The organism is Oceanicaulis sp. MMSF_3324 (genome assembly GCF_030733545.1).
Lineage (GTDB): Bacteria > Pseudomonadota > Alphaproteobacteria > Caulobacterales > Maricaulaceae > Oceanicaulis.
Map to the genome: position 1 here is coordinate 110,358 of NZ_JASHIU010000004.1, position 54,590 is coordinate 164,947.

General features: G+C 64.2%; 58 protein-coding genes (1 of these 58 only partly in view). 28 read left to right on the forward strand and 30 right to left on the reverse strand.

The window, feature by feature from the left end; translation table 11 throughout:
- Together RBA95_RS06225 and RBA95_RS06230 are read right to left on the reverse strand one after the other, a co-directional pair.
- Positions 1 to 1,029, reverse strand: partial view of a M14-type cytosolic carboxypeptidase gene (locus RBA95_RS06225; protein WP_306015977.1) — the 5' portion only. The gene continues 96 nt to the left of window position 1, outside the view; only the first 1,029 of its 1,125 coding nucleotides appear in the window; the start codon lies at positions 1,027 to 1,029; the stop codon falls past the left edge of the window.
- Positions 1,030 to 1,085: 56 nt separating this feature from the next.
- Positions 1,086 to 2,021, reverse strand: coding sequence for a polyprenyl synthetase family protein (locus RBA95_RS06230; protein ID WP_371933596.1), 936 nt, complete (start codon positions 2,019 to 2,021; stop codon positions 1,086 to 1,088).
- Positions 2,022 to 2,235: 214 nt separating this feature from the next.
- On the opposite strand from RBA95_RS06230, the gene RBA95_RS06235 reads away from it, so the two are divergent.
- The 10 genes from RBA95_RS06235 (at position 2,236) to RBA95_RS06280 (ending at position 12,454) form a co-directional block, all read left to right on the forward strand.
- A complete protein-coding gene (locus RBA95_RS06235; RefSeq protein WP_306015979.1) occupies positions 2,236 to 2,457 on the forward strand; it encodes a DUF2007 domain-containing protein in 222 nt (73 codons plus the stop codon).
- The gene (locus RBA95_RS06240; RefSeq protein ID WP_306015980.1) at positions 2,454 to 3,185 is read left to right on the forward strand and encodes a tRNA1(Val) (adenine(37)-N6)-methyltransferase; all 732 of its coding nucleotides are present in this window, start codon (positions 2,454 to 2,456) and stop codon (positions 3,183 to 3,185) included. The genes RBA95_RS06235 and RBA95_RS06240 overlap by 4 nt, the downstream gene beginning before the upstream one ends.
- A gap of 39 nt (positions 3,186 to 3,224) precedes the next feature.
- Positions 3,225 to 4,070 carry a S49 family peptidase gene (locus tag RBA95_RS06245; RefSeq protein ID WP_306015981.1) on the forward strand — a complete coding sequence of 282 codons (846 nt, stop codon included), beginning with the start codon at positions 3,225 to 3,227 and terminating at the stop codon, positions 4,068 to 4,070.
- 1 nt (position 4,071) lies between these two features.
- Positions 4,072 to 4,218: a hypothetical protein gene (locus RBA95_RS06250; RefSeq protein ID WP_306015982.1), complete on the forward strand. Its 147-nt coding sequence runs from the start codon at positions 4,072 to 4,074 to the stop codon at positions 4,216 to 4,218.
- A gap of 290 nt (positions 4,219 to 4,508) precedes the next feature.
- Positions 4,509 to 5,399 (forward strand): glycine--tRNA ligase subunit alpha, encoded by an 891-nt coding sequence (locus tag RBA95_RS06255; protein ID WP_306015983.1) that lies wholly within the window; start codon positions 4,509 to 4,511, stop codon positions 5,397 to 5,399.
- Entirely contained in the window at positions 5,396 to 5,998 is a 603-nt protein-coding gene (locus tag RBA95_RS06260) for a glutathione S-transferase family protein (protein WP_306015985.1), read from the forward strand. The genes RBA95_RS06255 and RBA95_RS06260 overlap by 4 nt, the downstream gene beginning before the upstream one ends.
- A 29-nt stretch (positions 5,999 to 6,027) precedes the next feature.
- Positions 6,028 to 8,100: a glycine--tRNA ligase subunit beta gene (gene glyS / locus RBA95_RS06265; protein WP_306015986.1), complete on the forward strand. Its 2,073-nt coding sequence runs from the start codon at positions 6,028 to 6,030 to the stop codon at positions 8,098 to 8,100.
- Between the two features lie 53 nt (positions 8,101 to 8,153).
- Positions 8,154 to 10,820, forward strand: coding sequence for a pyruvate, phosphate dikinase (ppdK, locus tag RBA95_RS06270; RefSeq protein ID WP_306015987.1), 2,667 nt, complete (start codon positions 8,154 to 8,156; stop codon positions 10,818 to 10,820).
- Between the two features lie 213 nt (positions 10,821 to 11,033).
- Positions 11,034 to 11,792: a cell wall hydrolase gene (locus RBA95_RS06275; protein WP_306015988.1), complete on the forward strand. Its 759-nt coding sequence runs from the start codon at positions 11,034 to 11,036 to the stop codon at positions 11,790 to 11,792.
- A gap of 98 nt (positions 11,793 to 11,890) precedes the next feature.
- A complete protein-coding gene (locus RBA95_RS06280; RefSeq protein WP_306015989.1) occupies positions 11,891 to 12,454 on the forward strand; it encodes a hypothetical protein in 564 nt (187 codons plus the stop codon).
- On the opposite strand, the gene nadC is transcribed toward RBA95_RS06280, so the two are convergent.
- The 5 genes from nadC to RBA95_RS06305 form a co-directional block, all read right to left on the reverse strand.
- Positions 12,451 to 13,296, reverse strand: coding sequence for a carboxylating nicotinate-nucleotide diphosphorylase (gene nadC / locus RBA95_RS06285; protein ID WP_306015990.1), 846 nt, complete (start codon positions 13,294 to 13,296; stop codon positions 12,451 to 12,453). The genes RBA95_RS06280 and nadC overlap by 4 nt on opposite strands.
- 1 nt (position 13,297) lies before the next feature.
- Positions 13,298 to 14,821, reverse strand: a complete 1,524-nt coding sequence (locus tag RBA95_RS06290; protein WP_306015991.1) for an L-aspartate oxidase — start codon at positions 14,819 to 14,821, stop codon at positions 13,298 to 13,300.
- A gap of 48 nt (positions 14,822 to 14,869) precedes the next feature.
- Entirely contained in the window at positions 14,870 to 16,003 is a 1,134-nt protein-coding gene (nadA, locus tag RBA95_RS06295; protein ID WP_306015992.1) for a quinolinate synthase NadA, read from the reverse strand.
- Between the two features lie 211 nt (positions 16,004 to 16,214).
- Positions 16,215 to 17,198 carry an NAD regulator gene (locus RBA95_RS06300; RefSeq protein ID WP_306015993.1) on the reverse strand — a complete coding sequence of 328 codons (984 nt, stop codon included), beginning with the start codon at positions 17,196 to 17,198 and terminating at the stop codon, positions 16,215 to 16,217.
- Complete coding sequence (locus tag RBA95_RS06305) at positions 17,195 to 17,851, reverse strand: YfbR-like 5'-deoxynucleotidase (protein ID WP_371933593.1); 657 nt, start codon at positions 17,849 to 17,851, stop codon at positions 17,195 to 17,197. The genes RBA95_RS06300 and RBA95_RS06305 overlap by 4 nt, the downstream gene beginning before the upstream one ends.
- A 96-nt stretch (positions 17,852 to 17,947) precedes the next feature.
- Here RBA95_RS06305 and RBA95_RS06310 point away from each other — a divergent pair, with 96 nt between their 5' ends.
- From RBA95_RS06310 to RBA95_RS06320, 3 genes are all read left to right on the forward strand, one after another.
- The gene (locus RBA95_RS06310; protein ID WP_306015996.1) at positions 17,948 to 18,784 is read left to right on the forward strand and encodes a universal stress protein; all 837 of its coding nucleotides are present in this window, start codon (positions 17,948 to 17,950) and stop codon (positions 18,782 to 18,784) included.
- A 36-nt stretch (positions 18,785 to 18,820) separates the two neighbouring features.
- Positions 18,821 to 19,201, forward strand: a complete 381-nt coding sequence (locus RBA95_RS06315; RefSeq protein ID WP_306015997.1) for a hypothetical protein — start codon at positions 18,821 to 18,823, stop codon at positions 19,199 to 19,201.
- Between the two features lie 217 nt (positions 19,202 to 19,418).
- Positions 19,419 to 20,630, forward strand: a complete 1,212-nt coding sequence (locus RBA95_RS06320) for an ammonium transporter (RefSeq protein ID WP_306015998.1) — start codon at positions 19,419 to 19,421, stop codon at positions 20,628 to 20,630.
- Positions 20,631 to 20,729: 99 nt separating this feature from the next.
- On the opposite strand, the gene RBA95_RS06325 is transcribed toward RBA95_RS06320, so the two are convergent.
- From RBA95_RS06325 to RBA95_RS06340, 4 genes are all read right to left on the reverse strand, one after another.
- A complete protein-coding gene (locus tag RBA95_RS06325; RefSeq protein WP_306015999.1) occupies positions 20,730 to 21,791 on the reverse strand; it encodes a hypothetical protein in 1,062 nt (353 codons plus the stop codon).
- A gap of 1 nt (position 21,792) precedes the next feature.
- Entirely contained in the window at positions 21,793 to 22,938 is a 1,146-nt protein-coding gene (locus RBA95_RS06330) for a beta-ketoacyl-ACP synthase III (RefSeq protein WP_306016000.1), read from the reverse strand.
- Positions 22,939 to 23,029: 91 nt separating this feature from the next.
- Positions 23,030 to 23,596 (reverse strand): DNA-3-methyladenine glycosylase I, encoded by a 567-nt coding sequence (locus RBA95_RS06335; protein ID WP_306016001.1) that lies wholly within the window; start codon positions 23,594 to 23,596, stop codon positions 23,030 to 23,032.
- 19 nt (positions 23,597 to 23,615) lie between these two features.
- Positions 23,616 to 24,446 carry a folate-binding protein YgfZ gene (locus RBA95_RS06340; RefSeq protein WP_306016002.1) on the reverse strand — a complete coding sequence of 277 codons (831 nt, stop codon included), beginning with the start codon at positions 24,444 to 24,446 and terminating at the stop codon, positions 23,616 to 23,618.
- A gap of 91 nt (positions 24,447 to 24,537) precedes the next feature.
- Here RBA95_RS06340 and RBA95_RS06345 point away from each other — a divergent pair, with 91 nt between their 5' ends.
- Complete coding sequence (locus RBA95_RS06345; protein WP_306016003.1) at positions 24,538 to 25,500, forward strand: glycosyltransferase family 9 protein; 963 nt, start codon at positions 24,538 to 24,540, stop codon at positions 25,498 to 25,500.
- 1 nt (position 25,501) lies between these two features.
- On the opposite strand, the gene RBA95_RS06350 is transcribed toward RBA95_RS06345, so the two are convergent.
- Positions 25,502 to 25,888 (reverse strand): TIGR02301 family protein, encoded by a 387-nt coding sequence (locus RBA95_RS06350; RefSeq protein WP_306016004.1) that lies wholly within the window; start codon positions 25,886 to 25,888, stop codon positions 25,502 to 25,504.
- A gap of 57 nt (positions 25,889 to 25,945) precedes the next feature.
- Entirely contained in the window at positions 25,946 to 26,350 is a 405-nt protein-coding gene (locus tag RBA95_RS06355) for an NUDIX hydrolase (protein WP_306016005.1), read from the reverse strand.
- 37 nt (positions 26,351 to 26,387) lie between these two features.
- Between RBA95_RS06355 and RBA95_RS06360 the strand changes: the two genes are divergently transcribed.
- Positions 26,388 to 27,056 (forward strand): SOS response-associated peptidase, encoded by a 669-nt coding sequence (locus RBA95_RS06360; protein ID WP_306016006.1) that lies wholly within the window; start codon positions 26,388 to 26,390, stop codon positions 27,054 to 27,056.
- 18 nt (positions 27,057 to 27,074) lie between these two features.
- Here RBA95_RS06360 and RBA95_RS06365 read toward each other — a convergent pair whose 3' ends face one another.
- From RBA95_RS06365 to RBA95_RS06400, 8 genes are all read right to left on the reverse strand, one after another.
- Positions 27,075 to 27,875, reverse strand: coding sequence for a 3-hydroxybutyrate dehydrogenase (locus tag RBA95_RS06365; protein WP_306016007.1), 801 nt, complete (start codon positions 27,873 to 27,875; stop codon positions 27,075 to 27,077).
- A gap of 106 nt (positions 27,876 to 27,981) precedes the next feature.
- The gene (gene yaaA / locus RBA95_RS06370; RefSeq protein WP_306016008.1) at positions 27,982 to 28,761 is read right to left on the reverse strand and encodes a peroxide stress protein YaaA; all 780 of its coding nucleotides are present in this window, start codon (positions 28,759 to 28,761) and stop codon (positions 27,982 to 27,984) included.
- An 82-nt stretch (positions 28,762 to 28,843) separates the two neighbouring features.
- Positions 28,844 to 30,244 (reverse strand): FAD-binding oxidoreductase, encoded by a 1,401-nt coding sequence (locus tag RBA95_RS06375; RefSeq protein WP_306016009.1) that lies wholly within the window; start codon positions 30,242 to 30,244, stop codon positions 28,844 to 28,846.
- A gap of 59 nt (positions 30,245 to 30,303) precedes the next feature.
- Positions 30,304 to 30,627, reverse strand: a complete 324-nt coding sequence (locus RBA95_RS06380; RefSeq protein WP_306016010.1) for a GrlR family regulatory protein — start codon at positions 30,625 to 30,627, stop codon at positions 30,304 to 30,306.
- Positions 30,628 to 30,676: 49 nt separating this feature from the next.
- Entirely contained in the window at positions 30,677 to 31,660 is a 984-nt protein-coding gene (locus RBA95_RS06385; RefSeq protein ID WP_306016011.1) for an L-threonylcarbamoyladenylate synthase, read from the reverse strand.
- Between the two features lie 37 nt (positions 31,661 to 31,697).
- Positions 31,698 to 32,252 carry a YceI family protein gene (locus tag RBA95_RS06390; protein WP_306016012.1) on the reverse strand — a complete coding sequence of 185 codons (555 nt, stop codon included), beginning with the start codon at positions 32,250 to 32,252 and terminating at the stop codon, positions 31,698 to 31,700.
- Positions 32,253 to 32,368: 116 nt separating this feature from the next.
- Positions 32,369 to 32,974: a cytochrome b gene (locus tag RBA95_RS06395; RefSeq protein WP_306016013.1), complete on the reverse strand. Its 606-nt coding sequence runs from the start codon at positions 32,972 to 32,974 to the stop codon at positions 32,369 to 32,371.
- Positions 32,975 to 32,977: 3 nt separating this feature from the next.
- On the reverse strand, positions 32,978 to 33,586 hold the full coding sequence (locus tag RBA95_RS06400; RefSeq protein ID WP_306016014.1) for a YceI family protein: 609 nt from the start codon (positions 33,584 to 33,586) through the stop codon (positions 32,978 to 32,980).
- A 149-nt stretch (positions 33,587 to 33,735) separates the two neighbouring features.
- On the opposite strand from RBA95_RS06400, the gene RBA95_RS06405 reads away from it, so the two are divergent.
- The gene (locus tag RBA95_RS06405; protein WP_306016015.1) at positions 33,736 to 35,520 is read left to right on the forward strand and encodes an acyl-CoA dehydrogenase; all 1,785 of its coding nucleotides are present in this window, start codon (positions 33,736 to 33,738) and stop codon (positions 35,518 to 35,520) included.
- A 3-nt stretch (positions 35,521 to 35,523) separates the two neighbouring features.
- Here RBA95_RS06405 and RBA95_RS06410 read toward each other — a convergent pair whose 3' ends face one another.
- A complete protein-coding gene (locus tag RBA95_RS06410; RefSeq protein ID WP_306016016.1) occupies positions 35,524 to 35,910 on the reverse strand; it encodes a hypothetical protein in 387 nt (128 codons plus the stop codon).
- Between the two features lie 217 nt (positions 35,911 to 36,127).
- On the opposite strand from RBA95_RS06410, the gene RBA95_RS06415 reads away from it, so the two are divergent.
- The 8 genes from RBA95_RS06415 (at position 36,128) to dxs (ending at position 42,612) form a co-directional block, all read left to right on the forward strand.
- Positions 36,128 to 36,481: a YbjQ family protein gene (locus RBA95_RS06415; RefSeq protein WP_306016017.1), complete on the forward strand. Its 354-nt coding sequence runs from the start codon at positions 36,128 to 36,130 to the stop codon at positions 36,479 to 36,481.
- A complete protein-coding gene (lepB, locus tag RBA95_RS06420) occupies positions 36,478 to 37,233 on the forward strand; it encodes a signal peptidase I (RefSeq protein WP_306016018.1) in 756 nt (251 codons plus the stop codon). Before RBA95_RS06415 ends, lepB begins: the two co-directional genes overlap by 4 nt.
- Before the next feature lie 89 nt (positions 37,234 to 37,322).
- Positions 37,323 to 38,195, forward strand: coding sequence for an NAD(P)-dependent oxidoreductase (locus tag RBA95_RS06425; RefSeq protein WP_306016019.1), 873 nt, complete (start codon positions 37,323 to 37,325; stop codon positions 38,193 to 38,195).
- A 312-nt stretch (positions 38,196 to 38,507) separates the two neighbouring features.
- Positions 38,508 to 39,095 (forward strand): histidine phosphatase family protein, encoded by a 588-nt coding sequence (locus tag RBA95_RS06430; protein ID WP_306016020.1) that lies wholly within the window; start codon positions 38,508 to 38,510, stop codon positions 39,093 to 39,095.
- 75 nt (positions 39,096 to 39,170) lie between these two features.
- Positions 39,171 to 39,419 (forward strand): exodeoxyribonuclease VII small subunit, encoded by a 249-nt coding sequence (locus RBA95_RS06435; RefSeq protein ID WP_306016021.1) that lies wholly within the window; start codon positions 39,171 to 39,173, stop codon positions 39,417 to 39,419.
- A gap of 5 nt (positions 39,420 to 39,424) precedes the next feature.
- Positions 39,425 to 39,781, forward strand: a complete 357-nt coding sequence (locus RBA95_RS06440; protein ID WP_306016022.1) for a tRNA-binding protein — start codon at positions 39,425 to 39,427, stop codon at positions 39,779 to 39,781.
- On the forward strand, positions 39,778 to 40,668 hold the full coding sequence (locus tag RBA95_RS06445; protein WP_306016023.1) for a polyprenyl synthetase family protein: 891 nt from the start codon (positions 39,778 to 39,780) through the stop codon (positions 40,666 to 40,668). The genes RBA95_RS06440 and RBA95_RS06445 overlap by 4 nt, the downstream gene beginning before the upstream one ends.
- Positions 40,669 to 40,704: 36 nt before the next feature.
- Positions 40,705 to 42,612: a 1-deoxy-D-xylulose-5-phosphate synthase gene (dxs, locus tag RBA95_RS06450; RefSeq protein WP_306016024.1), complete on the forward strand. Its 1,908-nt coding sequence runs from the start codon at positions 40,705 to 40,707 to the stop codon at positions 42,610 to 42,612.
- Here dxs and RBA95_RS06455 read toward each other — a convergent pair.
- Both RBA95_RS06455 and RBA95_RS06460 read right to left on the reverse strand, forming a co-directional pair.
- Positions 42,609 to 43,997 (reverse strand): S41 family peptidase, encoded by a 1,389-nt coding sequence (locus tag RBA95_RS06455; RefSeq protein ID WP_306016025.1) that lies wholly within the window; start codon positions 43,995 to 43,997, stop codon positions 42,609 to 42,611. The genes dxs and RBA95_RS06455 overlap by 4 nt on opposite strands.
- A gap of 61 nt (positions 43,998 to 44,058) precedes the next feature.
- Positions 44,059 to 44,646, reverse strand: coding sequence for a TetR/AcrR family transcriptional regulator (locus tag RBA95_RS06460; protein ID WP_306016026.1), 588 nt, complete (start codon positions 44,644 to 44,646; stop codon positions 44,059 to 44,061).
- Between the two features lie 101 nt (positions 44,647 to 44,747).
- On the opposite strand from RBA95_RS06460, the gene RBA95_RS06465 reads away from it, so the two are divergent.
- Positions 44,748 to 45,485 carry a TlyA family RNA methyltransferase gene (locus tag RBA95_RS06465; RefSeq protein ID WP_306016027.1) on the forward strand — a complete coding sequence of 246 codons (738 nt, stop codon included), beginning with the start codon at positions 44,748 to 44,750 and terminating at the stop codon, positions 45,483 to 45,485.
- Here the strand turns inward: RBA95_RS06465 and RBA95_RS06470 are convergent.
- On the reverse strand, positions 45,479 to 46,279 hold the full coding sequence (locus RBA95_RS06470; RefSeq protein WP_306016028.1) for a hypothetical protein: 801 nt from the start codon (positions 46,277 to 46,279) through the stop codon (positions 45,479 to 45,481). The two genes, RBA95_RS06465 and RBA95_RS06470, sit on opposite strands and share 7 nt — an antisense overlap.
- A 280-nt stretch (positions 46,280 to 46,559) precedes the next feature.
- Positions 46,560 to 47,675, reverse strand: coding sequence for a hypothetical protein (locus RBA95_RS06475; RefSeq protein WP_306016029.1), 1,116 nt, complete (start codon positions 47,673 to 47,675; stop codon positions 46,560 to 46,562).
- A gap of 165 nt (positions 47,676 to 47,840) precedes the next feature.
- Here RBA95_RS06475 and RBA95_RS06480 point away from each other — a divergent pair, with 165 nt between their 5' ends.
- Positions 47,841 to 49,112 (forward strand): class I SAM-dependent RNA methyltransferase, encoded by a 1,272-nt coding sequence (locus tag RBA95_RS06480; protein WP_306016030.1) that lies wholly within the window; start codon positions 47,841 to 47,843, stop codon positions 49,110 to 49,112.
- Positions 49,113 to 49,334: 222 nt separating this feature from the next.
- On the opposite strand, the gene aroC is transcribed toward RBA95_RS06480, so the two are convergent.
- A complete protein-coding gene (gene aroC / locus RBA95_RS06485) occupies positions 49,335 to 50,423 on the reverse strand; it encodes a chorismate synthase (RefSeq protein WP_306016031.1) in 1,089 nt (362 codons plus the stop codon).
- Between the two features lie 60 nt (positions 50,424 to 50,483).
- Positions 50,484 to 51,074 carry a J domain-containing protein gene (locus RBA95_RS06490; protein ID WP_306016032.1) on the reverse strand — a complete coding sequence of 197 codons (591 nt, stop codon included), beginning with the start codon at positions 51,072 to 51,074 and terminating at the stop codon, positions 50,484 to 50,486.
- A gap of 99 nt (positions 51,075 to 51,173) precedes the next feature.
- Here RBA95_RS06490 and pdxH point away from each other — a divergent pair, with 99 nt between their 5' ends.
- Positions 51,174 to 51,842 carry a pyridoxamine 5'-phosphate oxidase gene (gene pdxH, locus RBA95_RS06495; RefSeq protein ID WP_306016033.1) on the forward strand — a complete coding sequence of 223 codons (669 nt, stop codon included), beginning with the start codon at positions 51,174 to 51,176 and terminating at the stop codon, positions 51,840 to 51,842.
- 61 nt (positions 51,843 to 51,903) lie between these two features.
- Positions 51,904 to 52,725, forward strand: coding sequence for a DUF1499 domain-containing protein (locus tag RBA95_RS06500; RefSeq protein WP_306016034.1), 822 nt, complete (start codon positions 51,904 to 51,906; stop codon positions 52,723 to 52,725).
- 11 nt (positions 52,726 to 52,736) lie between these two features.
- Here the strand turns inward: RBA95_RS06500 and RBA95_RS06505 are convergent, their stop codons facing one another.
- Both RBA95_RS06505 and RBA95_RS06510 read right to left on the reverse strand, forming a co-directional pair.
- Entirely contained in the window at positions 52,737 to 53,636 is a 900-nt protein-coding gene (locus RBA95_RS06505; protein WP_306016035.1) for an MBL fold metallo-hydrolase, read from the reverse strand.
- A gap of 1 nt (position 53,637) precedes the next feature.
- Positions 53,638 to 54,567: a hypothetical protein gene (locus tag RBA95_RS06510; protein WP_306016036.1), complete on the reverse strand. Its 930-nt coding sequence runs from the start codon at positions 54,565 to 54,567 to the stop codon at positions 53,638 to 53,640.
- Positions 54,568 to 54,590: the final 23 nt, after the last annotated feature.

The following is a 54,590-nucleotide window of genomic DNA, read 5'->3' on the forward strand; positions in this document are numbered from 1 at the left end:
GATGGCGCTGTCCTTGAAGGGCATTTCCAGCGTCATGGCGAGACAATGGAAATGATGACGCATCCAGTGCGTGGCGACTGACAGGTTCGCGGCGCCCGGCGCATCGACCTCATAGCCGAACTCGGTCTGGAAATCGGGATTGAAGCGCTTGAGCTCCGCCTTGTAGCCGTCGAGCTTTTTCTGATCGGCCTCCGTCCAGCCCGGCACGCCTTCCGCGCCCGCGATGAAGTTATAGGGCAGGCCCTCATCACCATGCATGTCGAGGAAGAGATCGACGCCAGTCTTTTCCATTTCGTCGAGCACGCATTTGACTTCGGGAGAGTTCTCCGCGCTCGCCTTGTCCCATTCACGGTTCAGATTGACGCCCTTGGCGTTCGTGCGCAGATGGCCGCGGAAGGATCCGTCAGGGTTCATGTTCGGCACGATGTGGAAGACGGCCTTGGACAGAAGATCGCGCGCTACCGGATCGGTGTCATCGAGCAGGCGTTCGAGAAGGCCCTCCGCCGCCCATTCCGCCATGGTTTCACCCGGGTGCTGGCGCGCGGTGATCCAGAGCGTCTTCTTGCCCTCGCCCGGCTCGCCCACGATCAGGCGGTCCATGTCGCGACCGTCAAGGGTTTCCCCGATCACATCGAGCGTGACGCGCGGATCGGCCTGGCAGGCGGCGATCAGGGCGTCATGGCGCGCCATGGAATAGGGCGCGAAATAGGCGATCCACACGGCATCCGCTTCGGGAGTGAGGGTGAGCACCAGCTCTCCGTCGGCATAGGACGTCTCGATCCGCTCCCAGCTTTCACGGTCTTCGGAAGCGACGGCCTGATAACCGTCCCAGCCATCCAGATACGCCGCGCCGCCCGCGTTTTCGATCACCATGCGGCAGGTCTGACCCTTCGCGCCGGACAGGCGGAAATGGAACCATTGATAAAAGTCCGAGCCATTGTCCTTTCGGATCTCAAGGCGGATATCCTTGGGATCGGTGGCGGACTTCACAACGATATTGCCGGAATCAAACTGGCTGGAGATGCGCATGGCGGACCTTTAGCGGTTTGCAGATGTGAAAAGGGCGGCCAAGGCCGCCCGGTGGATCAGTATGCGCGCTCGACAACGAACTCTGGAAGGGCGGCCAGCGCCTCTGTCCATTCGTTCTGCGGCGCGATGTTCAGCGCGTTCACGGCGTTCGAGGCGTGGGTGCGGGCCGCTTCCAGGGTGGCGTCCAGAGCGCCGTGCTTTTTCAGGATGGCGAGCGCCTCGTCAAAGTCGGCGTCGGTCTGCTCACCCTCGCTGATGACGCGGGTCCAGAAGGCGCGCTCCTTGTCGTCGGCGTTTTCCATGGCGAGCGCGACGGGCAGGGTGATCTTGCCTTCGCGGAAATCGTCGCCGGTATTCTTGCCGAGCTCTGCGGCCATGCCGCCATAATCGAGCGCGTCATCAACGAGCTGGAAGGCGAGGCCCAGTTCGCGCCCATAAGTCTCCAGCCCGTCCTCGACGGCCTTGTCGGCGCCGTGAAGGATCGGGGCGACCTGGGCGGCGGCGGAGAACAGCGCCGCGGTCTTTGCATCAATGATGCTCATATATTCGTCGCGGCTGATGTCGATATTGCGCACGGCGGCCAGCTGGCGCACCTCGCCCTCGGCGATCACCGAGGCGGCGCGGCTGAGCACGTGCAGGGCGTCCATGGAGCCGGCGTCGACCATCATCATGAAGGAGCGCGCGAACAGGAAATCGCCGACCAGAACCGAATGGGCGTTGCCCCAGACGGTGTTGGCGGGCGCTTTTCCGCGACGCAGCTCGCTTTCATCCACCACGTCATCATGCAGCAAGGTGGCCGAATGGATATACTCCACGGCCGCCGCGAGGGAGACGTGACCTTCACCCTCATAGCCCAGCATGCGAGCGGCGGTGACAGTGATCAGGGGGCGGATGCGCTTGCCGCCGGCGGCGACCAGATAATCGGCGGTTTGCGGTATGGAGCGCGTGGCGCTGGCCATACGTTCCTCGATCACGGCCTCAACGGCGGCCATGTCATCGCTGGCGAGCGTGGCCAGCCGGATCACCGGATTGACCGGTTCTGCCTTCAAATCTGCCTGAGGGAGTCCGTTCACCCCGAGCCCCTTGATGTTCTCGTTCAGCGCGCCGCACAATAGGGAGCGCCCCCTGAAGCGGCAAGCACGCGACGCTGTGCGAACGCATTGGACGGTTCATGTATCATGAACAGCATATAGGCCGGAGACCGGAATGATCGAAGTGCTTGCGACAAACGATCCCGTGAAACTGAGTTTCGCGCAGGCCGTCCTCAAGGAGGCGGGGATCGAGGCGGTGACCCTGGATGAGCAGACAGCCTCCAATTTCGGCGGGGCCTTGCCCTGGATCAAACGGCGTATGCTGGTGCGTGATGAGGACGGCGCGCGGGCCAAATCCCTGTTGGCGGATGCGCTCAAGGGTGACGAAGACAATTGACCCGGACACCGGACGCCTTTCTGGGCGGCAAGATCAGACTGTATCAGCTTGAAGACGGCTATCGCGCCGGCATGGATGCGGCCGTATTGATCGCTGCGCTCAATCTCCAGCCGGGCCAGACGGCCATGGAGTTTGGCTGCGGCGCGGGCGCGGCGCTTCTGGGCGCGGCGGCGCTTTATGATCAGGTGCAGTTCATCGGGATTGAGCTTGATACCAAGGCGGCGGCGCTGGCGCAGGAGAATGTCGCGCTCAACGACATGACGGGGCGCGTGCGCGTCATCGAAGGCGACGCGCTGGGCTATCACGATGCGCGCGAGCTCGACGCCGTGTTCTTCAACCCGCCCTTCTTTGATGATCCGACCGCCCTGCGTGCGCCCAAGGCCGGCAAGACGCCCGCCTGGATGTCCGATGCCGGTCTGGTCGCCTGGATCGACACCGGGTTGCGACGCTTGAAGTCAGGCGGTGTGATTACCCTGATCCAGCGGGCTGATCGGCTCGATGACATTCTGGCCGCTCTGAAGGGGCGGGCGGGGGCGGTCACTGTCCTGCCGATCCATGTCCGGTCCGATGAAACCGCCAAGCGCGTGCTGGTGCAGGCGACCAAGACCGGCAAGGCGCCGCTGCAGATCCGGCCGCCTTTGGTCCTGCATCAGGCGGGTGAAACGGGCTTCACGGCCGAAGCAGACGCCCTGTTCCGGGGCGAGCTGCGGCTTGAGTTTCGCCGCTGACACCCCACCTCATCTCTATCTGGTTGGAGACGCAAAATAATGTCAGCAAAAGACTCTCTGAAATCGGCCTGGGACAAGACCTGCGAGGCCGTCATCAAACTCCTGGGCATGGACAAGCCCGTCGTGCCGGTGATCCGTCTTGAAGGCGTGATCATGTCAGGCGGGCGCAATGCCAATGCGCTGAACCTGCAACGGGTGGAGAAACAGATCGAGAAAGCCTTCTCGATGTCGGACGCCGCCGCCGTGGCGCTCCTGATCAACTCCCCCGGCGGCAGCCCGGTGCAGTCGCGCCTCATTCATGAGCGCATCCGCGCGCTGGCGGCGGAGAAAGAGAAAACGGTGCTGGCCTTTTGCGAGGATGTGGCCGCATCCGGCGGCTATTTCCTGGCGGTGTCGGGTGATGAGATCTTTGTCGATCCCGCCACCATCATCGGCTCCATCGGCGTTATCAATGCCGGCTTCGGCTTCACCGAGGCGATGGAAAAGCTGGGCGTCGAGCGTCGTGTGAAGACCGCTGGCAAGAGCAAGCTGGTCGCTGATCCGTTCTCGCCTGAAACCGATCAGCAGAAAGAGCGCATGGAGCGCTTGCTCAACACCGTGCACGGCCAGTTCATCGACCTCGTCAAATCGCGCCGGGGCGACAAGCTCAACCCGCAAGAGGGCGAGGAGCTCTTTGACGGCTCGGTCTTCACCGGAACCGAAGCGATAAAGAACGGCATCGCCGATGAACTGGGTGATCTGCGCAGCGTGGTCCGCGCCCGGTTTGGCGAGGATGTGCGGGTGAAAATGTTCAGCCCGGCCAAGCAGGGCCCGCTCTCGCGCCTCTTTGGCGCGGCGCTTGATGGCGTGGAACTGCGCGCGGTCTGGGCGCGCTTCGGGCTCTGACATGCTGGAGCTGACGCTCTTGCTGGCGGCGGGCGCGGTGATCGCTTTCGTGATCTTCACCCGCCCCGCCAGGGCGCGCCGTGACAAGACCGCGGACGCCGCCGCGGAAGCGGTGCGTCGCAAGCTCGAACGCGAAGGCCGGGATTAGGGGGCAAACCTGATCCCTCTCCCTTCTCTGAGGGGAGAGGTTAGGTGAGGGGTGAGCGGAGTTATATCCGGCTCACATTTGACTGATTGAAGCGCACCCCCTCACCCTGCCTCTCCCCCTTGGTCAAGGGGGAGAGGGGACAGGTCGCGCCACACGACATTCCAATCACCGCATCCACCGCCCCTCTTGCTTGATCGGGGGCGCTGGCGGGCCTAGTGTCGCGCGCGCTTTTGCGTCCGTGAATTATCCCCGGGCGCTTTCCTTGAAAACTGCCGACCGGACGCCCGCCGATGACCGCTTCAAAAGCCCCGAGCTTTCAGGATCTGATCCTTATTCTTCAGCGCTACTGGGCGGACCAGGGCTGCGCCATCCTGCAGCCTTATGACACCGAAGTGGGCGCGGGCACCTTGCACCCGGCGACGACGCTGCGTTCCCTGGGCGCCAAGCCCTGGCGGGCGGCCTATGTGCAGCCCTCGCGCCGTCCCGCGGATGGCCGCTATGGCGAGAACCCGAACCGCTTGCAGCACTATTACCAGTTCCAGGTGCTTCTGAAGCCGAGCCCGGCGAATCTGCAGGAGCTGTATCTGGGCTCGCTCGACGCCATCGGCATTGATCGCAAGCTCCATGATGTGCGCTTTGTGGAAGACGACTGGGAGAACCCCACCGTGGGCGCCTGGGGGCTCGGGTGGGAAGTCTGGTGCGACGGCATGGAAGTCAGTCAGTTCACCTATTTCCAGCAAGTTGGCGGCCTTGATGTGGAGCTGGTGTCCGGCGAGCTGACCTATGGTCTGGAACGCCTCGCCATGTATGTGCAGGGCGTGGAAAATGTCTACGACCTCGATTTCAACGGCGCCGGCATGAGCTATGGCGACGTGTTTCTCGAAAACGAACGCCAGCAATCGACCTTCAATTTCGAGCATGCCGATGTGGACATGCTGATCAAATGGTTCGCGGACGCGGAGAAACAGTGTCAGGCGCTGCTGGCGCTGGATACCCCGCTGCCGCTGCCCGCCTATGACTGGTGCCTCAAAGCATCCCACCTGTTTAATCTGGTGGATGCGCGCGGCGCGATTTCGGTGGCAGAGCGCGCCAGCTGGATCGCGCGGGTGCGCGAACTGGCCAAGGGCTGCGCCAATGCCTGGGTTCAGCTTGAACAACAACGCGAGGAGCCTGCGGCATGACCGTGCATCTGTACTACAACCCGCAATCGCGGGCGGTGATGACGCTGTGGCTGCTTGAAGAGCTGGGCGTGTCCTACGACCTCAAGCCCGTCGATTATGAGGACGGCTCCATGCGGTCTGAAACCTTCATGGCGCTCAACCCGATGGGCAAGATCCCGGTGATCGTCGACGGTGAAACCGTTGTGACCGAGACCGTCGCTATCGCGCTCTATCTGGCCGACAAGTTCAAGGACAATGTTGATCTCGCGCCGGGCATCGATGATCCGCGCCGCGGCGAATATCTGCGCTGGATCGTCTTCCAGGCCGCCTCCATCGAGCCGGCCATGTACCAGGCGGGCATGAAGTTCGAGACCAATCAGCGCTCGGCTGGCTGGGGCAATGTCCAGCTGGTGGCGAAAGTGCTGGAACAGCGCCTGTCTTTGGCGAACCCGTATCTGTTCGGTGACTGGTTCACCGCTGCGGATCTGATCGTGGGCGGCGCCGTGAACTGGGCGTTGCAGTTCGGCATGTTCCCCAAAACGCCCGCCATGAGCGCCTACGCCCAGCGGATGACCGAGCGGCCCGCCTTCCAGCGCGCCTTCGCCACCCAGAATTCCTGACACAGACGTTTCGAGTATCGCATCCCGCCATGGCCCAGTTTCTGTTTGAAATCTTTTGCGAGGAAATCCCCGCGCGCATGCAAGAGCGCGCTGAAGGTGACCTTGCCCGTCTGATGTCGGACCGCCTGAAAGAGGCGGGTCTGAAATGGGACAGCCTTGAAGCCTTCTCCGGGCCGCGTCGTCTGGGCCTTGTGATCGAGGGCCTGCCGCTGAAGACCGAGGATGTGCGCGAGGAACGTAAAGGTCCGCGCACCGACGCGCCGGAGAAAGCCCTTCAAGGCTTCATGCGCGGCGCCGGGATCGACAGCCTGGACCAGTGCAAGATCGAAGAGGGCAAGAAGGGCAGCTTCTATATCGCCGTCATCGAGAAGCCGGGCCGCGAGACGGCCGAGGTGATTTCCGAAGCGATCCCGGAGATCCTCAAGAGCTTCCCCTGGCCCAAATCGATGAAGTTTGGTCAGGACGAAACGGCGCAACGCTGGGTGCGTCCGCTGCGCTCGCTGATCTGCCTGCTCGACGGCGACGTGATCAAGACCGAAGTCTTCGGCATTACCTCTGGCGATGTCACCGATGGCCACCGCATTCATGGCTCCGGCCCATTCTCGGTGACGGATTTTGCCGATTACGAAGCCAAGCTGCGCAAAAATGGCGTGATCCTGCGCCGGGATGAGCGCAAAAAGCTGGTGCTCGAGGGCGCCCGCCGCGTCTGTGAAGAGGCGGGGCTGGAGCTGATCGAGGATCAGGGGCTTCTGGAAGAGGTGACGGGGCTGGTCGAACATCCTGCGCCGATCCTTGGCGATATGGACCCGGACTTCCTCGACCTGCCGCCCGAAGTCATCGCGCTGACCATGAAGACGCACCAGAAATATTTCGCGGTGCGTGACCCCAAGTCCGGCAAGCTGACCAGCAAGTTCGTCGTTCTGGCCAACCAGGACGCGCCGGATGGCGGCACCGCGATCGCGGCGGGCAATGCCCGCGTGCTGTCCGCCCGCCTGTCAGATGCGCGCCATTTCTGGGATCTTGATCGCAAGACCGGGCTTGAGGCGATGGCGTCCGAGCTCGGCAAGGTCACCTTCCACGAAAAGCTGGGGACGGTGGCCGACAAGGTCGAGCGTGTGGCCAAGCTGGCGCGCGAACTCGCGCCGGTCGTGGGCGCGGATGCGGATATGGCTGAGAAGGCCGCGCGTCTGGCGAAAGCCGATCTCGTCAGCCAGATGGTCTATGAATTCCCCGAGCTGCAGGGTGCAATGGGCCGCTATTACGCGCTTGAGGCCGGGCTTGATCCCCAGATCGCCGACGCCATCAAGGATCATTACAAGCCGCAAGGCCCGTCCGACGCCGTGCCGACCGCGCCGGTCAGTGCCGCGGTCGCTTTGGCGGACAAGCTTGATACGCTGGTAGGCTTCTGGGCGATTGATGAAAAACCGACCGGCTCCAAAGACCCGTTCGCCCTGCGCCGCGCTGCGCTGGGGGTGATCCGGATCTTGTTGGAAGCTGACAAGGCTCTCAGCCTGTCTAAGCTGGCGAGTGACGACCTCCTGTCCTTTTTCGCGGACCGCCTGAAAGTCCACCTCAAGGATGAGGGCGTGAAGCATGACGTCATCGATGCGGTGTTCGCGCTGGGCGATGACGACCTCGTACGCGTCACGAAAAAAGCCCGCGCGCTGCAGGCCTTCATGAACACCGAAGATGGTCAGGCGCTGCTGCAGGGCTATCGCCGGGCGGCGAACATTCTGGCGGCGGAAGAGAAGAAGGGCTTCGATCTGGCTTCGGCCCGCGCCGAAGCCGTTTCCGGCTCGGATGAGGACACGGACGCCGCCTTGATGATTGCTATCGCCAAAACCGCAGAGGCTGCGCAAGAGCGCGCGCTGATCGCGGCCATTGAGGGCGCGGACGAGGTGGCCTCGGTTGCTCTCAATACGGAAGACTTTGAAGGCGCCATGTCGGCGCTGTCGCAACTGCGTGAACCGGTCGACGCCTTCTTCGAGGCGGTTGTCGTGAACGCAGAAGATTCTATGGTGCGTCGCAATAGATTGTTGCTGTTGTCGCGGATTCGCGCAGCGGCCGATCTGGTGGCGGATTTCTCACGGTTGGAAGGGTAGGCGCGGGGGCGTCTGCTCTTTGACCCGTTTTGACGATCAGGAAGGTGAGCCCCATGACGAAGTGGGTCTATGCATTCGGCGGCGGTTCGGCGGACGGCGACCGTGAGGATCGCAATCTTCTGGGCGGCAAGGGCGCGAACCTGGCTGAAATGGCCAAGCTCGGCCTGCCGGTTCCGCCCGGATTCACGCTCACCACGGCGGTGTGCACCGCGTTCTATGAAAACGACCGCGCCTATCCGTCTGATCTGAACGATCAGGTCGAGGCGGCGCTCGCGGACCTGGAAAACAAGGTCGACAAAAAGTTCGGCGATCCGTCCAACCCGCTTCTGGTGTCAGTGCGCTCGGGCGCTCGGGCCTCCATGCCCGGCATGATGGATACGGTGCTGAACCTCGGGCTCAATGACGAGACCACCGAAGGCCTCGCCAAGCTTTCGGGTGATCGCCGCTTCGCCCTCGACAGCTATCGCCGTTTCATCACCATGTATTCCGATGTGGTGCTGGGCGTGCCGCACTCCACGTTCGAAGAGATCCTCGAGACCTTCAAGGAAGAGCGCGACTACAATCTCGACACCGAGATCACCGCTGAAGAGTGGGAAGAGGTGATCGCGCAGTACAAGAAGGCCGTCGAGCGCGCGCTCGATTTCCCGTTCCCCACCGATCCCCGCGACCAGCTCTGGGGCGCGATCGGGGCGGTGTTCGGCTCCTGGATGAACGACCGGGCCATCACCTATCGCCGCATGTACGACATCCCGGCCAGCTGGGGCACCGCGGTGAACGTTCAGGCGATGGTGTTCGGCAATATGGGCGACACCTCGGCCACGGGCGTGGCGTTCACCCGCGACCCGTCCACCGGCGAGACCGGCTATTATGGCGAATTCCTGATCAATGCGCAGGGCGAGGACGTGGTGGCGGGCATCCGCACGCCGCAATGCCTGACCGAATCCATGCGCAAGAAGATGGACGACCATCTGCCGTCCATGGAAACGGCGATGCCGGACGTGTTCGCCCAGCTGTGCGATGTGTTCGACAAGCTCGAAAACCATTATCGCGACATGCAGGACATCGAGTTCACGGTCGAACAGGGCCGTCTGTGGATGCTGCAGACCCGTAACGGCAAGCGCACCACCAAGGCGGCGCTGAAGATCGCCGTGGAGATGGTCTCCGAAGGCCTGATCAGCGAGGACGAAGCCGTCCTGCGCGTGGATCCGACCCAGCTTGACCAGCTGCTGCACCCGACCATCGATGAAAGCTATACCCGCGACGTGCTCGCCAAGGGCCTGCCCGCCAGCCCGGGCGCCGCGTCGGGCGCCGTGGTGTTTGACGCCGATGAGGCCGAGACCCGCGCTTCTCAGGGCGAGAAGGTCATTTTGGTGCGCGTGGAGACGAGCCCGGAAGACATTCACGGCATGCACGCCGCCCAGGCGATCGTGACGGCCCGCGGCGGCATGACCAGCCACGCCGCCGTCGTGGCGCGCGGCATGGGCCGTCCGTGCGTGTCCGGCGCCGGCGAGATCCGCATCGACAATGAGGCGCGCAGCTTCACCGCCCGTGGCCGCGTGGTGAAGGATGGCGACATCATCACCGTGGACGGCGCCACCGGCGAAGTGCTGATGGGCGAAGCGCCGATGATCAAGCCGGAAATGACCGGCGATTTCGCAGCGCTCATGACCTGGGCCGACAAGGCGCGCCGCATGAAGGTGCGCACCAATGCCGAAACCCCGGCCGATGTTCAGACCGCCAAGGAGTTTGGCGCGGAAGGCATCGGCCTGTGCCGCACCGAGCACATGTTCTTTGACGCGGACCGCATTGCGGCCGTGCGCGAGATGATCCTGGCCGAAGACCAGAACGGCCGCATCAACGCCCTCGCCAAGATTCTGCCCATGCAGCGCGACGACTTCGCCGACATCTTCCGCATCATGGAAGACCGTCCGTGCACCATTCGCCTGCTGGATCCGCCGCTGCATGAATTCCTGCCGCACACCGAAGAGGATGTGCAGGCGGTGGCCGATGCCACGGGCCTGCCTGCGCAGGGCCTGTGGGAGCGCGCCAAGGATCTGTCGGAATCCAACCCGATGCTGGGCCATCGCGGCTGTCGTCTGGGGATCACCTTCCCGGAAATCTACGAAATGCAGGCGCGCGCGATTTTCGAAGCGCAGGCGCTTGTGGAAAAGGAAACCGGCGTCAAACCGGTCGCCGAGGTGATGATCCCGCTCGTGGCCACCGCCAAGGAGCTCGAAATCCTCAAGGTGCGCGTGGAAGCGGTCGCCGATGAGGTTGATCGTGAAACCGGCAAGCGTCCGCAATACCTGATCGGCACCATGATCGAGCTGCCGCGCGCCGCATTGCGCGCCGGTGATATCGCACACCATGGCGAGTTCTTCTCGTTCGGCACCAATGACCTGACCCAGACCACGTTCGGCCTGTCGCGCGATGACGCCGGCAAGTTCCTGAGCGATTATCTGGAAGCGGGTATTTTCGAGAAGGACCCGTTCGTCTCGCTGGATCAGGATGGCGTGGGCGATCTGGTCAAGATCGCCGCCGAACGCGGTCGCGCCACGCGTCCCGGTTTGAAACTGGGCATTTGCGGTGAGCATGGCGGCGATCCCGCCTCGATCCGATTCTGCGAATCCGCCGGGCTCGATTATGTGTCCTGCTCGCCATACCGGGTGCCGATTGCGCGCCTGGCGGCGGCTCAGGCCGCGCTGAAAAGCGACGCATAAAGGAACGGCTAAGTCCTTACCAGGTCTATTGGAAACCGCTTCGGGGCTTGCCGGGGCGGTTTCTTGCCTTATTTAGGGCATGATCGGTTCTTATTGACCGCGGCTTCATCCAAGCCCACCACTATGTCGGTGAGCGCGTTCAAGACGTATCCTGATGGTCTTGATCTTGCTGATGGCGCTACGCCCAATTGAGGGCGAGCCCCTTGGAGTTTTGTGATTTTGACGGTTACGACTCTTCTCCTTCGCGCCAAGAGCGCCCTGGCCGGTGTCGGCGTTATCGCGGCGTTCGCCGTGATTGCGCTTGGCGTGAGTCTGGCGCCGGAACGGGCGCAGGAACAGGACGAGGCCGGCGATCTGCGCGAGCTGGCGCTTGAATTCCTGGAATTCGAGCAGAGCCGGCCCGCCCTGATCTCCGAGACGGCCTTCAGTTTCGCGTCTTTCGAGATCGATTCCGACCCCGAACAGGGCGCCGTGCTGGTCCAGCGCGCCATCGATAGCGTGGGCGCGCTCAATCTCAATGAACTCGATGCCGCCCGGAACGCCGCCCGCGAGCGTCGCTGCCTGGCGGAAGCCATCTATTATGAAGCGCGCAGCGAGACGCTGGCGGGTCAGATGGCGGTGGCGGAAGTGGTGATCAATCGCTCGCGCCATCGCGCCTATCCCGACACGATCTGCGGCGTGGTTTATCAGGGCGCCGAACGGCGGACGGGGTGCCAGTTCACCTTCACCTGTGACGGCTCGATGATCAACGCGCCCTATGGCCGGGGCTGGGAGCGCGCGCAGAACGTGGCCGACCACGCGCTGATGGGCTTTGCGCGTCCGGTGACCAATCGCGCGACGCACTATCACACCACGGCGGTCGACCCGGTGTGGAATGACACGCTGGTGCGAACCCGCCGGATCGGCTCGCACATCTTCTATCGCTTCCCCAATCGCTCCGAACGTCGCTTGCTAGCCGAACGCGAAGCCTGAACCCACAGGGCCGCCCGCTGGGCGGCCTTGCTGTTTCAGCGATGGCGTGCGCCCGGCCTGCGCGCTAGGGTCTTCCCCTCACAGGGGAGCGGGGGGTCATGATTCACGCAGAGGCGTTGGCGCCGATTACGCAATTTCTGGACGGGATCGGCTTGCCGGTGACCCGGAGCCAGATTGCCGAGGCGAGCTTTCTGCCTGGCGTGGTCATTCGTGAAGGGGCTCTGTTCGTGGACGCCGAGCGCCTGGGCTCTCCTGGCGACATCCTGCATGAAGCGGGGCATCTGGCCGTGACGCCCGCGCGCCTGCGCGGCCATCTCGATGGCGATATCGACGCCTGCGCCGCCGCCCTCATTGCTGACCCGGAGCTTCAGGTGACCGAAGCGGAAGCGTCTCAGATCGCCCGCACCGAGCCGCAGGCCATCGCCTGGTCCTATGCGGCGGCTCTGGCGGCGGGCGTGTCGCCGGCGTGCGTGTTCTGGGCTGAAGGGTATGGCGGCCAACATGGCGGCGCGCCGGAACTGGTGATGATGCAGGTGGCGCAGGGCTTCTTTCCCGGCGTTCAGGGATTGGCGCATACAGGCCTGTGCTCGGCGCCGCCGCCCTTTGGCGATCCAGGCGATCCCGCGCCCTTTCCGCAGATGAAGGCCTGGCTCGCCGTCTAGCGCTCGTCGAGCCCCAGGTCGAAATTGGGGGCGGAGTGGGTGAGGGCGCCGACGCTGATCACGTCCACGCCGGTCTCGGCGATGGCCCGCACCGTGTCGAGATTGACGCCGCCCGAGGCTTCCAGATTGGCGCGACCGTCGGTCAGCAGCACGGCGGCGCGTAAATCCTCGAGGCTGAAATTGTCCAGCAGCACGCTTTCCGCGCCTGCCGCGAGGGCGTCTTCGAGCTGATCGAGCCGGTCCACCTCGACCGCGACGCGGGTCATGTGTCCGGCATAGGCGCGGGCGCGTTTGATCGCTTCGCTGACGCCGCCGCACACGGCCACATGATTGTCCTTGATCAGGATGGCGTCATCGAGGCCATAGCGGTGATAGGCGCCGCCGCCCGCGCGCACCGCTTGCAGTTCCACCGCGCGCAGGCCCGGCGTGGTCTTGCGGGTGTGGGCGACCACCGCGCCGGTGTCGGCGATGGCGGTGACATACTGGCGGGTCAGGGTGGCGATGCCGCTCATCCGACCCAGAAAGTTCAAGGCCGGGCGTTCCGCCGTCAGAATGCCCAGGGCCGGGCCGTCCACAATGGCGACCACATCGCCGTTTTCCAGAATGTCGCCATCGCGCTTGCGCCAGGTGACGGCGATATCGCGATCGACCTGATCAAAACAGGCGTCGGCGGGCTGCTGGCCCGCCAGGACGCCATTGGCGCGGCTCTTGATGACGAAGTTGGCGTTCTTGTCCGCCGGAATGGTGGCGAGCGAGGTGACATCCCCACGTCCGCCCAGATCTTCCTCGAGCGCACGGGTGACGAGCGCATGGATCAGATGGCGCGGCAGGGCAGGGATCATCTCAGGCAGCTCCGGCTTGGCGCAGCTTGGCGTGCGCCGGGTAAAGGTCAGACAGCGTCAGGCGGGTATGGCGCCCGGGCTCGGCGCGCTGGGGGAAGTCGGTGCGGCTGTGGCCGCCACGGCTTTCCTCACGCGCCAGTGCGCCCTGGGTCAGAAAGCGCGCGGCGATCAGGGCGGGCGCTGAGCCGTGCTCGGCCTTCAACGCGTCAAGCAGGCTCAGAAGCGTCGTCAGGCCCTCGGCGCTCCGGGTCACGCCTGCCTGCGCGCTGACGGCGCTGCGCAGGGTCTGGAGCACGCTTTGCGGCAGCTCGCATGGCGCATCGGCGGGTTGCGCCTGTACCCGGCGCGTCGTTGCGCGTTGGATTGCCTGGGCCGCGCGATGACCGAACACCAGCCCTTCCAGCAGGGAGTTGGACGCTAGTCGGTTGGCGCCATGCACGCCGGTGGAGGCGCATTCACCCACCGCCCACAGGCCCGGAACGCCGGTAAAGCCATCAAGATCGGTCTCGACCCCACCCATATGATAGTGGGCCGCCGGGGCGACCGGGACGGGATCGGTACGGGGGTCTATGCCGCCGCTCATGCAGGCCTTGAACACGGCGGGAAAATGATCGGGAAACTGGGCGCCGACCGCCTCGCGGGCATCGAGATACGCCCCGGCGCCGGACAGGTTCTGCGCATGCACGGCGCGGGCGACCACATCGCGCGGCGCCAGCTCGGCGAGCTCATGAACATCCAGCATGAAGCGATGACCGTTTCGGTCAATCAGGACCGCACCCTCTCCGCGCAGGGCTTCGGTGGCGAGCGGGGCGGGGTCGCGGCCAATATCAATGGCGGTGGGGTGAAACTGGACAAATTCGGGATCGCGGATCACTGCGCCCAGTGCGGCCGCCATCACCATGGCCTGGCCCTGGCTGGTCCAGGGCGTGGTGGTCACCGCATAGAGCCCGCCCAGCGAGCCGGTGGCGAGCACGGTATGGCTCGCCTCGATCGTGTGCAGCTGGCCCTCGGGATCGCGCGTCAGAACGCCGGCGCAGCCCTTGGCCTGATCGGGCAACAGCGCCTCGGCGCGCCAGCCATCCCGGATCTCGATATGATCCGCCTCGCGTACGGCGGCAATGAGGGCGGCCAGAATGCCCGCGCCCGCCTGATCACCCTTCATCCGGGCGACGCGGGCGACCGAGTGCGCGGCCTCGCGCGACAGCGACCAGCCGCCATGTTCTGTGCGTTCCAGCGCAGCGCCCATGTCACAAAGCGCGCGGACCTCGCTGGCCCCTGCGCTCGCCAGCACCATGGCGGCGGTCTCATCCACCAGACCGGCGCCCGCCATCACCGTATCGCGGGCATGCAGCGCTGCGCTGTCATCCGGGCCCAGCGCCGCCGCCACCCCGCCTTGCGCCCAGCCGGTCGAGGAGCCGTGCCCGAGGGGTGAACCGGTCAGCAGCACCACAGGGTTGGGCGCGGCCTTCAGGGCCGTCCACAACCCGGCGATCCCGGCGCCGACAATGAGGAGGGGGTGGGTCAAAGCATCACCACAGAGGACAACGCCCGCCGAAGCGGGCGCTTGTTGTGATCAGACCGCCACGTAAGGCACGTCGGCCAGCGGCTTGCCGGTGTCAAAGCTCGGCGGATTGTCGGCCTTGGGCAGGTCCAGCATGGCTTGCAGGCTGGCCTTGGCTTTCTCCGCAATCACCGGGTCAACCTCGACCTCATGCTTCATGTCGCGCAGCGCTTCATAGATATTGGTCAGGCTGATGCGCTTCATGTGCGGGCACAGATTGCACGGCTTGATGAACTGCACGCCGGGGTTCTCGACAGAGACATTGTCGCTCATCGAGCACTCGGTGATCAGGATCGCCTTTTTCGGCGCCTTGTCTTTGACATAGGCGGCCATCGCCCCGGTGGAGCCGGCGAAGTCAGCCGCGGCCATCACTTCGGGCGGGCATTCAGGGTGGGTGATGATCACCGCTTCAGGGTGCGCGTCGCGCAGATCCTGAATGTCCTGCGGCGTAAACTGCTCGTGCACTTCGCACTCGCCCTGCCAGGTCAGGATCTTGATGCCGGTCTGGGCGGCGACGTTTTTTGCCAGATACTGGTCCGGGATCATGATGACCGTATCGGTGTTCCACTGTTTGGCCACGGCCTCGACCACCTGAACGGCATTAGAGCTGGTGCAGCAGATGTCCGAATACGCCTTCACCTCGGCGGACGTGTTCACATAGGTGACGATGGGATAGTCGGGATAGGCCGCCTTGATCGCCTGCACATCCGCGCCGGTGATGGAGCTGGCGAGCGAGCAGCCCGCTTCCATGTCGGGGATCAGGACGGTCTTGTTCGGCGACAGGATCTTGGCGGTTTCGGCCATGAAGTGGACGCCCGCCTGCAGGATGATGTCTTCTTCCGCTTCGGCGGCGACCTGGGCGAGTTTGAGGGAATCCCCTGTGATATCGCCCACGCAGTTGAAGATTTCCGGCGTCATGTAGTTGTGCGCCAGGATGGTCGCGCCGCGCAGGGCCTTGAGCTGGTTGATCGCGTCGATGAGCGGCGCGAAGGCCGGCCATTCCATCGGGGTGACCACGTCTTTCACGCGGGCATAAAGATGGTCGGTGCGCGCCTTGACGGCGTCGTCGTATGCCAGCGCGCTCGCCTCGGGCCAGATACGCTCGGCGGCGTCCTTACCGGTGTCGGTCCAGCTCATGCCGTCCATGGTCATCCTCCTTCGGCCCCTTATGTGCAGACTTATGCTCGATATGAGCATTTCAGGGGCCTTAAACGACGGCGATCACTCAGGAGTGTCGCCGACCTTTTGCTCTACATGAGCCTAAGTGGGGGCGAATATACGCCGATGGAAGGGGGAGGCAAGTTGAAACTTTCATGACGGCGCCGGCGCTCACCTGATGGTGAACGGGGCTTGCAGCTCAGCCTTCCTTGGCGCGCGGTATGGACAGGCCCAGGGCGGCGCCGGCGGTCAGGTTCTCCCGGGCGAAGCGGTAGAGCTCGGCGGGGCGGCCGCCGGTCTGGCTTTCCACCCGGCCCGTGCCCGCCACAAAGCCTGCGCGATCGAGCGCGCGGCGGAAATTCTGCTTGTGCAGCGGGAAGCCGGAGACGGACTCCACGACCCGCTGCAGGTCGGACAGGGTGAAGCTGTCGCTCATCAGCTCGAAGACCACCGGGCGATACTTGATCTTGCCGCGCAGGCGCGACAGGGCGGTGGCGAGGATGCGGCGATGGTCCGACGCCATGGCGACACCCATGCCTTCGGGGGCGGCGTTGGGCTCGCCCCGATCCCGCGCCGCCTCTGCGACCAGCCCGGCTTCATACAGCAGCTCGTAGCGATCCAGCGCGCGTTCTTCATTCCAGAGCGCGCCATCCAGACCGAAGGTGGCGCGGACACGGTCAAAGCGCGCGGCGCGGCGGCCCGGCGCGGCGGCTTCATCACACCAGGAGCGCAGGGCGGGTTCGATCACCTTGGTCAGGATGGAGGGGCGGCCCGTCCGATGGTCTTCCCAGGGAAAGAAACGCGTCCAGCTGTCCCAGTGCGCCTCGGTATTGTTCAAGGGGCGCGCGTCCGGCGTCAGGCCCAGATAGCCCACTGACAATACGCGCGCATCCTGCGCGCCGGCCAGCGCGGCCAGCGGCGCTTCGCGGCCCCGATCGCCAAAGGTGTAAAGCTGTTCCACATAGCCGAGCTCAAACCCGGTCTGGTCGCGCACCCATTCGCGCAGGCCGATCTCGAAGGTGCGGTGGGCGCTGGGGTTGAACGGGCCGAACGGCATGGCCGGTTCGCCGCCTTCCACGCTTTCGGTGACCAGCACTTTGAGCTCGCCTTCGGAGGCGGCGAAGATCACGGCGTTCAGTCCGACCACGAGCGGCTGGATGGCGGCGTTCAGATCCGGCTTCATCGCCCAAGCTCTCCTTCGGTCGCCGCGTGCAGTTCGGAAAAGCGCTCCAGGAACAGGGCCTGGGCGGCTTTGACGGGCAGGGGATTGATTTCCACCTTCGCCTCGACCGGAGGACGGCCGAACAGCTTGCGCCCTTCCTCCACCGAGAAACCGGCGATCTGGACCGCCTCGTGATAGGCGCAGATCCGGTCGGCGCGCTTGATCGTGGTCTTGACCGTCTTGGGCAGTTCGGGCGGCAGGCCGTAACGCATGTGGATCGCCCCTTCCAGCCGGGCTTCAAAGGCCTTGTAGTCATACCCCAAAGCCGCCTTGAAGGGCGAGATCATATCGCCGATCACATATTCCGCCGCATCGTGCAGCAGGGCGGCGAGCCGCCATTTGGCGGGCCAGTCCGGCTCTAGCAGGCCGCACAGCTGTTCTACGACGACCGAGTGTTCGGCCACGGAAAAGGCGTGATCGCCCATGGTCTGCCCGTTCCAGCGCGCCACCCGCGCCAGCCCCTGGGCGATGTCGTCGATCTCCACATCGAACGGGGACGGGTCCAGCAGGTCGAGCCGGCGCCCGGACAGCATGCGCTGCCAGGCGCGAGCCGGTTTTTCAGCCGCCGGTTTGCCCTCGTTTCGTGCTGACCGCGCCACTTTGTCCCGCTCCATTCGGCTTACATTCAATTCCGTCGTATCCTGAAACAGCGTAAGTTCAAGGATAGCTGCTGAAGATTTGGCGGCGCCACAACCCCTTGGGAGGATTTGATGAAGCCCGAACGCATTCTGGTCGCCCTGCAAGGCTCTGACAGCGACGTCACACCGCTCAAGGCGGCGTGCGCGCTGGCGCCGCTGTATGATGCGGACCTCCGGGGGCTGTTCGTCGAGCCCGATCCCGCCGCCTACATGCTGTGGACGGGGCCCGGCGCCGCCGGCGCGTCCGTCGTGTCCTCCGCCATAGACACGGTGCGTGAAGAAGCCGCCAAGGCCTGTGAGGATGCCAAGCAACGGTTTGAGGCGTCCATCAGCGAACATGACCTGACAGAGGCTGCGAGCTTCAAGCGGGTGACCGACAGCCCGTCCGAAGCCGCCGAGCAGGCGCGTCTGGTCCGCCTTCTGGTGACCTGTCCGCGCGCCGCCGCTGGGCGCGGGCCGCTGGCGGACTTCACAGCCGCCTGCATGGTCGAGGAAGGTTGCCCGATCTACGTGCCGCGCCAGGGCGCGATTCCGCCCAAGACGATCGCCGTGGCCTGGGATGGCTCCAAGGAAGCCTCCCGCGCCGCCTTCGCAGCGGCGCCCCTGTTCCGCGAGGGGGTTGAGGTGACGGTTCTGCACAGCGCCCGCAATCTTGATTATCACGACCGCGCCGCCTCCGCGCCCAATCGCCTGACGAACTGGTTGTCGGCCCGTGGCGTGAAAACCCAGACCCGGGAAATCGAAGGCAAGGGCGGTCTCGGCGACGCGCTGATTGATGCCGCGGACAAGTCCGACCTGCTGGTGGCCGGGGCGTATGGCCATTCGCGCATCGCCCAGTTTATGTTTGGCGGCGTGACGCGTGAATTGCTGACCGCCGAGCACGGCCCGTCCCTGCTGATGGCGCACTAATTTCCTTATCTGAAAAGACAAAGTGAGGAGGCTGGAATGGCTTTGACCCGTCTGACCCTGCGGCTGAGCCGCAATCCCGAAGCCGGTTTTCCCGGCGGCGACGATTCGCGGGGCTATGTGATCACCGCGCCGCTCGACAAGGACGGCAAGCTCGATGCGGCTCTGTGGCGCGCCAACAAGAAGGCTTGCACCGTGCTCCGGTTTTCTCCGGACGAGGATGAGAAAGCCGATGGCTGGCTGACCCATCGCGGCAGCAACTGGTTCTTCCACTATGACGAGGAACAGGAAGGCCCGGACGAGCCCGTTTACAAGCTGGGCGAACACACGCTCCGACATGGTGATTACGTCACCATTCACGAGGCGGACGGTGATGATCTTGTCCACAAGATCACCGAAGCGACCGAGGTGAAGGCCTAGGCAAGGCCTCCTTTGACCGGACGACAAAGCCCCGGCGCCCCAGGCGTCGGGGCTTTTTGATGGCCGGCCTGAATGGCCCTGCTCGAAAGCCGAGCAAAGGCGCCTTATTTTTTGGCGAGTGCGGTGGGCTGCATCTCAAATCAGGATCGAACGCTGACAGCCAGACCGGCTCGGGCGCAGGTTTGTCCGTGCAATCGGGCGAAGAGGAGCGCGAGAGATGGATCAGGTTCAGTTTTCAGGCGGCGATGTGGCGTGGATTCTCACGGCCTGTGCGCTGGTCTTGATGATGACCTTGCCAGGGCTCGCACTGTTTTACGGCGGCATGGTGCGCCGTCAGAACGTCCTCTCCACGCTGATGCAGTCACTGGGCGCGGCCATGGTGGTCTCGCTGGTCTGGGTGATTGCAGGCTATTCCTTCGCATTCTCCGGGGACGGTCCGCTGTTTGGCGGGTTCGGGAAAGTCTTCCTGAACGGATTGTCGCTGGACAGTGAGGCGGCGGGTTTGCCCGAAGCGGTTTTCATCCTGTTCCAGATGACGTTTGCGATCATCACCGTGGCGATCATCGCCGGGGGCGCGGCTGAACGGTTGAGCTTCAAGGCCTGGATGGTGTTCGCGCCGATCTGGCTGCTGGTCGTTTATGCGCCGATCGCGCACTGGGTCTGGGGTGAAGGATTTTTATACGACGCAGGCGTTCTGGACTTCGCCGGGGGGGCCGTAGTCCATATCAACGCCGGTGTAGCGGGTCTGGTGCTGGCGCTTAAGCTGGGCCCGCGGCGCGGCTGGCCCAAAGAGGGTCAGCCGCCCCACAATCTCGTGCTGACCGTGATCGGCGCCGGCCTTCTGTGGGTGGGCTGGTTCGGTTTCAACGGCGGTTCGGCGCTGGGCGCGAATGCGCTGGCGGCCCATGCGGCACTGGTCACCCAGATCGCCGCGGCTGCGGCGGCCCTGACCTGGGCGGTGCTCGAATGGGTGCTGCGCGGCAAGCCGTCCGTGCTCGGCGCTGCGTCGGGCGCGATTGCAGGCCTTGTGGGCATTACGCCCGCGGCGGGCTTTGTGGAGCCGTACGCCGCTTTCCTGATCGGCGTGCTGACCAGCATAGTCGCCTATTGGGGCGTCACCGGTCTGAAGAAGCTGGGCAAGTATGATGACAGCCTGGACGCCTTTGGCCTGCACGGCGTGGGCGGGTTGGCCGGCGCGATCCTGACAGGGGTGTTCGCCTCTTCCGCCATTGGCGGCACGCCCGGCGCGGTGGAAGGCAATGTCCTGCTGGTCTTCACCCAGACCTGGGGCGCGCTGGCGGCCGCCGCCTGGTGCGGCATCGCCACCTTCGTCATCCTGTGGCTCATGGAACGGGTGATGAAACTGCGCGTTGAAGAGGAAGACGAGGTGACCGGCCTCGATGTGGCGCTGCACGGGGAGAGCGCCTGACACAGAGTTTCGCCGGGCGGCGGTGCAAAACGCAGCCCGGCGCTACAGTTTCCTCCCTGACTGGTCCCGCTTCGGCTTTGCGCCGGAGCGGGTTTTTTTTTAGATCGCCAGCAGGGTCCGGACGAAGGCGGTCAACGCCTTCACCGAAGTCGTTTCTTCATTGGTGTGATAGTTATAGGTCGGCAGCTGCAGCGTGGCGCCGGCATACTGGCCCTGGCTGTCCGCGGTGATCCGCCCCAGCTCGGTCAGGCCCATGGATTTGAGCGGCAGCTCGCGCCGTGTCCGGGCGTCGTTTTCCCGGGCGATGAAGCTGTCCTTGAAGATCATGGGGGCGCCGGCCCGACTGGCGGCGGTCTCAAGGCGGCTCACCATGGCGTCATGAAAACTCGCCGTGGCGTCGCGTCGACGCAAGATGACGGCGCCCGCCATGCAGGCCGCCGCGTCATCAAAGGGCGAGGTGTCACACACCACCAGCTCCGTGGTGGGGGCCAGACCGCCGGCCTGGGCCCAGCTCAGGAAATGACCGGCGGAGCGTCCGATCTCTTCTTCGGCGGTAACGACGATCGTGCCCTTGAGACCGAATTCAGCGGTGACGCGCAGGGCCGCCAGGGACACCGGATTGTCCAGCTGGCCGGACACATGTCCCGATTTGTTGCGCGTCACATCGCGTGCGAAGGCGATCGGTGTTCCGCCGGGCAGAGGCGGCAAGTCGTCAATGTCGACAACCAGCCGGCGCTCATCATCAAGATAGGCGCGCTTGATCGTGCCATAGGCCAGGCGGCCGCCTGTCTTGCGATCATAGGCAAAGACATCCTCGCCCTCATACCGACGAGAAACGGTGGCGGTGAAGGCTTCGGTATGCGTCGCGTTGTCGTCGTATTTGAGGTTCTTGATCGCCTGCGCGGCATAGATGGGCTTGCCATCTTCCGCGATCACCGCGCCATGCCGGTCGGCATGGGCGAGATAGACAGGGCCGGGCTCATGCAAGGAGATGACGCACAGATTGGGAGCGCGTTCGACCTGGCAGCCCAGAGCGCCGAAATCACGGGCCAGATGATCGAGAAACGGGGTCTCGTGCCCGACCACCGAAGGGAAGTCGAGATATTCATTGGTCTTCGCCAACACGCGGGCGAAAAGCGTGTTATCGGCGGGCTGGTTCACCTCACAGACGCTCCACGAACACGGTGCCGGCGGAATATCCGGCGCCAAATGAACAGATCACGCCTTTCTGGCCTCCGGTGAAGTCATCGGAATGCTTGTGGAAGGCGATGATGGAGCCCGCCGAGGAGGTGTTGGCGTATTCGTCGAGAATGGTGGGCGCGTCTTCGCCGCCCGCTTCGCGTCCGAACACCTTCTTGGCGATCATCAGGTTCATGTTGATATTGGCCTGGTGCAGCCAGACGCGGCGCATATCGTCCGCTTCAAGGCCCAGCTCGCCCATATGGGTACGGATCATCTCCGACACCATGGGAACGACTTCCTTGAACACCTTGCGGCCCTCCTGAACGAACAGCTTGTCGTCCTTGGGCGCGAGCAGGTCTTCCTGGCCGGCTTCGCCCGTGGGGCGCTCAGCGCGGTTCAGGAAGCCGAAATTATTGCGGATATTGTTGGAGAACTTGGTCTTGAGCTTGGTGCCCAGAATGCGCCAGCCGCCTTCACCAAGGTCTTCGCGCTCCAGCAGGATGGCGGTGGCCACATCGCCGAAGATGAAGTGGCTGTCGCGATCACACCAGTTCAGGTGCGCCGAGCAGATTTCCGGGTTCACCACCAGAATGGCGCGGGCATGACCGGCGGCGATCTGGTCGGCGGCGGTCTGGATGCCGAAGGTGGCCGAAGAACAGGCGACATTCATATCAAAGCCGAAGCCGTCCTCGATGCCCAGCGCGTCCTGGATCTCGACGGCGACCGCCGGATAACCGCGCTGCAGGTTGGAGGCGGCGACGATCACGCCGTCCACGTCCGCCGCGCTTTTGCCGGCGCGCTCGAGCGCGTTCTGGCACGCTTTGACGCCGATTTCGGCCAGGATTGAGACTTCAGTGTTCTCGCGCGCCGGAATGAAGGGTTTCATGCGCTTGGTGTCCAGCACGCCCGCTTTGTCGATGACAAAGCGCGACTTGATGCCGGACGCCTTCTCGACAAATTCGGCCGAAGACGGCGACAGGGGTTCAAGCTCGCCGGCCTCGATGGCGGCGGCATGCTCCTCATTGTACTGGGCGACGTAGGCGTTGAAACTCTCCACCAGCTCTTCATTGGAAATGGAGTTGGCGGGCGTCCACAAGCCTGTGGAACGAATAACGGCCGCGGTCATGAAAGGCTCCGACGCAAGATTCTAGCACTTTAGGGGGCGCAACTTAGCCGCACCTGCGTCGCAGCGCCAACCGCTTCCACGCAGCAAAGCGCTATTTTGTAACTTGGCTATGGCGATGGCAGCCGATCAGATGGTCATTGACCATGCCGACAGCTTCCATGAAGGCATAGACGATGACCGGTCCGCAAAACTTAAAGCCCCGCTTTTTCAGATCTTTCGCGATTGTCTGGCTGAGCTCGGTCTGGGTCGGAACCTCGGCCTGGCTGGCATAGCGGTTCACCAGGGGCGCGCCGTCCATGTAGCCCCACAGATAATCGGAAAAATCCTCGCCGCGCTCGGCCATGTCGAGATAGGCCTGCGCATTGCCAATGGCGGCGCTGATCTTGGCGCGGGAGCGGATAATGCCGCGATTGGCGAGAAGGCGCTCCATGTCGGCGTCGTCGTAACGGGCGATCCGTTCGGGATCGAACCCGTCAAAAGCGTCACGCAGCGTGTCGCGTTTGCGCAGGATGGTGATCCAGGCGAGCCCGGCCTGAAACCCGTCCAGGATCAGCTTTTCCCATAACGCCCGCGAATCCCATTCGGGCACGCCCCATTCGGTGTCGTGATAGGCGACATAGAGCGGATCGGTTCCGCACCAGGGGCAGCGCTCGGTCATGGGAGTCCTTCCGTTGCGCTTACAGGCTGTGGAGGGTGTCGGACAGACTGACCGGCGCGTCGTTCGCCGTCAGGGCGTCGCCCGCGTCCAGCCCGTCCTTGAGCCGGTCGATGCGCAATCGCGCCAGGGCGTCCAGGCCGGCTGTGCTGGTGATCGCGCCCAGGGCGGTGCCGCCGACGGACACCGGGTCGCCCGTGCTCAAAGGCGTCTCGGCCTTCAGCCGCACCGTGCGCTTTCTGACGCCGCCCTTGCGATGCATCCGGCTGGCGACTTCCTGGCCGACAAAGCAGCCCTTCTTGTAATTGATGCCCGATAGCAGGTCATGGTTCACATCGGTGGAGAAGACCTCGGACGGTCCGTAATCCGGGCCCATTTCGGGTGCGCCCGCCTGGATGCGGGCGGCGTGATAGGCGTCGACATCGCTGTCGGGACCGCCCGCGGGGGCAATCGCGCGCCAGCCAATCTCGGCATTGCGTGGATCGGGCGCGGCGCTCAACGCCACCGTGCGCAGCTCCTCAACCGGTTCACCCGCGGCCGCGATCACGCTGAGATCGTCGCGCAGGGTGATCGTGGCCTCCGCGCGCATGCGGTACAGCGTGAACCGTTTGAGCAGGGCGTCCGCCTCGCTCGCCGGCACGTCAAAGAGCAGGCCCGCTTCGTCATCATCATAGATGAAGAGGTCGGCGAGCACCTTGCCCTGGGGCGTGAGCAGGGCGGAGAACATCGCCGCGCCCGGTTTCACGCCTTCGGGCCCCTGGGTCAGGACGCGCTGGAGAAAGCCATGCGCCTCAGAGCCTGTAATGGCGATGACGGCGCGGTCGGGCAGGGTGGTGAGATAAGGCTGGGTCATTCCCGATAGATGGGGGTGAAGCGGGCGCGCGATCAAGTGGGCGCGCTTCAGACTGGCGCCCGGCGTCATGTCAGGCTAAGTGCGTGCTTCCATGACGCGCATCCTTTTCATCACCGCCACCCGCATCGGCGACGCCATCATGAATATGGGCGTGCTGGATCATCTGATCTCGCACAATCCCGACGCGCGCATCACGGTGGGTTGCGGCCCGCTGGCGGCGCCGCTGTTCCGCGCGATCCCGCAGGTGGAGCGCGTGATCGTCATGAAAAAGCAAAAGGGCGGCGGGCACTGGCTCAAGCTCTGGCGTGAAAGCGTCGGCCATCGCTGGGATATGGTGGTGGATTTGCGCGGCTCGCTGACCAGCTGGTTCCTCTGGGCGAGACAGCGCTTCGTCAAGCGCCCGAACCCCAAGGCCGGCGTGAGGCACAGAGTCGAGGAAGCGGCCGCGGCGCTGCGTCTGGAGACCACGCCGGGCACGCGGCTCTGGCTCGATGCTCCGGGCCAGGCGCGCGCGGATCGGGAATTGCCTCAAGATCAGACCGTGCTGGCCCTGTCGCCGGCGGCGTCGGCCGTGTTCAAGGAATGGGCGCCCGAGCGGTTTTCAGAGCTGGCCTTGCGCCTGACGGCGGAGGACGGGCTGCTTCCCGGCGCCGCCATCGCGATTTTCGGCGGTCCGGGCGATGAAGCGCGGGCGGATGCGGTGAAATCCGGGATCGAGGGGCGCACCGTCATCGATCTGACCGGCCAGCTGGATCTGGTGGAAGCGGCGGCCTGCCTCAAGCGTGCGGCGCTGTTTGTCGGCAATGATAGCGGGCTGATGCATATGGCCGCTGCCGTCGGCACGCCGACGCTGGGTCTCTTTGGTCCGACCGATGAACGTCTGTATGCGCCCTGGGGCGAGCTGGCCCGGATTGTCCGCGCCGGTGATCGGTATGACGAACGCGAGCGCCGGGCGCTGGCCGACACCTCGCGCGAATCCCTGATGGGCGCCTTGCAGGTGGATGCGGTGGAACGCGCCGCCCGGGACTTGATGACGGACGCGCAAACGCTCTGAGCTATTGCAGATAGGTGCGCCGCAGCTGCTCGCTCAGGGCTTCGCCTTCGGCGGCGAGACTTTGACGCACCATCTCCTCTTCCGCTCCGCACCGCGGATTGCGGCGCTCCTGGATGCGGAACCCCTCATTGAAGCGGTCCACCAGACGCTGGCGATAACCGCCGCGCGTAGGCGCTTCATGGTCGAGCAGTTCGACCATGGCGTCGCGCCAGTCCTGGGACTGGCGGCCTTTGCAGGCGAAGTCGAGATAATGCATTTCGCCCATGACCCGGGCGAGGGATTCCACCGGATAGGGATCCTGATAGCCCGGCGGACGCACGACTTTCTGCGCCGCCGCCATCGGGGCGAGCGTGAGCATCAGCCCCAGCACCAGACAAAGCGTTCTCATCACCATAAGCTGTTCCTGTACGCGGAACGGGGCGAATTCAAGGCCGAAGCGCTCAGATCAATCATGCTTGCGGCGCCGGGCGCTCTGCTGAAGGGCCGTGCGGGTGTCGTCCCAGGAGACCAGCTCGCAGGCCTTCTCCAGCGGGAAGAAGGCGGCGTCCAGCGCGTCATCCCCCGCTTGCGGTTCGCCCTCGATCCAGTCCGCAGAAAAGTCCGCCATCACGTAATGGCCGTGCTCGGTGATGGATTCATAGACATCGATCAGGGCGTCGACCCGTGCGGTGATGCCGGTCTCCTCCATGACTTCCCGCAAACCCGCCTGATGCAGGGTTTCGCCAAACTCCACCTTCCCGCCGGGTATGGACCAGCAGCCCTGAAAGGGCGGATTGGCGCGGCGGATCAGCAAGACCTCGGTTTCGCGCCAGACCACGAGGCCGACACTGATGCGGGGCAGATCCTTCATGCTTGACCTCTCGGGCGGACGGGGTGAGGAGACAGGGATGTGCGGTCGTTATGTCATGACTTTGAGCCTGGTCCAGCTTGAAGCCCTGTTCGGGAAGCTGGATCGATTGAACTATCCGCCCAGCTGGAATGCGGCGCCGACCCAGTCCTTGCCGATCATCCGTCTGGGGCGGCAGTCAGATTTCCGTCTGACGAATGTGCGCTGGGGGCTGGTGCCGCATTGGTCCAAGACCGGCCCGGACGGATCAAAACCGTTGATCAACGCCCGTTCGGAAACCGCCGCCGACAAGCCCAGCTTCCGCCAGGCGCTGGCGCGTCGTCGCGCGCTGATCCCGGCGGACGGGTTCTATGAATGGTCCAAGGATGAGTCCGGCGCCAAACAGCCCTGGTACATTACCCGGACGGACGGTCAGCCCATGGTGATGGCGGGGGTGTGGGAGCGCTGGGGCGAAGGGGCGGACCGGGTCGACAGTTTCGCCATCCTGACGACCGCCGCCAGTAACGACATCGCCCATATCCACCATCGCAGCCCGGTCTTCATTCCCGAAGGCCGGTTTGCCGACTGGCTGAACCCTGAAAGCGACCCGCAGCCCTTTCTGACCGCGCCGCCAGACGGGTCGCTGACGCTGCGCAAGGCGTCCAAACGGGTGAATTCGGTCAGGGAAGACGATGCCGGGCTGATCGACGGCGAGGACAGTTCGCTCTGAGCGCCTGGTCGTTCGCCGCTATTTCGCGGTCCAGCCGCCATCAATGGTGATGGCGTTGCCGTTCACATTCGCCCCGTCATCGCTGACGAGATAGAGCAGGGCGCCGGTCAGCTCATTATAGGTGACGAACTTCTTGGTGGGCTGAGCGGACAGCATGACATCGCGGACCACCTCATCCTCGGAAATGCCGCGCGCTCTGGCGGTGTCCGCGATCTGGTTCTCCACGAGCGGCGTTTTCACATAGCCCGGATTGATGCAGTTCACGGTGATGCCGTCTTCGGCGGTTTCCAGCGCCACGGTCTTGGTCAGGCCCATCATGCCATGCTTGGCGGACACATAGGCCGCTTTGTAAGGACTCGCACGCAGGGCGTGGGCGGAGGCGATGTTGACGATCCGGCCCCGGCCTTGTTCGCGCATGATCGGCACGGCGTGCTTGATGGTGTGAAAGGCGCTGGTGAGGTTGATGCCGATAATGGCGTCCCACTTCTCGGTGGGGAACTCATCAACTGGCGCCACATGCTGGATGCCGGCGCAATTCACCAGCACATCCACTCGCCCAAGCTCTGTCCTGGTGAAGGCGATCAGATCCGCGATCTCGTCGGGATTGAGCATGTTGGCGCCGTGATAGAGCACCTTCACGCCATAGGCGTCGGCAAGGCGCTGACGCTCTTTCTCGATCTCATTTGCATCGCCAAGGCCGTTGATGACGATGTCGGCGCCGTTCGCCGCCAGCCCTTCGGCCATGTGCAGGCCAATGCCGGACGTCGAGCCGGTAATGACGGCGGCATAGCCGGACAGGTCCACACGGATCGAGCTCATGAACGGGTCTCCAGAAGTCGGGAATCCAGAGCTTCAACAGGTGATGAATTTCGCAGCCGCGTCAAGTCCGGATCGCTCCTGATGGCAGGTGCGGACGCGTCCGGGCTCAGCTTTTCTTGGGCGGTTGAGGCCGGGTGAACAGCAGTTTGTCCGCGGTCGAGCCGTCAGCGTCGAAGCGATAACCGTCCTCGTTGAACTGGGACAGCTGGTCGGGATCCTCGATCCGGTTCTCGATGATCCAGCGCGCCATCATGCCGCGCGCTTTCTTGGCGAACACCATCAGGGCGCGCAGCTGGCCGTCTTTCTCTTCCTTGAAGTCGACGCTGATCACCGGAACGCCCAGCGATTTCAGCTTCGCCGCCTTGGAATACTCATTGGACGCCAGATTGATGACAGCCTTGGAGGGATGGCCTTCCAGGTCGGCGCTGAGCTGGTTGGCGATATCCTCGCCCCAGAAATCATACAGATTGCCGCCCTTGGGCGTTGTCAGCTTCGTGCCCATCTCAAGGCGATAAGGCTGAACCGTGTCGAGCGGGCGGAGTACGCCATAAAGCCCCGACAGGATGCGCAGGCGCTGTTGCGCCCATTGCAGGTCTTCCGAAGACAGAGACGGGGCGTCGAGACCGGAATAGACCTCGCCGTTGAATGCCATTGCGGCCGGGCGCCCCTCGGTGCTGTCCGGGTCAAACGCCTTGAACCGCTCGCGATTGAGGTCGGCCAGATCATCGCTGAGATGCATCAGGGATTTGATATCACTGGCTGAGAGCTTCGCCGTGGTTTTCGACAACTCCTTCGTCCGGTCCATCAGGGCCGGGCGGGTGGCGGTCGGGGCGTGACCGCGTTCGGAAAAGTCGAGCTTCTTGGCGGGCGAAAGCAGAATCAGCATGGGCGTCTCCGTCAGCTATGCGGCAGAGATAGGGGCGCGCCCCCTGCGGCGCCAATCAATTTAACCGGTCAATGCCATTGATTTAGTCTATACCCAGCATGACCCGCGGATTCATGATCGCGTTGGGATCAAGGGTCTGCTTGATGGCGCGCATGACCGCCACCTCGACCGGTTTGCGTTTGGCCAGCTCGCTGCGCTTGAGGATGCCCACCCCATGTTCGGCGCTGATCGAGCCGCCATGCTTGTCCACCAGGTCATAGATCGCGTCTGTAACCGGGGCGCAGGACGCCACGAAATCATCGCCGGAGCCCGGCGTTTTGCGCGCCACGTTGAAGTGCACATTGCCGTCGCCCACATGGCCGAAGGCGATGATCATCGCGTCCTCGAGCATGGCTTCGGCCCTTGCGGTCGCCTCTTGCATGAAGGCGGGCATGCGCGAGACCGGCACGGAGACATCGTGCTTGGCGGCCTTGCCATGGGCTTTTTCAGCTTCGGGAATGCCCTCGCGCAGCGCCCAGAATTCGGCCATTTGCGCTTCGGTCTGAGCCAGCGCCGCGTCTGAGACCAGACCCGCTTCAAAGGCGCTTTCGAGCGCGCTTTCCATCATCGACTGGGCGCGATCGGTTTCCGGACTCACCAGCTCGATCAGCACGGTCCAGTCAGGATCGGAGTCCAGCGGATGACGCGCGCCGGGCAGGTGATGCACAGCGAGATCGAGCCCGATCTTGGGCATCAGCTCGAACGCCGCGACCGAACCCGTGGCGTCTTTCATATGCCCCAGCAGCTCCACGGCCTGGGCCGGGCTCTCGACAGCCGCGATGGCGACCGCGGTCGAGGCGGGCCGGGCGAACAGCTTTAGCGTCGCCGCGGTGACAACGCCCAGCGTGCCTTCCGCACCGATGAAGAGCTGCTTGAGATCATAGCCTGTATTGTCCTTGCGCAGGCCCGACAGGTCTGACAGGACGCGGCCATCGGGCAGCACCGCTTCAAGACCCAGAACCAGCTCGCGCATCATGCCATAGCGCAGCACATGCACGCCGCCAGCGTTTGTGGAGATCAGCCCGCCGATCATCGCCGAGCCCTGCGCGCCCAGAGACAGGGGGAAGAGCTTGCCGCGCGCCCTGGCGGCGTCCTGCACGCTTTCCAGGATCGCGCCGGCCTCACAGGTCAGGGAGTCATTGTCCGCATCAATGGTGCGGATCTGGTTCATCCGTTTCAGTGACAGCACCACCTCGCCCTGGGGCGTTGATCCGCCGACCAGGCCCGTATTGCCGCTTTGCGGGATGACGGTCACGCCGCCTGCATTGCACAGCGACAGGATCCGGCTGACCTCGTCAGTGGTGGAGGGCTTGAGCAGCAGCGGGGCGTCGCCCTGATAGCGTCCGCGCCAGTCGCGCACATGCGGCGCCAGCTCGTCAGGATCCTCGCTCCAGGCTTTGGGATCGAGAGCGGATTTGAGGGCGTTGAGCGTGTTCGTGGTCATGGCCGCAGTGTGCAATCGCCGCATTGCACAGAACAAGACCCGATCCGCGTCAGAACCGCCTAATCGGCGACTTTTTCCAGTACCGCCTCAAAGCGCATGGACGGGGCGGCGTCCGCACGGCCCTGGAAGACATAGGAATCGCCTTCGCGCTTGCCGGTCAGGGTCAGGGCGAACTTGTCGAACTCCCCGAAGACGGAGAGCCGGGAGGGGTCGTGATTGGTCACGACCATCTTCACCTGAAGCTCATTATCGGGACCGGAGACCGAGCCGACATAATACATGCCCGAATCCCCGCCCATGACCTTCTGGTCGTGAATGGTGATCACGCCCTTGGCGTCATCCAGCGGGGTGCGGAAAGAGGCGATATAGAGACCGTTGTTCATGGCGAGCGTTCTATCATCCAGAGTCTGAATGCAACCTTGAGCAGTTGTTCTAACGCTCTGCAGCCGCACGTCTGAGGCGGTCGTTTATCGCTTCGCCCAATCCTGTTTCTGGAATGGGGGCGACAGCGATGCGGTCACTGACTGAATCAAGCCAGCGCAGAGCAGTAAACAGATTCGAGGCGGCCTCGACTAGGTCGCCCTTCTCGGAAAGATTAAAAAATACAATATCATCGCGTCTTGGTTGCGCGCCAAACCCCAAATAGGATTCTCCGGCTTTCGGCTGAGTTGCATCCAGCCTGACCTGCGCGTTTGGCGCGTAATGACTGGTCAATTGGCCCGGCGCGGTGGGCGCGCTCTGATTCGTCGACTGCGATTGAGCAATGGGTCCGCACACCGGTTCCAGCGCCTCGCGCGCCGCGCCGCCGGGACGCAGAATGACCGGTCCGGACGGGTCGAGCAGCGAGAGGATGGTGCTTTCCACCCCGACCGGACAGGGCCCGCTATCCAGGATCAGATGGATGCGGCCGTTCAGGCTGTCCTTCACATGCTGTGCGGTGGTGGGGCTGATCGTACCTGAGGCGTTGGCGCTGGGCGCGGCCAGCGGCGCGCTGAGCCGGGCCACCAATGTTTGAAGCGCCTTCGACCGGGGCAAGCGCACGGCCAGGCTGTCGAGACCGGCGGCGGCGAGATCGCTGACCGGGGAGGGCGCGCGCTTGTGTGACACGAGCGTCAGCGGCCCCGGCCAGAACGCCTTGGCGAGAGTTTCCCCCGTTTCGCCCAGATCGATCAGCGTTCGGGCGCGCTCAAGGTCATCCACGTGGCAGATCAGCGGATTGAAGCTGGGCCGCCCCTTGGCCTCATAGACGCCCGCGACGGCCTCGGAATTGGTGGCGTCACAGGCCAGCCCGTAGACCGTTTCCGTTGGCAGGGCGACGCACCCGCCGGCCTTGAGAATCCGCACGGCCTCGTCCAGCGCGGACGGATCATCCGCAGCAAGGATCGGCGTGTCGGAAGGCAAAGGCGGGCGGGTCATGGCGGTTAGGTAATGGGGGGCTCAGCGCGACGCAATCTTACTCCTGCGCCGCATCCGCCTCGATATGCAGGTCCAGGCTCACCTCTTCGCCGGCGCCGTCCCAGTCGCTGCCGCCAACGTCATAGCTGCGGCTCATCACGGTCATCTGGCCCTCGGCCACTGCACGCTCGCCATTGATATCGAGGGTGAAGGTCAGAACGGCCGGGTTCTCCTCGCCCTTGAGGGTCAGGGCGCCCTCAGCGCGATAGGTCTCGCCCTCGCGCGTAATGGTGTCGGAAACAAAGACCGCTTCGGGAAAGCCCGAGACATTCAGGCCGGCGCGCCCGCGCAGGGTTTCGAGATAATCAGAATTGCCGATCACCGCCGATCCGGTCCGGACCACAGCGCGAATGCTGGCCGCGTCCAGATTGTCGGGATCGAGGGTGATCTCAGCGGAAAAGTCCTCGAAACCGCCTTCGACCGTGCTGCCAAACGCCTGGGTTTCAAAGCGGATCTCGCTGGCGTCCTGATCCAGGATCCAGTCCTGGCCGAGCGCCGGAGCGCCCAGGGTCAAAGCCGCAGCGAGCGGGGCGATCAGGGAAAGCGTGCGCATAAGGACCTCCTTTGCGAAGCGGGCTGAATGCCGCGCCGTTGCTCCATCAGATACGATGGCGGCGCGGGCATACAAGCCAGGCCTTGCGAAAGGGGGTGCTTCCAGATCGGAAACGATCAGTCCTGTGCGTTTTGGGGCGGCACGTTCAGTCCCGGAACCATGCGGTTCAGAACCCCGTCGCGATCGAGGAAATGGTGCTTGAGCGCGGCGCCGGCATGCAGCGCCAGCAGCACCAGGATCACCCAGCCGCCCGCACTGTGCGCGCTGCCTAGGACCTCATGCACGGCCTCGACATCGGGGACCGGCAGGCCGGGCAGGTTGAACCCTTCGATGTTGAACAGGCGTGTGGGCAGCGAGCTGTTGGACACCATCGCCCAGCCGATCAGCGGCATGCCGATCATCACCCCATAAAATCCGATATGCGCCGCCCGCGCGCCCAACGCTTCCCAGGGTTTCATGGTCGCGGGCAGGGCGGGAACCGGATGGGTGAACCGCCAGCCCAGCCGCGCCAATGACAGGAGCAGGACCAGAATGCCGGCGGTCTTGTGCCAATTATAGACGGCCTGGACCTGGCCGAAGCTGATCTCGCCAGCGCGGGCGGCCTCGCCCAGGTCTTCCATCCACCAGCCGACAAACACCAGGCTGACCAGCATGACAGCGATCAGCCAGTGCAGGATGATCGCGACCGTTGTGTAACGCTTGGCTTCAGGGGTGGCGGTCATGGCTTACTCCTGTTGGTCGCGGAGGAATTCCGCTTCGATCCGGACCACCACTGTATCGCCGATCAGATTTCCGGGAAGCCGCCCAACCCCAAAATCAGTGCGGTTTATTGTCATATCCGCGCCAAATCCCAAGGCCTGACGCCGTTCCAGGGGATTGAAGAGGCCGCCGTAAAACTGAGTTTCCAGAACAACAGCTTGCGTAACGCCCTTGAGCTGGAGCTGGCCGTGGATGCGGCCCGTATCCGCCCCTGTCACCTCGATCCGGTCGGATGTGAAGATGATTTGCGGATGGGCCTCACAAGCAAACCAGCCGCCGCCGCACAGCGTGGCGTCAAAGGCGCGATCGCCGGTGGAGATCGAGGCTGCGTTGATGATGGCGGTCAGCTGCGCGTCCTGTGGTCGCGCGGGATCAAAATCGAGCCTCGCGTCAATCTCGTCAAAGCGACCCGTATACCAGGACAACCCCATGTGCCGGATCCTCCACACCGTGCTGGCATGGGCGGGATCGAGCGCCCAGGCCCCTGCAGGCAGTTGCGCCGGGTCCTGGACCGGGGCGGAGACGCAGCCAGCCAGGCTGGCGGAAATGAGAGCGCATATGAGCAGTCGCAGCATGATCAGATCACCTCTGTGAATGCCCGTAACATAGGTCATGAGGAACGGTGCGACACGCGGTCCTGCCCAAAACCCTGTCAGCCGACTCCCGCTTTGCAGCAAACGCGCTATGTTCGGACCAAACGTTACGCTGGAAGGGAAACCTCACCATGAGCTACCGCGCCCCGGTTCGCGATATCCGTTTCGCCCTGGAAGAAGTCGCTGCGCTGGACAGCGTGAACGCGACGGGCGCCTTCCCGGAGTTTTCTTCGGATCTGACGCCGGCCATCCTGGATGAGGCCGCCAAGCTCGCCAATGATGTGCTGGCGCCGCTGAACTGGTCCGGCGACCAGCAGGGCTGCACGCTGAAAGACGGCGTCGTGACCACGCCGGACGGGTTCAAGGACGCCTATGCCCAGTTCGTCGAAGGCGGATGGCAAGGGCTGCAATTTCCGTCCGACATGGGCGGTATGGGCCTGCCCAAGGCGCTGGGCTGTGCGCTGATGGAGATGCTGCAATCATCCAATATGGCGTTCGGCCTGGGGCCGATGCTGTCGTTTGGCGCGATTGAATCGCTGATCGCTGTCGGCTCGGATGAACAGCGCGAGCTGTATCTGGGCAAGATCCTGTCGGGCGAATGGTCGGCGACCATGAACTTGACCGAGCCGGGCGCCGGCTCTGATGTGGGCGCGCTGCGCACCAAGGCCGAACCCAATGAGGACGGCTCGTGGGCGATTTCGGGCCAGAAGATCTACATCACCTGGGGCGAGCACGACTGCGCCGAGAACATCATCCACCTGGTGCTGGCGCGCACGCCGGACGGCGCGCCGGGCACCAAGGGCATCTCGCTCTTCATCGTGCCGAAATTCATTCCCGACGCGGACGGCAATCCGGGCGAGCGCAATGCGCTGCAGGCGATCGGGCTTGAGCACAAGATGGGCATTCACGGCTCGCCCACCTGCACCATGGAATATGACGGCGCCAAGGGCTGGCTGCTGGGCGATGAGTTCAAGGGTATGGCCGCCATGTTCATCATGATGAACTCCGCGCGCCTGAATGTGGGCGTGCAGGGCGTCGGCATCGCCGAGCGCGCCTATCAGCAGGCGCTGGCCTATGCGCAGGATCGCAAGCAGGGCCGCGCCATCAATATGGATGACCACGGGCCGCACGCGATCATCCACCATCCCGATATTCGTCGGTCGCTCGCCTTGATGAAGGCGAAAATCGAAGCCGGTCGGGCGATTTGCTACCATGCGGCGGTCGAAGCCGATCTGGGTGAATACATGCAGGAGGCGGACGAGAAGGCCTGGTCCAAGCGCCGCGAGGATTTGATGATCCCGATCGCCAAGGCCTGGTGCACCGATATGGGCGTGGATGTCGCCTCCATGGGCGTGCAGGTGCATGGCGGCATGGGCTTCATTGAGGAAACCGGCGCCGCCCAGCATCTGCGCGATGCGCGGATCGCCCCGATCTATGAAGGCACAAACGGCATTCAGGCCATCGACCTTGTGGGACGCAAGCTGGCCCGCGATGGCGGGACCGCCATGGGCGAGCTCATCGAGGATGTGCGCCAGACCATCGAGGATTGCGCCACCAGCTCGAACCCCGAGCTTCCGGTGCTGGCCGAAGCGCTGAAACCGGCGTGCGACGCGCTGGAAGCGGCGACCGCCTACATGCTCAACGCGTCTGATCAGGACCGGCTCGCCGGCGCCACGGCCTATCTCAAGCTGGCCGGTGACGTGACGGGCGGCTGGCTTCTGTGCGTGGGCGCCGTGGCGGCCCAGCGCAAGATCAAGGAAGCCGATGGCGATGAGGGCTACGCCCGGGCGCGCATATCCATCGCCAACATCTTCGCTCAGAGTGTTCTCACCGGGGCCCAGGGCCTGCTGGGTGAGATCAAGATCGGCTACGACCCGCTCTTCGCGCCGGGTGAAGGCGTTCTGGAAAGCGCCTAGGCGCTAGATCCAGAACCCGGTCGGGTCAGGGTGCGGGCGGCCGTCCACAAGACGGATCAGCCCCACCGCCGCCCGGATCGCCAGCCAGATGGTAGCCAAGAGCAGGATCAGACCGCCGATCAGGAAGATCCAGGTCAGCGCGCCCACAATGACCATGGCCAGCCAGTACCAGAAGGTGCGGATCTGGTAGCGGAAATGGTTCTGCACCAGCGGGTCGGCATTGTCCTTGCGCACATAGCCCAGAATGGCTGCGATCAGCACGGTCACCCCATTGCTGATTCCCACCAGCAGCAGGGCGTAGTTGATGACGGCCAGCACGCGATCGCTGTTCTGGTCGCGTGCGCTCGGCGCATCATCAGGGTTCGGGGGAGAGGTGTCGGTGGGGGCCATGCCGGATCTCCGCAATTTGCCGGAAGCGTTTGATGTGACCTTTATAACTCAGACGGTCCGTCCCTCGCGCGTCAAGTGAAGACCCTGTCAGCTGTAACCTTGTCAGGCGCCAATAAGCATTGTGAACTGGGGTCTGCGAGTTAATCTTTAACTTTCTCCGTGTGATTGTGGCGCGAACAATGTGCTGGGTTAACAGGTTTGTTTAAAAGGGCTTTCCATGAGCAACACCCCTGAACATCCCGCGACGCGCGCCCCCGTCCTCGTCACCATGGCCGATGATATTCCCGGTCGTGAGGTCGAGGCGGTGATCGGGATTGCGCGCGGCAGCGTGGTTCGTGCGCGATTTTTTGGACGTGATTTTGTGGCCGGATTGCGCAATCTGGTTGGGGGCGAAGTCAGCGAGTACACCAAGCTGATGGCCGAGGCGCGCGAACAGGCGCTGGGTCGATTGGTCAGCCATGCCGAGGAAATGGGAGCGGATGCGGTTGTCACCTTCCGCTTCTCCACCGCCGCGGTCATGGAAGGCACAGCTGAAGTGCTCGCCTATGGAACGGCGGTAAAACTGAAATGAATGAACACGTGCGTCGTTTCGGCGGCAAGGCGATGGCGGAAGTGGGCGAGACGATCCGCTTCCTGGCCGGGGTTGTGGCGGTCTGGTTCGTGCTGGTCACGTTCGTCTTCGCCGCGTTTCACATCCCTTCGGAAAGCATGCAGCCCGCCATCCAGGTGGGCGATCGCGTTCTGGTGTCGAAATTCGCGTACGGGTATTCACGCCATTCCCTGCCGCTGGGGCTGGGCTATCACCTGCCTGACAGCTGGTCGGGCCGCATTCTGGGCTCCACGCCCGACCGCGGGGATGTGGTGGTGGTCCGGGACCCCGCCCAGGGCATCAATCTGATCAAGCGTGTCGTCGGCCTGCCGGGCGACCGGATCGAGATGCGCGAAGGCCGGCTCTACATCAATGACGAGCTGGTGCCGCGTGATCCCGAAGGCGTGGTGCGCTATCGCGACCGCGAAGGTGATCCGGTCGAGGCGGCGGTCTATCTCGAAACCCTGCCGGGCGGGGATGTGCACGAGATCTATGAACGGTCCGACAATGCCGGACTGGACAATGTGGGCCCGTTCAACGTGCCCGAGAACCATCTCTTCCTGATGGGCGACAATCGCGACGCCTCTTTGGACAGCCGCGCCTCACGCGGGATCGGCTATGTCCATCGCGATCTGGTGGTCGGCAAGGCCTGGACCGTGCTGTTCACCTTTGCGTCCTGCCGCCGCGAGGAAGGCATGAGCTGCCCGGGCTGGCGCGTCTGGGCGCCGATCTAGCCAACGCATCGGAAACGACCTCCCTCAGGGGTGTTCTTGCGCATATAACAGTGTTATCCTCTCGCTTCATTCAGGAGCGGGAGGAAAGCATGTCCCTGAAGGGCAAGACTCTTTTCATTACGGGCGCGAGCCGCGGCATTGGTCTGGCCATTGCCGAGCGCTGTGCGCAGGACGGCGCCAACATCGTCGTCGCCGCCAAGACCGATCAGCCCCATCCCAAGCTGGAGGGCACGATCCACACCGCCGCCGAAGCGATCGAGAAGGCGGGCGGCAAGGCGTTGCCGCTGGTCTGTGACATTCGCGATGAAGCCAGCGTGGACGCTGCGGTCGCCAAGACGGTCGAGACCTTTGGCGGCATCGATATCGTGGTGAACAACGCCTCGGCGATTTTCCCGATGCCGACGAAAGACACGCCCATCAAGCGCTGGGACCTGATGCACCAGGTGAATGCGCGCGGCACTTTCCTGGTCACCCAGAAATGCCTGCCATATCTCGAAAAGTCCGAAAACCCGCACATTCTCGCTTTGTCGCCGCCGCTCGACATGAAGGAGAAATGGTTCGCGCCTCACGTGGCATACACCTCGGCGAAATACGGCATGAGCCTGTGCATTCTGGGCTGGGCGGGCGAATTCAAGGGCCAGATCGCCGCGAACGCCATCTGGCCGCGCACGGCGGTCGCCACCGCCGCCATCGCCAATGTTCTGGCGGGCGAGGACGCGTTCAAGAACTGCCGCAAGCCCGACATTCTGGCTGAGACCGCCTATCGCGTGCTCACCAAGCCGGCGGCGGAGTTCACCGGCAATTTCCTCATTGATGACAGCTTCCTGGTCAGCGAAGGCGTAAGCGATCTCGACCAGTTCAGCGTCACGCCGGGCGAAGCGCTGCTGCCGGACTTCTTCGTACCGGACGAGCCGGCCGCGCCCGAAGGCGTCAACATCATGGATGTGCAGCTGGGCCATTAGCGGCGCAAGCGGCGCCCGGGGCGAATCAATACGCCCGGGCGCCGTCTGCCCCACGGCCTCTGACGGGCGCGCTGATGCAGCCGGGCCCGGTGTTCAGACCCTGAACAGCCTGTCCTGCCAAGCCGTGTCCGCCTCAACGCAGGCGGGCGCGTCTTCATTGCTTGTGCAGAGGGGGGAGGGCGGGTACCAAGGCCTGACGCTTGACTCACGAGGGCGGTGGCTCTCACGACGGGGGGCGTGAGACTGCAGTCGGCCTGTCCGGGCGAGGGACGGCTGTCAGCGCATGTTCAATAGGATCGCTCAAGACCGTTCATGACCAAAGCCGACAGCCAGACCGGGCCGGGCCCCATCATCATTGCGCGACATGGCGAGCCTGATGCGAACCGCCGGGCTGTCATGGGCTGGCGCGGCTATGTGGACTGGTGGGCGGCCTATGATCGCGCCGGGCTGAAGCCGGGCCAGGTGGCCCCGCCGAGCCTTGTGGAACAGGCGGCTCAGGCCGATACCCTGTTTTCCTCGACCTTGCCGCGCGCCATGGAAACCGCCCGCGCGGCGGTGGGCGATCGTCCGATCGAGCATGACAGCCTGTTTGTCGAAGCGCCGTTGCCGCCGCCGTCTCTGCCCTGGAAAATGCAGGCGCGGACCTGGGGCGTATTCGCCCGCTGCTCGTGGTGGCTGGGTTTTTCACGCGATGGCGAAAGCCGCGCCCAGGCCGAAGTGCGCGCTGCTGCAGCGGCGGAAAAGCTGGTGACCGCCGCGCAAACCGGCGGTGTGGCGCTGTTCGCCCATGGCTGGTTCAACCGCATGCTGCGCCCCGAGCTCAAGCGCCAGGGGTGGACCTGTGTGCGTGATGGCGGGGATGGATACTGGTCCTGGCGTCGCTATGAGCTGAAACGCTAGCGCACAGGCGGCTTGATCCTCTGCGATCTTTCGCGATTGTGGGGGCGTCGTGTTTCTGATCAGAAGGCTGTTGCGATGACTGACGCCCCCTCCGCCGAAATCGCCCAGATGAGCTTTGAGACCGCGCTGAAAGAGCTCGAGACCATTGTCGCTCAGCTTGAGCGCGGCGAGGTGGAGCTGGAAAAGTCCATCGCCATGTATGAGCGCGGCGCGGCCCTGAAAGCCCATTGCGAAGCGCGCCTGCGCGAAGCCCAGCTCAAGGTCGACAAGATCGTCGAGCAGGCGGACGGCTCGCTGTCGAGCGAACCGGCGGATCTGGGCTAGGTCTGATGACTGACGCATCGGTCCAGCCTGACATTGCGCCTGAAGAGTTCTTCAAGACCGACATCCGGCTTGGAACCATTGTGCGCGCCGAACCCTTTCCCGAGGCGCGCAAGCCCGCCATCAAGCTCTGGGTCGATTTTGGCCCCGAGATCGGTGAGAAGAAAAGCTCCGCCCAGATCACTGTGCATTACGACCCTGAAAGCCTTGTGGGCCGCCGGGTCCTGGCGGTGGTGAACTTTCCGCCGCGCCAGATCGGTCCGGTGCGGTCCGAAGTGCTGGTGCTGGGCGTGACCGACACGGACGGCGCCATCTTGCTGTTGAACGCGGATGGCGATGCGCCGAACGGGGCGCGGGTGTCATGAGCGCCTTTTTGGACCATCTCACCGAAACCGCGGATCGGGTCACGGTGGCGCTCGACGCGCTGCTGGCTAGGCCGGACGGACCGGAAGCGCGGGTCATCTCCGCCATGCGTTATGCAGCGCTGGGTCCGGGCAAGCGCTTGCGGCCCTTTTTGCTGATCGAGGCGGGCTTTCTGGTGGGCGCGGATGAACGCGCCCTGTTGCGCGCCGCCTGTGCGGTGGAGTGCGTGCACGCCTATTCGCTGATCCATGACGATCTGCCGTGCATGGATGATGATGATCTGCGACGCGGACGCCCGACCGTGCACAAGGAGTATGACGAGGCGACCGCCGTGCTGGCCGGGGATGCGTTGCAAAGCCAGGCGTTCGAGCTGCTCTCTGATCCTGAAACCCATCACAATTCCGCCGTGCGTGCGGACCTGGTGTTGCGCCTGGCCAAAGCGGCCGGACCGCGCGGCATGGTCGGCGGGCAGATGATCGACATGGCGGTCGAGGCGGGCGAGGAAAGCGATATCGGGATCATCACCCGCTGCCAGCGCATGAAGACAGGCGCCCTGATCAGCTTCTGCGCCGAGGCGGGCGGGGTGATCGCCAATGCCGATCGCGCACAGCGGATTGCGCTTGAAGGCTTCGCGCATGACCTGGGTCTGTGTTACCAGATCGTGGATGACCTTCTGGACGCGGAAGGTGATGAGAGCCTGACGGGCAAGCGCACCGGTAAGGACGCCGGTCAAGGAAAAGCCAATTTCGTCTCGATACTCGGGGTGAAGGACGCCCGTGACCGGGCCGCAAGGCTGGCCGATCAGGCGAAAGCCCATCTTGACGTGTTCGGCCGCGATGCCGACATGCTGCGTCAACTGATGGATTTTGTTTTGGCCCGGCAGTCCTGACGCCTAGATTAGAACAAGACAACAAGGACACGGCGCATGCCCGATACCCCGCATCTTGATCAGATCGCCTCTCCGCAGGATCTGAAAAACCGCGATCTGCCCTTCCTCAAGGCGGTGGCGGATGAGTTGCGGGCCGAAACCATCGACGCCGTGTCGGTAACCGGCGGGCATCTGGGCGCGGGTCTGGGCGTGGTCGAGATGACCGTCGCCCTGCACCATGTCTTTGATACGCCGAGCGACATCCTGGTCTGGGATGTGGGGCACCAGTGCTATCCGCACAAAATCCTGACCGGGCGCCGCGACCGCATCCGCACCCTGCGCCAGGGTGGCGGGCTGTCCGGCTTCACCAAGCGCTCGGAAAGCGAATACGACCCGTTCGGAGCCGCGCACGCCTCGACCTCCATTTCTGCGGGGCTGGGCTTTGCCGTGGGGCGCGACCTCAAGCATGAGGAAGGCCGCAAGGTGGTCGCGGTGATCGGCGACGGCTCCATGTCCGCGGGCATGGCCTATGAGGCCATGAACAATGCCGGCGACATGAAGAAGGACCTCATTGTCATCCTCAATGACAATGACATGTCCATCGCCCCGCCCGTGGGCGCCATGAGCCATTATTTCGCCCGCCAGGTCAGCTCCAAGAGCTACACCCATCTACGCAAGATGGGCAAAGGCGTCGCCAAAGCGCTGGGCGTTGAGGAGCATGCGCGCCGGGCCGAGGAATATCTGCGCGGCATGGCCATGGGCGGGACGCTCTTTGAGGAAATGGGCTTTCGCTATGTGGGCCCGATCGACGGCCATGACATGGACCAGCTGGTCGCCGTCTTGCGCAATGTGCGCGATGCCGGCGAGGGGCCGATCCTGATCCACGCCGTCACCCAGAAGGGCAAGGGCTATGCGCCCGCCGAAGCGGCTGACGACAAGTATCACGGCGTCGCCAAGTTCAATGTGGTCACCGGCGAACAGCAGAAGAAAAAGGCGGTTGCGCCCAGCTATACCGGCGTGTTCGCGAATGCGCTGATCCAGCTGGCTGAAACCGACGAGAAGATCTGCGCCGTCACCGCCGCCATGCCGGGCGGGACGGGCGTGGACAAGTTCGCCGCCGCCTATCCCGATCGCGCTTTTGATGTGGGGATCGCCGAGCAGCATGCGGTGACCTTCGCCGCCGGCCTCGCCGCGGAAGGCATGAAGCCCTACGCCGCGATCTATTCCACCTTCCTGCAGCGCGGCTATGACCAGGTGGTCCACGATGTGGCCATCCAGTCCCTGCCGGTGCGCTTCGCCATTGACCGGGCAGGCCTTGTGGGCGCGGACGGCGCCACTCACGCCGGCGCCTTTGATGTGGGCTATATGGGCGCCCTGCCGGGCATGGTGGTGATGGCCGCCGCCGACGAGGCGGAGCTGGCGCGCATGGTCGCCACCGCCAACGAAATCGACGACCGGCCGAGCGCCTTCCGCTATCCGCGCGGCGAGGGGCTGGGCGTTGAAATCCCCAAAGAGCTGATCCCGCTCGAGATCGGCAAGGGCCGCATCGTGCGCGAGGGCGCGGGCGTCGCCATCCTGTCCTTTGGCGCGCGTCTCGGGGAAGTGCTGAAAAGCGCGGACGAGCTGGCGGCCTATGGCCTGAACCCGACCGTGGCGGACGCCCGCTTCGCCAAGCCGCTTGATCATGACCTGATCCGAGATCTCGTGCGTGAGCACGAGGTGCTGATCACCATTGAAGAGGGCGCCGTGGGCGGCTTTGGCGCCTTTGTGCTGCACTTCCTGGCCGAAGACGGCGCGCTCGATGCGGGCGTGAAGATCCGCACCATGACCCTTCCGGATATCTTCCAGGATCAGGACAGCCCGTTCGGCATGTATGAAACCGCGGGCCTGAACGCCAAGCACATCACCGCGAAGGTGCTGGATGCGCTGGGCCGTCAGGCGGACGCCGCGGCGGCTCTGGCCTAACCCGCTTCGATCAGCCCGACCACGCGCTCGATGGCGGCCCTGTGGCCTGCGACGGGCGCGTCTTCGGGATAGATGTCGAACGCCAGGACCGGCGGGATGCCTCGGCCTTCATAGACATGACCTTCGCTGTCCTCGAACACTTCGTTGGACAGCTCCAGATACCAGCCATTGGGCAGGGGTTTGGCGAGCGGGGTGCTGAACGCGCCGCGCGTCGTGCCGCCCACCTGAATGACATGGGGCCGGGTGCGCATCATCAGGGTGGTGATCTCGCCGCCTGACACCGTCACATCGCTGGTCATCAGATAGACCGGGCCGGTATACCGCACGCCGTCATGGGGCGTGATGGGGTAATCTTCATCCGCTTCCGGGACGCCGGGCACGCTGACGCGATAGCCCAGAAAGGCCTCATCGGTGAAGCGCGCAGCAATGGCGCGGGTAACGGCGTCATATCCGCCGCGATTATTCGACAGGTCCACAATCACCGCCTGATGGTCGGCGAAGCGGGTGAGGGCGTCGTCGAGCATGTCCGCTAGCGCGGCCAGCTCCGCCTGTGACCAGGCAATGCTTCCGGGCGTGTGCTCATTGGTGAACCCGCCCATGGTGAAGATCTGGATGTATCCGATCAGCTGACCGCTTTCGGGCGTGATCTCACCCACGATCACCCGATCCGCGATCAGTTCCGCCCCGGGGTCGAGCACCTCGTTGAACAGCTGGTCTACAAGGCTGTTGAGCCAGGCGCCTTCGCCCATGCCGCTCCGGATCATGGGCAGGGTGGTTCCAAGGCCCGCCTGGGCGCGGCGTGGTTCGCCATTCACAAGCCCGACCATTTTGGTGTGGGAGTCTCCCAGCGGCTCCAGAAGGCCTGCCAAGACGTCCCAAAGCGCTGCCTCGCCCATGCCGTCATGCACATGGGGGCGAGCCTGGGCGACAAGGGCGTCCCAGTTCACGCCGCGCGCGTCAAAGAAGCTGTAATGCTGGGCCATGACAGCGGTGAAGACATCAAAGACGGCGGTTTCAGAGCTGAGGTCTTCGGCGCCGCACTGAACCGGCAAGCTATCCAACCGCGCGAAATAGGCTGACGCGTCACCGGGCAGATAGTTCAAGCGGATGCCGTCGCCCTCCGAGGCGGGCCGGAACAGCCGGTATTCCACCTGGCCCATCATCGGCGTGCTCTCATCGGGCGCCGGGCTGGCGTAACAGCCCTCTGGCGTGTCCTGCCAACGCGTCACGCCGCTCTCGTCGATTTGCAGGATCCAGCCCTTTTCCCGGCTGTACCACACCCCTTCCGCACGCGGATCGAGCGCCCCGTCTTCTGCAAAGATGGGCTGGGCGCTGGGTGCGCTGTTCAGAACGGCAAGCAGGACGGCGAGAAACAGGGAGAGCATGGCAACCTCAAAAAGTGACCGTGGTCATCTTTTGGGCGCGTGCTCGCTAGATGTCAAGCGGTCAGGGGGCGGCCAGAGACAATAGGGTCCGGATGCGATCGTGCAGCGCTGCGTGAAGATCAAAGCTCTCCCCGGTGCTGAGCCATTGACGGATCACGCCGGTGACGGTGGAAATATAAAGCGCCGCAAAGGCTTCGTCCTGAATGTCAGAGCGGATTTCCTGGCGCTTCCGGGCGGCTCGCACCAGCGCGGTCGCCTGGGCCTGCACGCGCAGATCGGTTTCACGCTCGGAACGTTGAATATCTTCTGATTGCGGGGCGTAGGCATGTTTGGCCCGCCAGAGCACCGGTTCAGCCCCAGCCAGAAGGACAGCGTTTTCCGCCATGTTCAGAAAGCACGCTTCCAATGAGGCGTCGGCGCTCAGGCTGGATTTTAGATCTGCGTCCTGCATGGCCGCGTCGTACCAGTCGGCCAGAATGTGGGCCTTGGTGGGGAAATGATTGAAGAAGGTGCCCTTGGCGACGCCCGCCGCCTTGCAGATCTGAGCGATGGACGCCTCTTCATAGCCCGCGTCGCGAAACTGGGTGAGGGCGGCGTCATACAGCGCCTGGCGCACCTGAGCCTTCTTGGCGTCACGTAATCCGATCATGACTTGGATATGCCAGAAAAAATGACTGCGGTCACTCAATCATGGATTTGGTTTTTCAGTCGGGGATGGATACAAGCAGCGCCCTGAAGGCGAGGATCGCAATGCGCGCAGACAAATACCTTGTAGAGAACGGCTATTTCGACACCCGCGCCAAGGCGCAGGCCGCGATTGCGGCGGGCAAGGTCGTGGTCAATGGCGTTGCGCTGACCAAACCCTCCCAGTCCATTGCCGAAGGGGCGGAGATCCATGCCGAGCCCGCTCACCCCTATGTCAGTCGCGCGGCCTTGAAGCTGGTTGAGGGGCTGGATGTGTTCGGTGTCGATCCTTCGGGCCGGACCTGTCTTGATATCGGGGCGAGCACGGGCGGGTTCACGCAGGTCCTGCTCGAGCGCGGCGCTGCCCAGGTGATCGCTGTGGATGTAGGGCGGGACCAGCTGGCGCCGGTCCTGAAATCCGATCCGCGGGTCACAAGCCTTGAGGGCACGGATGCGCGGACATTGACGCGGGCGGATCTGGGCGGGGTCGCGCCGGACCTTCTCGTCTGCGACGCCAGCTTCATCAGTCTGGAGAAGGTTCTCGCCCGTCCGCTCGAATTGTTGGCCGAGGGCGGCGAGATGATCGTCCTGTTCAAGCCCCAGTTCGAGGTGGGGCCGAACCATGTGGGCAAGGGCGGTCTTGTGAAGGATGAGAACGCGGTGGAACGCGCCAAGGAAAACGCCCGCGCGTTTTTCGCGCGGGCGTCAATTCCGGTCAAAGGGGAAACCGGCAGCCCTATTCGCGGGGGGGATGGGAACCGCGAATACCTCTTCTACGGGCGACAATCCGGATCGGATCAGTAGGTGTTCGCCGGGCGCCAGACCCCGTCCGCGCCCTGGCACATCCAGGTCACCGAGCCATTGCCGGACTGCATGTTGCGGCAGGCATTGGCGCGCGGCGCGCTGGCGCGGGCGGTGTTCGAGCCGGCGGTATAGCTGCGGCTCTCATACCCGGTCTGCGATTGCGGCTGGTACGGCTGATTCTGATAGGGCTGGGCCGGCTCGTCATAGCCATAGCTTTCCCCGCCCAGAAGTTCTCCCTGGTTTGAGGACGGATAGTCATAGCCTTGCTGGCCATAGCCGTCGTCATAACCGGAGTTGGAATAGCCATAGCCCGTGTCGTAGCCGTTATTGGAATAGCCGTAGCCGTTCTGGCGCAGATGCTCGCAGCCATTGGAGCGGCCCGCGACGGCGGCGCCGGCCAGGGCGCCGATGCCGGCGCCGGCCAGAACCGCGCCATCATTGCCGTCTTCTTCATACCGGCCGCGACGGTGGCGGTCATAGCGGTCGCCCCGGCGATAGCCGCGGCCATAATAGTCGCGATGACGATCCCGGCCGCGATAATGACGCTCGCGATCGCGGTCCTGACGGTCATCATGCACTTCGGCGCCGACCACAGCGCCCAGCACGCCGCCGATCACGGCACCGGCCACCTGGCGGTTGCGCTGGGCGGCCATGCAGGATTCATAGGTCGGGACGGACTGGACCTGCTGGGCCGTATACTGGCGTGAGCTCTGGGCCTGTGCGCCTGGAGCGGCCAGGGGCAGAAGCAAAGCAGCGCCCGTCAGGGCGGAAATGGCGATACGCGAACGGATCATGGTCGGACCCTCCAGCTCTGGCGCGGTCTCGCGCCGGTGTCTTGATGCAAGCAAACCCTAAGCCATCCGCCATGAGCCGAACATGAACAGTTCTGGGCCATAGCGTGCCCGTTCGTCTTTGCGGACAAAAACGGGCCCGCCACAAAGCCGTGGCGGGCCCGCTCCTGTCCCCGGCGCCTGTCCCCACAGGCGCCGGAAGGTTCCGATCCGGATAGAGCGTCCGTTCGGAACTGCGGCCTGAAGCGAGAGAGGGCCTCAGGCCACGCAAACACTAGCGGGCTTACTGGCGGCGCGCCACTTCCCAGCGGCCATAGCCATCCTGGCACATGCGCACGCGATCATAGGTGATCCGGCCATCGGGCAGGAAGATCTCGGCATCGCCCCAGCGGCACTGGCGCGGACCCCAGCGGTGCCAGTCCCCGGCGCGCACCACGCCGCGCACGCCTGAATAGGGGTTCGCCCAGTAATAAGGCTGGTCGGTGACGAAGGCGGTCTGCAGGCCATACCGGTACTGGCCGCGATCGCAATCATTGAGCGATGCGCCCAGCCCTGCGCCGACGAGGCCGCCCGCCAGCAGGGCGCCGCCATCTCCGTCGCCCGCGACGCCGCCGAGCAGCGCGCCGATCAGGGCGCCGGCGACCACGGCATTGCCATCAGAGCGACAGAACTGGTCGGTGTAATAGAACTGGCGGCTGTCATAGCGGCGGTGGCGATCATGATAGCGCCAGTTGCGGCCGTAGGAGGGGCGGCGGTCCACATGGTAATGAACGACCCGGCGCGGCGGCGTGTAATGGCGGTAATGGCCACGGCGATTGTCATGGCCCCAGCGGCGTTGGTCCCGGCGATAATCGCGCCGCGCGTCACGGCGCGCCTCCCGACGGTACTCCCGGCGGGCCTCGCGTCGTTGCTCCTGACGATATTCGCGCCGCGCCTCCCGGCGTACATCGCGGCGGTATTCGCGCCGGGCTTCCCGACGCGCTTCGCGGCGTTGCTCCTGGCGATACTCGCGGCGGGCCTCTCTGCGCTGATCGCGACGATGCTCGCGCCGGGCTTCGCGACGATCCTCGCGGCGATCGTCACGACGGGCCTCGCGCCGCTCCTCGCGGCGTTCTTCCCGTCGTGCCTCCCGGCGCCCCTCGCGCCGGTTCTCGCGTCGGTCACCGCGGGCTTCGCGACGATCGTCTCCGCGTGCGCCGCGGCCTTCGCGACGTCCTTCACGACGATCTTCTCGCGCTTCTCGACGCTGTTCGCGCCGGGCTTCGCGGCGTTCCTGACGCTCTTGTTGGACGGTTTCGACCACAGCCTCCGCCGCATAGGCGGACGGCGCGAACACAAGGCCCGGCGTCACGATGGCGGTCGACAGCAGGCATGAGGCGGCGAGGGTTTGAAGGCGCATAAGACTGGCCCTTTCCTGTGCTGCGCGGGGCTTGGCCCGTAACGTAAACAAAGCCTAAAGACCCGAAGCTGAGCCGAACATGAACACGATTGTCAGAAAAGTGGCCACGGGCCGGCTTGCGCTGGGCGCTTGACCGGATCGCCTGCGCCCGGCATCAGCATGCTCATGAACAGACGTCGCAAAGCCGCCCCCAAACCCGTCCACGTGGAAACCCTGATCGCCGACAGCCTTGGCGCGCGGGGAGACGCCGTGATGCCGGGCCCCGTCTTCACTCCCGGCCTGCTGCCCGGCGAGGGCGCGAAGGTCGAGGTGCAGGGCCAGCGCGGGCGCGTGCTGGAACGCGTCAGCAACAGCCCGGATCGCGTCGAACCGTTCTGCCCGGTCGCCGATCGCTGCGGCGGTTGCTCGCTGCAGCATTTCGAAGAGAGCGCCTACAAACTCTGGAAGCGCCATCTCGTTGTGGATGCGCTGGAGAAGGCGGGCGTAAACGCCGAAGTGCGCATGCTGGTGGACGCCCATGGCGAGGGCCGGCGTCGCATGACCCTTCATGCCCAGCGTTTTGGCGCCAAGCTCGTGGTGGGCTTCGCCGAGCGCGCGGGCGACAAGATCGTCGACATTGCCGATTGCCCGGTTTCAACGCCGGGCCTGCGCGCTTCCGTGCCGGGCCTGCGCGAGCTGGCTGAAGTCGCAACGCCCAAGAAGGGCCGGATCGATATTCACGTGCTCGATTGCCAGCCGGGGCTCGACGTCTCCGTGCAAGGCGTCAAGGAGGTCAGCCTGGCCCTGCGCGAAGCGGGGGCGGAGCTGGCGGGCCAGTATAACTGGACCCGCGTCACCATTGGCGGCGACCCTTTGATCGAGTTCGAGGCCCCGGTGGTCAAGTTCGGCGACACCAAGGTCACCCCGGCGCCGGGCGGCTTCCTGCAGGCGACTGCGGAGGGTGAAGCGGTTCTGGCGGGCTTTGTGGATGAGGCGGTGAAAAGCCTTGAGGGCAAGGGCCCGTTCAAGGCGGCGGACCTGTTTGCGGGGGCGGGCGCGTTTGCGCTGCGCCTGGCGCGGACCATGCCCGTCCTGGCGGTGGAAGGGGAAAGCGGCCTGCTGCACGCCCTTCAACGCGCGGCCCAGCGCACGCCGGGGCTCAAGCCCGTGGATGCGCGGGTGCGCGATCTGGCGCTGGAACCGATCACGCCCAAGGAGCTGGAAGGCACGTCGCTGGTGGTCATCGACCCGCCGCGCGCCGGCGCCAAGGCCCAGGCTGAACGCCTGTCCGACAGCATGGTCCCGGTGATTGTCTCGATCTCATGCAACCCCGCCACGTTCGCGCGCGACGCCGCGATCCTGATCGAAGGCGGCTACAAGATGGGCCCCGTCACCCCCGTCGATCAGTTCAAATGGACCGGCCATGTGGAGTCCGTCGCGGTGTTTCGCCGGGGGTAGGGCTCATTCTGGGTCCCCGGGTCAGCCCGAGGACCGAGATCATAGAGCGAAGACCTCTGGCCTTCAGACTTGATCCGGAGGCCCATTCGGACTTTGCCATAAAACATGCAGTCATCCCGGCCTTGAGCCGGGATCTACTGCAGGCGTCTCTGTAATCAGAACAGAGCGTGTCCGGTAGATCCCGGATCGCTACGCGTCCGGGATGACGAATGAGATTGAACTTTACCGATACGCCGCGGCGCGCAGCTTGTGATCGGCGAGCACGAGGGCGGCCATGGCTTCGGCGACGGGGACGCCGCGAATGCCCACGCAGGGATCGTGGCGACCCTTGGTGACGACTTCGGTTTCCTGAAGATCCTTCGTCAGAGTCTGGCGTGGAATGCGGATCGAGGAGGTGGGCTTGATCGCCACGCGCACCACCAGGTCCTGACCGGTGGAAATGCCGCCCAGCACCCCGCCATTATGGTTGGACAGGAATTCGAGCTGGCCATCGGCGCCAAGGCGCATCTGGTCGGCGGCGTCTTCACCGTGCATGGCAGCGGACTCCAGCCCCGCGCCGATCTCGACGGCCTTGGCCGCATTGATCGACATCATCGCGCTGGCCATGTCCGCATCGAGCTTGCCATAGACCGGCGCGCCCCAGCCTGCGGGCACGTTCGAACACACCACTTCGATGAGCGCCCCGACCGAGCTGCCCTCCTTGCGGACCTGATCCATATCGGATTCCCAGAGCCTTGCCGTTTCAGCGTCCGGGCAGAAGAAAGCGTTCTGGCGCACCTGGTCCCAGTCCCAGCGGGACCGGTCGATCCGACGCTCGCCGATCTGGACGAGGGCGGCGCGGATCTGGATGTCTTCGCCCAGCACCTTGCGCGCCACGGCGCCGGCGGCCACACGGGCGGCGGTTTCACGCGCCGAGGAGCGCCCGCCGCCGCGATAATCGCGCACGCCATACTTGGCGTCATAGGTGTAATCGGCGTGGCCGGGCCGCCATTTGTCGCGAATGTCGGAATAGTCTTTCGAGCGCTGATCGGTGTTCTCGATCATCAGCGAGATCGGCGCGCCCGTGGTGACCTGGCCGGGCGTGCGGTCATCCTCGAACACGCCGGACAGGATCTTCACCTGGTCGGGTTCGCGCCGCTGGGTGACATGGCGCGACGTGCCCGGTTTGCGAAGATCGAGCCAGGGCTGGATGTCGTTCTCGGTCAGCGTGATTCCCGCCGGGCAGCCGTCAATGACGCAGCCGAGCGCGGGGCCGTGGCTTTCGCCCCAGGTGGTGAAGCGGAACAGATGACCGAAGGAATTGTGGGACATGGAAGGACGCCGGGCAGAATTATGATGTGCGCCGCACTTTAGAGAGGCTTTGCGCAGGCGTCACGCCGCGTTGCTGCCCCCGCGAACCCATTTGGCAAACCGGGCCGCCGGAGAGGCTTTGACGAAGCGGTCGCAGAAAGCCTTGAGGAGATTGGTGTGCGCGTCGGCGTCTTCCTCGGCTTCGTTGGCCTTCGTGTCCTCGAACTTCTTCTTCATTTCGGCCAGACGCTTGAGTTCGGCCTCGCCCTGCTGGTTGAGGTCCGCGTTGACCATCACGTCCTGCACCTTGATGTGCACGCGCCAGAGCGGGTCGCCGATGGGCACGACGACCGTGCCGTTCTTGACCGCCACGGGGATGCGGATCATCGCTTCGCGGTCATGGATCTTGATGGTGCGGATGCCGCCTTTGCGCGCTTCTTCCGGCGTAATCGTGATGTCATGGCGGCGCGGCGCGAAGCGACGCAGCACTTCATAGGCCTTGAGCATGCGCTGGAGCTTGGCGACCGTCTTGGGATCATTGTCCTGGGATGTATCGGGGTGAACATCCTTGATGAGCTCGCGAAAGCGGTCACGGACGACGGAGAAATCCTCGTCGCCTTCAAGGCCGAACACCTTGTACGCTTTGACTATCGCTTCGTGCGGCTCACTCATGCTGCACATATTAAACGGCTTTTATTGTCGAATCGTTGATCTTCCCAGGGATGCGACTACTTCAGGGTCATCTTCTCTTCGGCCATCAGGAGCCGTGACATGACCGACAAGCCCGTCATCCCGCCCAGTCCCAGCCAGGCCGATTACGAAAAGACCGAGGCGAACCCGCCTGAGGACATCTTCGCCCGCGAGGATCCGTTCGCCCTGTTCGAGCACTGGCTGGAAGACGCCAAAAAGAAAGAGCCCAATGATCCGAACGCGGTTGCGCTCGCGACCGCCGATGCGGACGGCGCGCCGGATGTGCGCATGGTGCTCTTGAAGGGCTTTGATGAAAGCGGCTTTGTTTTCTACACCAACACCGACAGCGTGAAGGGCGAGCAGCTCGCCGCCAATCCCAATGCGGCCATGTGCTTTCACTGGAAAAGCCTGCGTCGTCAAATCCGTATTCGCGGCCCGATTTCACAGGTCAGCGATGAAGAGGCGGACGCCTATTTTAACTCCCGCGCCCGTGACAGCCGGATCGGCGCCTGGGCGTCCAAACAGTCCCATGAGCTAGAAAGCCGGTTCGCGCTGGAAAAGCGCGTGGCCCAGTATGCCGCCAAGTTCAATATCGGCGAGATCCCCCGGCCGGAAAACTGGACCGGATACCGGCTCGATCCGCGACGGATCGAATTCTGGCGCGACCGGGCGTTCCGCCTGCATGATCGGATGGTGTTCGAACGGACACAATCGCGTGAAACCTGGTCGGTCAGCCGGCTCTATCCTTAAAACCGAGACGATTTGGGCCTAGAGTATCCAAATACCTTTCTATGGCAGTCGGGGCTTTGTCATGATTTCGATTTTTCGCGCCATTCGGCATCTCGTGGTCGGCCTGACTGCGGCCATCGCCATTGTGACGCCGCTCTGGTTCGCTGCAGCGGCGCTCGGAACGCGGTTCGAGCTGTGGGGTTATCAGACCGGACTGGGCGTCATGACCTTCCAGTGGGGGCCGCGCTTCCTGTTCGCCGCGGTCGGCGCCGGCGTCATCAGCCTGGTGCTGCTGATCGTCTACCGGTTCGTGTTCGGCAAGGCCAATGCGCCGGGCGTCGGCGGCTGGATAGCGGCTGTGCTGGCCATCGCCGTGGGGGCTGGCGGGCTGGCCTATGCCGCCTCGGTGCGTGAATACGCTTCGACCATCCCGCCCATTCACGACATCAGCACCGATACCGAAAACCCGCCGCAGTTCTCTAACGCGCTCATTGATCGCCGCGGCGCGGAGGCCAATTCGGTGAACTATGCCGAGAAAATCGATCCGCGCTCCGAACGCCCGCTGCCTGAAGTGCAGGCCGAGGCCTATCCGGAAATCCAGCCGATGACGTTCAATGTGGCGCCCGATCTGGTGTATGAGGCGGCGTTGAACACGGCGCGGGACATGGGCTGGAAAGTCGGTACGGATTCCCCTGAAGCGGGCCTGTTCGAAGCCACCGACACCACGTTCTGGTTCGGCTTCAAGGATGATGTCGTGGTGCGGGTGACGGCGCTGGATGATGGCGGGACCCGTGTGGACGCTCGCTCGGTCAGCCGGGTCGGCGTTTCCGATCTGGGCGCCAACGCCGCGCGTCTTGAAGCGTTCGAGGCCAATCTGCGCAGCTCTCTGGGCGAGGGCGCCTAGCCGCCCGCGCCTCAGGCGAGGGTGTAACGGGTATCAAGCCCCGGCGCGCCCTCGCACACCGCCTTGCCCTGTTCCACCAGATGGATCATGTGCGCAAGCACCGAGTGCGCGGCGGCCGGATGCAGGCGCTTGTCCACATCGGCATACATCACCGCCACCATCGCCTTGATGGTGTTCTGACCGTCCGCGAGCTGTTTGAGCACCTGGGCCTCACGGTTTTCCCGGTGCGCGATATAGGCGTCGAGGAAGGGGGTCGTGTCGGTGATCTGCGGGCCATGGGTGGGCCAGATCGTATCAAATTCCATGGCCCGGATGCGTCGCAGCTGGGCCATGTAATCGCCCATGGAGCCATCGGGCGGGCTGACGACCGAGGTGGACCAGCCCATGATGTGGTCGCCGGAGAACAGGGCGTTCTCCTCTTTCAGCGCATAACACAGATGGTTTGAGGTGTGCCCGGGCGTGTGGAGCGCGGTCAGCGTCCAGTCCGGACCGGTGAACACATCGCCATCCTCGATCTGGACGTCCGGGCGGAAGCCCAGATCATCGCCTGCTTCCATGCGCACTTCGCCGCCTTCCGGTTCGGTGACTTTCGGCATGCGGCCATAGACCTTGCAACCATGCTTTTTCGCCAGCGTGTGGGCGAGCGGCGAGTGGTCGAGATGGTGGTGGGTGACGAAGACATGGCTGACGCGCTGGCCCTCCAGCGCGGCGTCGAGCGCCGCTTCGTGTTCAGGCAGGGCGGGGCCGGGGTCGAGCACGGCGACCTCGCCCTTGCCGATGATGAACACGCCCGTACCGGTGAAGGTGAAATTGCCCGGATTGGGAGCGATCAGCCGGCGGATGCGCGGGCTCATCTGGTCACAGCGCCCATATTCGAAATCAAACTCTCGGACGAAAGGGATGGCGCTCATTTCAGGTCTCCACTGAGCTCAGTCGGGCGTCCACATGGGCGCGCAGGGCGTGCGCCAGCGTACGTGTGGCCTTGAGTTTGTCCGCCATCGGCAGGGCGATGGGCGGGCCCATATCGGTCTTGTTCACATCGACGATCCACAGATCGCCGGTGTTTCGGTCTCGCAATACGTCAATACCGCCCCAATCGAGCTTCATGGCCTGACAGAAACGGTGGATCAGATCGCGCTCCAGCGCCGTGAAGACAGCGTCCGGATGCAGCAGATGCACCTCGGTATTGTGATTGGCGAAGCGGTCCTTGAGCGGGCGGCGCTTGAGGAAGACCACCGGAATCTCGCCGCCCACCGTGGGGCATCGCAGATCCTCGACGCAACCATCCTCGGCCAGATTGTTGATCAGGCGCTGGTAAACGAGGTCCGGCGCCGGCGCGGTCGGCCCCGTCACCACATGCCCGTCATGGGCGCCATTGGTTTCGGACTTGGCCGCCATCGGGCCGGTCCAGCTTTGCGGGTCGACGGCCAGGGCGCGTCCGCTGACCTGCTCGAAAATCCGGGCCACCTGCGATTTCGAAGTGTCCAGGCAGTCCGCGTTCAGATGGGGCAGATGCGCGTGGCGGGCCGTATCGACGCAGGTCAGATCCTCGAAGCTGAACACCAGGTCGGCGGTGTCGGGCGTGCTGGCGATTTGCAGTCCGGCCATCTGGACGACCGGCCAGACCAGATACCAGGGGCGGGGCGTGTCCGGGGTGAACCAGATGCGCGCGCCATCGCGCTTGATGCGTCGGCGTTCCAGTTCGATGCGGGCGTGGTATCCCAGCCAGGACGCGCATTCAGCGAGAAGGCCGCCATCCAGCGGAATGCGGGCGCCGGTCTTTCTGACCTGCACCACATGTCCGTCCAGCTGGAAATCGCGCCACCACGCGGTCGTCGCCATATCTGCGCCCCTCTTGATTACGG

Excerpts from the sequence above, each read along its gene's own strand:
- RBA95_RS06400 (WP_306016014.1), bottom strand. The coding sequence starts at position 33,586 with ATGCTGCGACTGCTCATATGCGCTCTCATTTCCGCCAGCCTGGCTGGC.
- RBA95_RS06260 (WP_306015985.1), top strand. The coding sequence starts at position 5,396 with ATGACCGTGCATCTGTACTACAACCCGCAATCGCGGGCGGTGATGACG.
- RBA95_RS06230 (WP_371933596.1), bottom strand. The coding sequence starts at position 2,021 with ATGGCCGCCGTTGAGGCCGTGATCGAGGAACGTATGGCCAGCGCCACG.
- RBA95_RS06510 (WP_306016036.1), bottom strand. The coding sequence starts at position 54,567 with ATGGCGACGACCGCGTGGTGGCGCGATTTCCAGCTGGACGGACATGTG.
- dxs (WP_306016024.1), top strand. The coding sequence starts at position 40,705 with ATGCCCGATACCCCGCATCTTGATCAGATCGCCTCTCCGCAGGATCTG.
- RBA95_RS06355 (WP_306016005.1), bottom strand. The coding sequence starts at position 26,350 with ATGAAGGATCTGCCCCGCATCAGTGTCGGCCTCGTGGTCTGGCGCGAA.
- RBA95_RS06435 (WP_306016021.1), top strand. The coding sequence starts at position 39,171 with ATGACTGACGCCCCCTCCGCCGAAATCGCCCAGATGAGCTTTGAGACC.
- yaaA (WP_306016008.1), bottom strand. The coding sequence starts at position 28,761 with ATGCTGATTCTGCTTTCGCCCGCCAAGAAGCTCGACTTTTCCGAACGC.
- RBA95_RS06320 (WP_306015998.1), top strand. The coding sequence starts at position 19,419 with ATGGATCAGGTTCAGTTTTCAGGCGGCGATGTGGCGTGGATTCTCACG.
- RBA95_RS06280 (WP_306015989.1), top strand. The coding sequence starts at position 11,891 with ATGATTCACGCAGAGGCGTTGGCGCCGATTACGCAATTTCTGGACGGG.
- RBA95_RS06425 (WP_306016019.1), top strand. The coding sequence starts at position 37,323 with ATGTCCCTGAAGGGCAAGACTCTTTTCATTACGGGCGCGAGCCGCGGC.
- lepB (WP_306016018.1), top strand. The coding sequence starts at position 36,478 with ATGAATGAACACGTGCGTCGTTTCGGCGGCAAGGCGATGGCGGAAGTG.
- RBA95_RS06440 (WP_306016022.1), top strand. The coding sequence starts at position 39,425 with ATGACTGACGCATCGGTCCAGCCTGACATTGCGCCTGAAGAGTTCTTC.
- RBA95_RS06410 (WP_306016016.1), bottom strand. The coding sequence starts at position 35,910 with ATGGCCCCCACCGACACCTCTCCCCCGAACCCTGATGATGCGCCGAGC.
- RBA95_RS06300 (WP_306015993.1), bottom strand. The coding sequence starts at position 17,198 with ATGAAGCCGGATCTGAACGCCGCCATCCAGCCGCTCGTGGTCGGACTG.
- RBA95_RS06390 (WP_306016012.1), bottom strand. The coding sequence starts at position 32,252 with ATGCGCACGCTTTCCCTGATCGCCCCGCTCGCTGCGGCTTTGACCCTG.
- RBA95_RS06505 (WP_306016035.1), bottom strand. The coding sequence starts at position 53,636 with ATGAGCGCCATCCCTTTCGTCCGAGAGTTTGATTTCGAATATGGGCGC.
- RBA95_RS06380 (WP_306016010.1), bottom strand. The coding sequence starts at position 30,627 with ATGAACAACGGTCTCTATATCGCCTCTTTCCGCACCCCGCTGGATGAC.
- RBA95_RS06480 (WP_306016030.1), top strand. The coding sequence starts at position 47,841 with ATGAACAGACGTCGCAAAGCCGCCCCCAAACCCGTCCACGTGGAAACC.
- RBA95_RS06395 (WP_306016013.1), bottom strand. The coding sequence starts at position 32,974 with ATGACCGCCACCCCTGAAGCCAAGCGTTACACAACGGTCGCGATCATC.
- RBA95_RS06340 (WP_306016002.1), bottom strand. The coding sequence starts at position 24,446 with ATGACCCAGCCTTATCTCACCACCCTGCCCGACCGCGCCGTCATCGCC.
- RBA95_RS06375 (WP_306016009.1), bottom strand. The coding sequence starts at position 30,244 with ATGACCACGAACACGCTCAACGCCCTCAAATCCGCTCTCGATCCCAAA.
- RBA95_RS06470 (WP_306016028.1), bottom strand. The coding sequence starts at position 46,279 with ATGATCCGTTCGCGTATCGCCATTTCCGCCCTGACGGGCGCTGCTTTG.
- RBA95_RS06255 (WP_306015983.1), top strand. The coding sequence starts at position 4,509 with ATGACCGCTTCAAAAGCCCCGAGCTTTCAGGATCTGATCCTTATTCTT.
- RBA95_RS06315 (WP_306015997.1), top strand. The coding sequence starts at position 18,821 with ATGGCTTTGACCCGTCTGACCCTGCGGCTGAGCCGCAATCCCGAAGCC.
- RBA95_RS06250 (WP_306015982.1), top strand. The coding sequence starts at position 4,072 with ATGCTGGAGCTGACGCTCTTGCTGGCGGCGGGCGCGGTGATCGCTTTC.
- RBA95_RS06405 (WP_306016015.1), top strand. The coding sequence starts at position 33,736 with ATGAGCTACCGCGCCCCGGTTCGCGATATCCGTTTCGCCCTGGAAGAA.
- RBA95_RS06310 (WP_306015996.1), top strand. The coding sequence starts at position 17,948 with ATGAAGCCCGAACGCATTCTGGTCGCCCTGCAAGGCTCTGACAGCGAC.
- RBA95_RS06415 (WP_306016017.1), top strand. The coding sequence starts at position 36,128 with ATGAGCAACACCCCTGAACATCCCGCGACGCGCGCCCCCGTCCTCGTC.
- RBA95_RS06305 (WP_371933593.1), bottom strand. The coding sequence starts at position 17,851 with ATGGAGCGGGACAAAGTGGCGCGGTCAGCACGAAACGAGGGCAAACCG.
- RBA95_RS06445 (WP_306016023.1), top strand. The coding sequence starts at position 39,778 with ATGAGCGCCTTTTTGGACCATCTCACCGAAACCGCGGATCGGGTCACG.
- RBA95_RS06490 (WP_306016032.1), bottom strand. The coding sequence starts at position 51,074 with ATGAGTGAGCCGCACGAAGCGATAGTCAAAGCGTACAAGGTGTTCGGC.
- aroC (WP_306016031.1), bottom strand. The coding sequence starts at position 50,423 with ATGTCCCACAATTCCTTCGGTCATCTGTTCCGCTTCACCACCTGGGGC.
- RBA95_RS06335 (WP_306016001.1), bottom strand. The coding sequence starts at position 23,596 with ATGACCGAGCGCTGCCCCTGGTGCGGAACCGATCCGCTCTATGTCGCC.
- RBA95_RS06430 (WP_306016020.1), top strand. The coding sequence starts at position 38,508 with ATGACCAAAGCCGACAGCCAGACCGGGCCGGGCCCCATCATCATTGCG.
- RBA95_RS06245 (WP_306015981.1), top strand. The coding sequence starts at position 3,225 with ATGTCAGCAAAAGACTCTCTGAAATCGGCCTGGGACAAGACCTGCGAG.
- nadA (WP_306015992.1), bottom strand. The coding sequence starts at position 16,003 with ATGGACGGCATGAGCTGGACCGACACCGGTAAGGACGCCGCCGAGCGT.
- RBA95_RS06350 (WP_306016004.1), bottom strand. The coding sequence starts at position 25,888 with ATGAGAACGCTTTGTCTGGTGCTGGGGCTGATGCTCACGCTCGCCCCG.
- glyS (WP_306015986.1), top strand. The coding sequence starts at position 6,028 with ATGGCCCAGTTTCTGTTTGAAATCTTTTGCGAGGAAATCCCCGCGCGC.
- pdxH (WP_306016033.1), top strand. The coding sequence starts at position 51,174 with ATGACCGACAAGCCCGTCATCCCGCCCAGTCCCAGCCAGGCCGATTAC.
- RBA95_RS06500 (WP_306016034.1), top strand. The coding sequence starts at position 51,904 with ATGATTTCGATTTTTCGCGCCATTCGGCATCTCGTGGTCGGCCTGACT.
- ppdK (WP_306015987.1), top strand. The coding sequence starts at position 8,154 with ATGACGAAGTGGGTCTATGCATTCGGCGGCGGTTCGGCGGACGGCGAC.
- nadC (WP_306015990.1), bottom strand. The coding sequence starts at position 13,296 with ATGATCCCTGCCCTGCCGCGCCATCTGATCCATGCGCTCGTCACCCGT.
- RBA95_RS06475 (WP_306016029.1), bottom strand. The coding sequence starts at position 47,675 with ATGCGCCTTCAAACCCTCGCCGCCTCATGCCTGCTGTCGACCGCCATC.
- RBA95_RS06385 (WP_306016011.1), bottom strand. The coding sequence starts at position 31,660 with ATGACCCGCCCGCCTTTGCCTTCCGACACGCCGATCCTTGCTGCGGAT.
- RBA95_RS06235 (WP_306015979.1), top strand. The coding sequence starts at position 2,236 with ATGATCGAAGTGCTTGCGACAAACGATCCCGTGAAACTGAGTTTCGCG.
- RBA95_RS06365 (WP_306016007.1), bottom strand. The coding sequence starts at position 27,875 with ATGAGCTCGATCCGTGTGGACCTGTCCGGCTATGCCGCCGTCATTACC.
- RBA95_RS06345 (WP_306016003.1), top strand. The coding sequence starts at position 24,538 with ATGACGCGCATCCTTTTCATCACCGCCACCCGCATCGGCGACGCCATC.
- RBA95_RS06465 (WP_306016027.1), top strand. The coding sequence starts at position 44,748 with ATGCGCGCAGACAAATACCTTGTAGAGAACGGCTATTTCGACACCCGC.
- RBA95_RS06460 (WP_306016026.1), bottom strand. The coding sequence starts at position 44,646 with ATGATCGGATTACGTGACGCCAAGAAGGCTCAGGTGCGCCAGGCGCTG.
- RBA95_RS06360 (WP_306016006.1), top strand. The coding sequence starts at position 26,388 with ATGTGCGGTCGTTATGTCATGACTTTGAGCCTGGTCCAGCTTGAAGCC.
- RBA95_RS06455 (WP_306016025.1), bottom strand. The coding sequence starts at position 43,997 with ATGCTCTCCCTGTTTCTCGCCGTCCTGCTTGCCGTTCTGAACAGCGCA.
- RBA95_RS06330 (WP_306016000.1), bottom strand. The coding sequence starts at position 22,938 with ATGACCGCGGCCGTTATTCGTTCCACAGGCTTGTGGACGCCCGCCAAC.